Annotated in this window: 50 protein-coding genes and 3 pseudogenes; 50 read left to right on the top strand and 3 right to left on the bottom strand. The window is 50.1% G+C overall.

The window, feature by feature from the left end:
- Positions 1-631 precede the first annotated feature (631 nt).
- The 26 genes and pseudogenes from DWZ61_RS15940 to DWZ61_RS15800 all read left to right on the top strand — a co-directional run bounded on the left by DWZ61_RS15940 (position 632) and on the right by DWZ61_RS15800 (position 25,011).
- Positions 632-1,540: a DUF6017 domain-containing protein gene (locus DWZ61_RS15940; protein ID WP_117776695.1), complete on the top strand. Its 909-nt coding sequence runs from the start codon at positions 632-634 to the stop codon at positions 1,538-1,540.
- A 36-nt stretch (positions 1,541-1,576) separates the two neighbouring features.
- On the top strand, positions 1,577-2,050 hold the full coding sequence (locus DWZ61_RS15935; RefSeq protein WP_006775667.1) for a PcfB family protein: 474 nt from the start codon (positions 1,577-1,579) through the stop codon (positions 2,048-2,050).
- A complete protein-coding gene (locus tag DWZ61_RS15930; RefSeq protein ID WP_118539623.1) occupies positions 2,047-4,977 on the top strand; it encodes a DUF4368 domain-containing protein in 2,931 nt (976 codons plus the stop codon). Before DWZ61_RS15935 ends, DWZ61_RS15930 begins: the two co-directional genes overlap by 4 nt.
- Complete coding sequence (locus tag DWZ61_RS15925; RefSeq protein WP_033119194.1) at positions 4,974-5,318, top strand: TnpV protein; 345 nt, start codon at positions 4,974-4,976, stop codon at positions 5,316-5,318. Before DWZ61_RS15930 ends, DWZ61_RS15925 begins: the two co-directional genes overlap by 4 nt.
- A 135-nt stretch (positions 5,319-5,453) precedes the next feature.
- Positions 5,454-6,284 (top strand): TraX family protein, encoded by an 831-nt coding sequence (locus tag DWZ61_RS15920; RefSeq protein ID WP_025483373.1) that lies wholly within the window; start codon positions 5,454-5,456, stop codon positions 6,282-6,284.
- Between the two features lie 300 nt (positions 6,285-6,584).
- Positions 6,585-7,109: a hypothetical protein gene (locus DWZ61_RS15915; RefSeq protein ID WP_015516227.1), complete on the top strand. Its 525-nt coding sequence runs from the start codon at positions 6,585-6,587 to the stop codon at positions 7,107-7,109.
- Between the two features lie 127 nt (positions 7,110-7,236).
- Positions 7,237-7,596 carry a DUF3847 domain-containing protein gene (locus DWZ61_RS15910; RefSeq protein ID WP_118539621.1) on the top strand — a complete coding sequence of 120 codons (360 nt, stop codon included), beginning with the start codon at positions 7,237-7,239 and terminating at the stop codon, positions 7,594-7,596.
- Entirely contained in the window at positions 7,562-9,058 is a 1,497-nt protein-coding gene (gene mobQ, locus DWZ61_RS15905) for a MobQ family relaxase (RefSeq protein WP_118539619.1), read from the top strand. Before DWZ61_RS15910 ends, mobQ (DWZ61_RS15905) begins: the two co-directional genes overlap by 35 nt.
- The gene (locus DWZ61_RS15900) at positions 9,055-10,926 is read left to right on the top strand and encodes an AAA family ATPase (protein ID WP_118539617.1); all 1,872 of its coding nucleotides are present in this window, start codon (positions 9,055-9,057) and stop codon (positions 10,924-10,926) included. Before mobQ (DWZ61_RS15905) ends, DWZ61_RS15900 begins: the two co-directional genes overlap by 4 nt.
- 142 nt (positions 10,927-11,068) lie before the next feature.
- Positions 11,069-11,239: a transposon-encoded TnpW family protein gene (locus DWZ61_RS15895; protein WP_117980792.1), complete on the top strand. Its 171-nt coding sequence runs from the start codon at positions 11,069-11,071 to the stop codon at positions 11,237-11,239.
- A gap of 41 nt (positions 11,240-11,280) precedes the next feature.
- A pseudogene (locus tag DWZ61_RS15890) lies at positions 11,281-12,114 on the top strand (TraM recognition domain-containing protein); the annotation flags it as partial.
- A gap of 63 nt (positions 12,115-12,177) precedes the next feature.
- Positions 12,178-12,306, top strand: a pseudogene (locus DWZ61_RS15885) (Maff2 family protein); the annotation flags it as partial.
- 652 nt (positions 12,307-12,958) lie between these two features.
- Positions 12,959-14,878: a tetracycline resistance ribosomal protection protein Tet(W) gene (gene tet(W) / locus DWZ61_RS15875; protein WP_002586627.1), complete on the top strand. Its 1,920-nt coding sequence runs from the start codon at positions 12,959-12,961 to the stop codon at positions 14,876-14,878.
- 50 nt (positions 14,879-14,928) lie between these two features.
- Positions 14,929-15,696: a class I SAM-dependent methyltransferase gene (locus DWZ61_RS15870; protein WP_002586626.1), complete on the top strand. Its 768-nt coding sequence runs from the start codon at positions 14,929-14,931 to the stop codon at positions 15,694-15,696.
- 171 nt (positions 15,697-15,867) lie between these two features.
- Positions 15,868-16,290 (top strand): sigma-70 family RNA polymerase sigma factor, encoded by a 423-nt coding sequence (locus tag DWZ61_RS15860; protein ID WP_002586616.1) that lies wholly within the window; start codon positions 15,868-15,870, stop codon positions 16,288-16,290.
- Positions 16,283-16,495 carry a helix-turn-helix domain-containing protein gene (locus DWZ61_RS15855; RefSeq protein WP_002586615.1) on the top strand — a complete coding sequence of 71 codons (213 nt, stop codon included), beginning with the start codon at positions 16,283-16,285 and terminating at the stop codon, positions 16,493-16,495. The genes DWZ61_RS15860 and DWZ61_RS15855 overlap by 8 nt, the downstream gene beginning before the upstream one ends.
- Positions 16,496-17,016: 521 nt before the next feature.
- A complete protein-coding gene (gene mobC, locus DWZ61_RS15845; protein ID WP_009259638.1) occupies positions 17,017-17,415 on the top strand; it encodes a plasmid mobilization relaxosome protein MobC in 399 nt (132 codons plus the stop codon).
- On the top strand, positions 17,387-19,114 hold the full coding sequence (locus tag DWZ61_RS15840; protein WP_118539615.1) for a relaxase/mobilization nuclease domain-containing protein: 1,728 nt from the start codon (positions 17,387-17,389) through the stop codon (positions 19,112-19,114). The genes mobC and DWZ61_RS15840 overlap by 29 nt, the downstream gene beginning before the upstream one ends.
- Positions 19,104-19,490, top strand: a complete 387-nt coding sequence (locus DWZ61_RS15835) for a cysteine-rich VLP domain-containing protein (RefSeq protein ID WP_009259636.1) — start codon at positions 19,104-19,106, stop codon at positions 19,488-19,490. The genes DWZ61_RS15840 and DWZ61_RS15835 overlap by 11 nt, the downstream gene beginning before the upstream one ends.
- A gap of 136 nt (positions 19,491-19,626) precedes the next feature.
- Entirely contained in the window at positions 19,627-20,358 is a 732-nt protein-coding gene (locus DWZ61_RS15830) for a replication initiator protein A (RefSeq protein WP_009259635.1), read from the top strand.
- Positions 20,355-21,197: an ATP-binding protein gene (locus tag DWZ61_RS15825; RefSeq protein WP_009259634.1), complete on the top strand. Its 843-nt coding sequence runs from the start codon at positions 20,355-20,357 to the stop codon at positions 21,195-21,197. The genes DWZ61_RS15830 and DWZ61_RS15825 overlap by 4 nt, the downstream gene beginning before the upstream one ends.
- Positions 21,198-21,211: 14 nt before the next feature.
- Positions 21,212-21,400 (top strand): transposon-encoded TnpW family protein, encoded by a 189-nt coding sequence (locus DWZ61_RS15820; protein WP_009259633.1) that lies wholly within the window; start codon positions 21,212-21,214, stop codon positions 21,398-21,400.
- A 111-nt stretch (positions 21,401-21,511) separates the two neighbouring features.
- The gene (locus tag DWZ61_RS15815; RefSeq protein WP_009259632.1) at positions 21,512-23,131 is read left to right on the top strand and encodes a recombinase family protein; all 1,620 of its coding nucleotides are present in this window, start codon (positions 21,512-21,514) and stop codon (positions 23,129-23,131) included.
- A 189-nt stretch (positions 23,132-23,320) separates the two neighbouring features.
- Positions 23,321-23,683, top strand: coding sequence for a helix-turn-helix domain-containing protein (locus tag DWZ61_RS15810; protein ID WP_330423314.1), 363 nt, complete (start codon positions 23,321-23,323; stop codon positions 23,681-23,683).
- Positions 23,643-24,032 carry a TnpV protein gene (locus tag DWZ61_RS15805; protein ID WP_117534454.1) on the top strand — a complete coding sequence of 130 codons (390 nt, stop codon included), beginning with the start codon at positions 23,643-23,645 and terminating at the stop codon, positions 24,030-24,032. Before DWZ61_RS15810 ends, DWZ61_RS15805 begins: the two co-directional genes overlap by 41 nt.
- 16 nt (positions 24,033-24,048) lie before the next feature.
- Entirely contained in the window at positions 24,049-25,011 is a 963-nt protein-coding gene (locus DWZ61_RS15800; protein ID WP_014078537.1) for a DUF3658 domain-containing protein, read from the top strand.
- Between the two features lie 61 nt (positions 25,012-25,072).
- Here the strand turns inward: DWZ61_RS15800 and DWZ61_RS15795 are convergent, their stop codons facing one another.
- Complete coding sequence (locus DWZ61_RS15795) at positions 25,073-25,879, bottom strand: helix-turn-helix domain-containing protein (protein ID WP_009296084.1); 807 nt, start codon at positions 25,877-25,879, stop codon at positions 25,073-25,075.
- Between the two features lie 483 nt (positions 25,880-26,362).
- Here DWZ61_RS15795 and DWZ61_RS15785 point away from each other — a divergent pair, with 483 nt between their 5' ends.
- The 9 genes from DWZ61_RS15785 (at position 26,363) to DWZ61_RS15745 (ending at position 32,124) form a co-directional block, all read left to right on the top strand.
- Entirely contained in the window at positions 26,363-26,551 is a 189-nt protein-coding gene (locus DWZ61_RS15785) for a hypothetical protein (RefSeq protein ID WP_002304353.1), read from the top strand.
- Positions 26,548-26,889, top strand: coding sequence for a DeoR family transcriptional regulator (locus DWZ61_RS15780; RefSeq protein ID WP_003020305.1), 342 nt, complete (start codon positions 26,548-26,550; stop codon positions 26,887-26,889). Before DWZ61_RS15785 ends, DWZ61_RS15780 begins: the two co-directional genes overlap by 4 nt.
- Positions 26,882-27,178, top strand: coding sequence for a DUF3847 domain-containing protein (locus DWZ61_RS15775; RefSeq protein ID WP_004798081.1), 297 nt, complete (start codon positions 26,882-26,884; stop codon positions 27,176-27,178). Before DWZ61_RS15780 ends, DWZ61_RS15775 begins: the two co-directional genes overlap by 8 nt.
- A 311-nt stretch (positions 27,179-27,489) precedes the next feature.
- The gene (locus DWZ61_RS15770; RefSeq protein ID WP_117541237.1) at positions 27,490-27,744 is read left to right on the top strand and encodes a CPCC family cysteine-rich protein; all 255 of its coding nucleotides are present in this window, start codon (positions 27,490-27,492) and stop codon (positions 27,742-27,744) included.
- Between the two features lie 16 nt (positions 27,745-27,760).
- On the top strand, positions 27,761-27,955 hold the full coding sequence (locus DWZ61_RS15765; protein ID WP_107000388.1) for a hypothetical protein: 195 nt from the start codon (positions 27,761-27,763) through the stop codon (positions 27,953-27,955).
- 22 nt (positions 27,956-27,977) lie between these two features.
- Complete coding sequence (locus DWZ61_RS15760; RefSeq protein ID WP_117541235.1) at positions 27,978-28,334, top strand: hypothetical protein; 357 nt, start codon at positions 27,978-27,980, stop codon at positions 28,332-28,334.
- Between the two features lie 193 nt (positions 28,335-28,527).
- Positions 28,528-30,108: a MobQ family relaxase gene (gene mobQ / locus DWZ61_RS15755; RefSeq protein WP_118539614.1), complete on the top strand. Its 1,581-nt coding sequence runs from the start codon at positions 28,528-28,530 to the stop codon at positions 30,106-30,108.
- Between the two features lie 65 nt (positions 30,109-30,173).
- Positions 30,174-30,818 (top strand): CHC2 zinc finger domain-containing protein, encoded by a 645-nt coding sequence (locus DWZ61_RS15750; protein WP_118539612.1) that lies wholly within the window; start codon positions 30,174-30,176, stop codon positions 30,816-30,818.
- Entirely contained in the window at positions 30,787-32,124 is a 1,338-nt protein-coding gene (locus DWZ61_RS15745; protein WP_118539610.1) for a virulence-associated E family protein, read from the top strand. The genes DWZ61_RS15750 and DWZ61_RS15745 overlap by 32 nt, the downstream gene beginning before the upstream one ends.
- 28 nt (positions 32,125-32,152) lie before the next feature.
- Here the strand turns inward: DWZ61_RS15745 and DWZ61_RS20475 are convergent, their stop codons facing one another.
- Positions 32,153-32,392, bottom strand: a complete 240-nt coding sequence (locus DWZ61_RS20475; RefSeq protein ID WP_117524374.1) for a tweety protein — start codon at positions 32,390-32,392, stop codon at positions 32,153-32,155.
- On the opposite strand from DWZ61_RS20475, the gene DWZ61_RS15735 reads away from it, so the two are divergent.
- The 15 genes and pseudogenes from DWZ61_RS15735 to DWZ61_RS15665 all read left to right on the top strand — a co-directional run bounded on the left by DWZ61_RS15735 (position 32,366) and on the right by DWZ61_RS15665 (position 49,106).
- Entirely contained in the window at positions 32,366-32,563 is a 198-nt protein-coding gene (locus DWZ61_RS15735; protein WP_055270759.1) for a hypothetical protein, read from the top strand. The genes DWZ61_RS20475 and DWZ61_RS15735 overlap by 27 nt on opposite strands.
- Positions 32,564-34,234, top strand: coding sequence for a recombinase family protein (locus DWZ61_RS15730; RefSeq protein ID WP_118539608.1), 1,671 nt, complete (start codon positions 32,564-32,566; stop codon positions 34,232-34,234).
- Positions 34,235-34,324: 90 nt separating this feature from the next.
- Positions 34,325-34,408: pseudogene (locus DWZ61_RS15725) on the top strand (Maff2 family protein); the annotation flags it as partial.
- Positions 34,409-34,478: 70 nt separating this feature from the next.
- A complete protein-coding gene (locus tag DWZ61_RS15720) occupies positions 34,479-35,342 on the top strand; it encodes a VirB6/TrbL-like conjugal transfer protein, CD1112 family (protein WP_243026437.1) in 864 nt (287 codons plus the stop codon).
- A 4-nt stretch (positions 35,343-35,346) separates the two neighbouring features.
- The gene (locus DWZ61_RS15715; RefSeq protein ID WP_243026436.1) at positions 35,347-36,255 is read left to right on the top strand and encodes a radical SAM protein; all 909 of its coding nucleotides are present in this window, start codon (positions 35,347-35,349) and stop codon (positions 36,253-36,255) included.
- Position 36,256: 1 nt separating this feature from the next.
- Entirely contained in the window at positions 36,257-36,649 is a 393-nt protein-coding gene (locus DWZ61_RS15710; RefSeq protein WP_118539604.1) for a PrgI family protein, read from the top strand.
- Entirely contained in the window at positions 36,609-39,005 is a 2,397-nt protein-coding gene (locus DWZ61_RS15705; protein WP_118539602.1) for a VirB4-like conjugal transfer ATPase, CD1110 family, read from the top strand. Before DWZ61_RS15710 ends, DWZ61_RS15705 begins: the two co-directional genes overlap by 41 nt.
- Positions 39,002-39,958, top strand: coding sequence for a site-specific DNA-methyltransferase (locus DWZ61_RS15700; protein WP_118539600.1), 957 nt, complete (start codon positions 39,002-39,004; stop codon positions 39,956-39,958). Before DWZ61_RS15705 ends, DWZ61_RS15700 begins: the two co-directional genes overlap by 4 nt.
- Positions 39,955-41,922 (top strand): C40 family peptidase, encoded by a 1,968-nt coding sequence (locus tag DWZ61_RS15695; protein ID WP_118539598.1) that lies wholly within the window; start codon positions 39,955-39,957, stop codon positions 41,920-41,922. Before DWZ61_RS15700 ends, DWZ61_RS15695 begins: the two co-directional genes overlap by 4 nt.
- Positions 41,923-41,943: 21 nt before the next feature.
- Positions 41,944-42,210 (top strand): DUF4315 family protein, encoded by a 267-nt coding sequence (locus DWZ61_RS15690; RefSeq protein ID WP_003508256.1) that lies wholly within the window; start codon positions 41,944-41,946, stop codon positions 42,208-42,210.
- Positions 42,200-42,931, top strand: a complete 732-nt coding sequence (locus DWZ61_RS15685) for a DUF4366 domain-containing protein (RefSeq protein WP_118539596.1) — start codon at positions 42,200-42,202, stop codon at positions 42,929-42,931. Before DWZ61_RS15690 ends, DWZ61_RS15685 begins: the two co-directional genes overlap by 11 nt.
- Positions 42,928-45,003, top strand: a complete 2,076-nt coding sequence (locus DWZ61_RS15680) for a type IA DNA topoisomerase (RefSeq protein ID WP_118539594.1) — start codon at positions 42,928-42,930, stop codon at positions 45,001-45,003. The genes DWZ61_RS15685 and DWZ61_RS15680 overlap by 4 nt, the downstream gene beginning before the upstream one ends.
- Complete coding sequence (locus DWZ61_RS15675; protein ID WP_118539591.1) at positions 45,000-45,368, top strand: cysteine-rich VLP domain-containing protein; 369 nt, start codon at positions 45,000-45,002, stop codon at positions 45,366-45,368. The genes DWZ61_RS15680 and DWZ61_RS15675 overlap by 4 nt, the downstream gene beginning before the upstream one ends.
- A gap of 125 nt (positions 45,369-45,493) precedes the next feature.
- Positions 45,494-48,892 carry a YodL domain-containing protein gene (locus tag DWZ61_RS15670; protein ID WP_118539589.1) on the top strand — a complete coding sequence of 1,133 codons (3,399 nt, stop codon included), beginning with the start codon at positions 45,494-45,496 and terminating at the stop codon, positions 48,890-48,892.
- Between the two features lie 4 nt (positions 48,893-48,896).
- A complete protein-coding gene (locus DWZ61_RS15665) occupies positions 48,897-49,106 on the top strand; it encodes a transposon-transfer assisting family protein (RefSeq protein WP_118539587.1) in 210 nt (69 codons plus the stop codon).
- A gap of 54 nt (positions 49,107-49,160) precedes the next feature.
- On the opposite strand, the gene DWZ61_RS15660 is transcribed toward DWZ61_RS15665, so the two are convergent.
- Positions 49,161-49,610 carry a DUF1273 domain-containing protein gene (locus DWZ61_RS15660; RefSeq protein WP_118539585.1) on the bottom strand — a complete coding sequence of 150 codons (450 nt, stop codon included), beginning with the start codon at positions 49,608-49,610 and terminating at the stop codon, positions 49,161-49,163.
- Positions 49,611-49,760: the final 150 nt, after the last annotated feature.

Raw genomic sequence — 49,760 nt, 5'->3', positions numbered from 1 at the left:
TCATAGTGCCTCCTGAATCTTACATTTCATTATATCGTGAGCACAGCTCACTCAATGCATTTCGCAAAATCACACTTGCACGCAAGTGATTTTGCTTCATTATATCATGATTCGCACCTTCGGTGCTTAACGTTGCTTCGCAACTATCATGATCAACTTCGCCGTTCGCCAATCATGCAAGCATGTTGGCTCTCTTGCGCTCATTATATCATGAGCTCACGAATCTGCGCTATCGCGCTCTACATCCTGCTTCGCAGGATATTCGTTCGCTAATGAGCCCAGAAAAACAAATGTCTGCTTAAGCGCGGTGAGATAAGAAAACAAGCAAAAAGCCTTAAATCATCGCGTTTATGGACGGCGGGCAAACAGGTTACAACTGAATAACCGAGCAAAAGGGGCGTTATCAGACCGATAGCGTCCCTTTCTGCATATTGGCATACCGCAGCTTGAAAAGAGTTGCGGTTTTTTTATGCCCAAAAGCAGGCGGTAACGTGGAACGTTAGGCGCGAAAAAGCCCTTGCAATACAAGGCTTTTCAGACGCAAAAAACGGCAAAGGCATACTGCAATACCAAAACCGCCAAAAACGGCTTTCTAATATTCCACGCAAACCGAGAAAGGAAGTGATAAAAAATGGCAGTTTTCCGAGTTGAGAGAAATACGGGCTATACCGTTATGAGCAACCACCACTTGCGCAATAAGGAACTCACCTTAAAGGCAAAAGGCTTGCTTTCGCAAATGCTGTCCTTACCCGAAGATTGGGATTATACCCTTGCGGGCTTATCTCACATCAACCGCGAGAAGATCGACGCAATCCGCGAAGCGGTCAAAGAACTTGAAAAAGCCGGATATATCGTCCGCAGCCGGGAACGCGACGAGAAAGGACGTTTGCGCGGTGCGGATTATGTCATATATGAGCAGCCGCAGCCGCCTACATCGGATTTACCTACATTGGAAAATCCAACATTGGATAATCCAACGTTGGAAAAACCTACGCAGGAAAAACCTACGTTGGAAAATCCAACGCAATTAAATAAAGATATATCAAGTAAAGAACAATCAATTACTGATTTATCAAGTACCCATTCCATTCCTTTCCATTCCCTAAATCCCTTGCCTTATGAGCAGGACGAAGCGGCTACGCCGCCGGAAAGGAAAAGAACGGAAGCGAAAACAAACAGCGCAATAGAGATTTATCGGGAAATTATCAAAGACAACATCGACTATGACATTCTCATTCAAGACCCCAAAATGGATAAAGACCGTTTGGACGAGATTGTAGAAATCATGCTGGAAACCGTCTGCACAGCCCGAAAGACAATCCGTATCGCCGGGGACGACTACCCCGCCGAACTTGTCAAATCAAAGTTTATGAAGCTGAATAGCAGCCACGTTGAGTTTGTTTTGGATTGCATGAGGGAGAACACAACCAAAATCCGCAACATCAAGCAGTATCTTAAAGCGGTGCTGTTCAACGCGCCGAGTACCATTGACAGCTACTATACCGCCCTTGTCAATCACGACTTTTACGGCAGCAAATGAGCATAGCCGCAGTTTACCGGGAAAGGAGTTGATACCTTGCAGGAGGAAGTAACCCAAAAAACGATTGCCCTATCCGTCAACGTGGGAAAAGGCGCGGCAAGGCTTACCGAACAGGCGTTGCAGAAAGCAATCAAGAAGTTTTTGGAGCAGAAAAGCAAAGCCCCGCATGGGAAACAGACTATGCGGCAGCTTATGAAGCAAAATGCGGGTGTTTCCAACATCGAGATCACCGACAGCAATATCAAAGCCTTTGAGAGTACCGCGAAGAAATACAACATAGATTTTTCGCTGAAAAAGGTTAAGGGCGAACAGACCCGTTACCTTGTGTTTTTCAAAGGCAGGGACGCGGACGTTATGACCGCAGCATTTCAAGAGTTTTCCGCAAAGAAGCTGAACAGGGACAAAAAGCCCTCTATCCGCAAAGCCCTTGCCGCAGCAAAGGACAAGGCGAAGCAGCTTAACGCCGCCCGCGACAAGGTAAAGAAAATAGACAGGGGGCGCGAGATATGAAGCAGATGAACTACAAAAAGCTGATAATCCCGAATATCCCGTATGTGTTCTTTGTCTATCTCTTTGATAAAGTCGGACAAGCGGCGCGGCTTGCCCCCGGCGCGGATATTTCCGAAAAGATACTCAATATCACACAGGGATTTTCCGAAGCGTTTTCAAATGCCTTGCCGAGCGTTCACCCGCTGGATTTACTTATCGGCATTGTCGGCGCGGTGGTTATCCGTCTGATTGTCTATGTCAAAGGGAAAAACGCGAAGAAATACCGCAAGGGCGCAGAATACGGCAGCGCCCGATGGGGCAACGCCGAAGATATAAAGCCCTACATCGACCCGGATTTTCAGAACAACATCATTTTGACGCAGACCGAACGGCTTACCATGAACAGCCGCCCGAAGCAGCCGAAATACGCGAGAAATAAAAACGTTGTGGTGATCGGCGGCAGCGGCAGCGGAAAAACAAGGTTTTTTGTAAAGCCTAATTTAATGCAGCTTCATTCTTCCTACGTCTTGACAGACCCGAAAGGCACCGTCCTAATCGAGTGCGGAAAGCTGCTGCAACGGGCAGGCTACCGCATTAAGGTACTGAATACGATAAACTTTCGGAAAAGTATGCACTATAACCCGTTTGTCTATATCCGCAGCGAAAAGGACGTGTTAAAGGTTGTCAATACCCTTATCGTGAATACCAAAGGCGAGGGAGAAAAAAGCGCGGAAGATTTTTGGGTGAAAGCCGAGAGATTATTATATTGCGCGTTGATCGGCTATATTTGGTATGAAGCCCCCGCCGAGGAAATGAACTTTACAACGCTGCTTGAACTTATCAATGCAAGCGAAGCACGCGAGGACGACGAGGAATACCAAAGCCCCGTTGATCTACTCTTTGCCGATTTGGAAGAACGCAGCCCCGACCATTTCGCAGTGAAGCAATATAAAAAATACAAATTGGCGGCGGGTGTTGTATGCTCTAAAAGACTTCTTAATCAAGCGGTTTGGAAGTCTCTTAGAACACACAACCTAAAACCGAAGAAAGGAGCGCAAGTTATGAGAAAAAACGAGAAAATCACTGCTCTGTATGAACGGTTGAGCCGTGATGACTTTGGCAAGGATGATGACCAACAGCGTGAGAGTAATTCCATTTCCAACCAAAAAGCAATGTTGGAGGAGTTCGCCGCACGGCAGGGGTTTACGAACATTGTCCATTTCACGGACGATGGCATTAGCGGCACTTGCTTTGACCGTCCCGGATTTCTGGCAATGATGAAAGAGGTTGAAGCCGGAAATGTGGAGTATCTGTGTATCAAGGACATGAGCCGCATGGGTCGTGACTATCTGAAAGTCGGTCAGATTATGGAAATCCTGCGTCAGCGTGGCGTTCGCCTTATCGCCATCAATGACGGCGTGGACAGTGCCAGAGGTGATGATGATTTTACCCCTTTCCGCAACATTATGAACGAGTATTACGCCAGAGACACCAGCCGTAAAATCCGTTCCACTTTCCAGTCCAAAGGCAAGTCCGGCAAGCACCTCACAGGCACAGTCATTTACGGCTATCTCTGGAACGAAGCCAGAGACCAATGGTTGGTTGACCCCGAAGCCGCAGAGGTGGTCAAGCGTATCTTTGCCATGACGATTGAGGGCTACGGTCCGTATCAGATCGCCAGCAAGCTGAAAGAAGAAAAAATTCTCATTCCGTCCGCTTACCTTGCCCAGCACGGCGAGGGCGTGAACAAGAATAAGACTTTCAAAGATGTGTACGGCTGGGGTTCTTCCACCATCTGCAACCTTCTTGAAAAGCGTGAATATCTGGGACACACCATCAATTTCAAGACCCGAAAGCACTTCAAGGACAAGAAAAGCCATTATGTCCCGGAGGACGAATGGACGATTTTTGAGAATACGCACGAAGCCATTATTGACCAGCAGACCTTTGACCTTGTGCAGAAAATCCGTGGGAATGTCAGACGCTACCCGGACGGCTGGGGCGAAGCAGCTCCCCTCACAGGCTTGCTTTATTGTGCCGATTGCGGCGGCAAGATGTATGTCCACCGCACCAATAACGGCAAGCGCATTTCTCAATACACCTGCTCACAGTACACAAAAGTTCCTTGCGGGACACTCTGCAAGACCCAGCACCGTATCAATGAAGATGTGGTACTGTCCCTTGTCTCTGAAATGCTGAAAGCCATTGCCGAGTATGCGAAGCATGACAGAGCCGAGTTTGTCCGTGTGGTGCAGGAAGCACAGTCCAGCCAGCAGACGGCAGAGGTCAGGAAACAGCGGACACGCCTTGCCACAGCAAAGCAGAGAGTTTCCGAGCTGGAAGTCCTGCTCTGCAAAATCTATGAGGACAACATTTTAGGCAAGCTGTCCGACAGCAGATACGCCACTCTGGACGCTCAATACGAAAAGGAACAGTCCGAGCTTACCGCTGAAATCTCTGTTCTGGAAAAGGCTGTCAAGAGCTATGAGAAGCACGAAAAGGACGCTGACCGTTTTATCGCTCTGATTGGTAAGTATGAGAACTTCGACAAGCTGACCATTGCCATGCTCAACGAGTTTATCGAGAAAATTCTTGTGCATGAGCGTGACCGCAAAGGAAGTATACAGACCACACAGGAGGTTGAGATTTACTTCAATTTTGTTGGGCGTTTCGTTCCCCCGGCGTTTGGAGAAGTGGAGCTGACCCCGGAGGAATTAGAAGAAATCCGCAAGCGAGAGGAACGCAAGGACAGACTTCATCAGAACTACTTGAAGCGTAAAGCCAGCGGAGCGCAGAAGCGATACGAGGATAAAATCAAGGAGCGGAAAAAGGCAGAAATCGAAGCCAAGAAAGCCGCCATTCGTGCAGAGGACATTGCAAAGGGCGTGTTCGTCCCTGTCAGCAGCTTACCGCAGAGAGAGCCAATGAAAGGAGTACAATCAGCATGAATATCACTTACACACAGAACGGCGATTATCTTATCCCGAACATCGTTATCCGCAAGACCAAGCCCATCGGACACTACGGCAGACTTCGCAAGGCGTATCTGGAAATGCACCGCCCGATACTGTTCAATGAACTGGTGCTATCCGACAAGCTCTTTGAACATTGTGCCGAGATTGACGAAGCGGCACGAAACCGCATGGAGCTGATCGTGCGGTCACTGGCAGAGCAAAACGGTGTGACTGAGCAACTGAAAGCCGATAATCAAATGGAATGGGTGCGGCAGATGAACGCTTGCAAGGCACAGGCAGAGGAGATTGTGAAAGCAGAATTGATTTATGATTGAGTGAGGAAGTCCGGGCAGAAAACTGTTCGGACTTTTCTCATATATTCCAAAGTTGCGATAGAATTGTTCACGAGTTTTATGGTATAATTTGAATGCGAAAAATCGTAGAATTGGAAGTTGGTAGGAGGTTGTTTTATGAGCCTTGATAGGAAAATAAATCGCATTCAATTTCTCTCAGGAAATTCGCTAAAGGTTATTGCTGTACTGACAATGCTTATTGACCATCTATGTAAAATTGTGCTGCAATGGCTGCTATCAAACTACTGGGGGGCTATGGCAGATAACGGGCAAATGTCGTGGGAGAGATTCCGAGAGATAGATTATTTCATACGGTTTGATTTGCAAAGCATTGGGACGATTGCTTTTCCGCTATTCTGTTTTTTGCTGGCAGAAGGATTCCAACACACAAGAAGTAAAAAACGCTATATTGGGTTGATGCTTGCATTTGCCCTTATTTCGGAAGTTCCATTTGACATAGGTTTCTTTAGTGCGTATTCACGAATGGAAGATACATTTCCGTTTTACTTGAAGTATCAAAATGTATTTTTCACCTTGTTTTTAGGCTTATTGACATTGGTATGCCTTGAAAGATTTTCGTGTAAATCAGACCTACCGGTGGATAGAATAAAATCAGCAGTCCTGCAAGTTCTCAGTGTAGTGCTTTTTTCCGGCATTGCGGAAGGAATCCATTGTGACTACGGTATGCAGGGGATCTTATTCATATCAGCATTTTATATTTGCCGTAATCACCGAATCTATCAAGTGTTGCTGTTCCTTTTGGCTTACATGGGGACAACGGGGAATCAACCGCCTTTATGTACGCTTCTTGCCTGCTTGCTTATTCTGCTATACAACGGAAAGCGTGGTAAACTGAAGCTAAAATACTTCTTCTATGTTTTTTATCCAGCACATATCCTTGTCCTATATTTGATTCAGATAGGACTCGGAAAATACTTACTGAAATGACTAATTGCAGTTTGTCGAGAAATTAAGCCGGAGCAAACCCCTTTAGGAACTAAAGGGCGCACTTCTATACTCTCTGTCGAGAGTAGTGCGTCCTGCGGAGCTTCATTCTCCGTCAGCAGAAGAAAACTGCATGACCGAGAATGTTGCGTCACTTCGTTCCGTCAAGGTGGCTACACCCCCTTGCGCCGCTAAAGCGGCTATCCCCTGTGGACTTGCCGTCCGCAAACGGTTTTGACAAACCGTTCGCCGCCAGCAAGTTTGAAAATCAAGAATCTTAATTTGATAAAGGAGTGTGATTCTATGAAAAAGAAATTACCCATAATCCTCTTGGGTGTTATTTTGGCTTGTGTGTTGGTTTTCGGTTTCCTTTATGCAAACAATGACATTGGTAAAACCGCAAACAGTTTAGAAGCAGACATTCGCCAATCTCAAAAAATTTTGGATGATTGGATTGTTGATGGAAGCATTTCCGACACAATGGCTGCATTTATTTCTTACCCACAGGACAAGACAGACCACACTTTTTCTGTCTATGTAAATCGCCCTGGCTTGTCTTTTGGATATTTCTTCCGTGGTGGTGGAGATATAGTTGAGGTTGATGATTACATTGCAGAGTTTGTTGTTGAGGGAAATAACGAAAGGGCATTTATCTCAATGAATACCCAAAATATTGTTCGACTTGAAGTAGATGATGGCAACGGCATTCAGGTGATTGATATTGATAGTGGCAAGCCTTTCGCCATTGTCCTGCCCCTCAATGTAGGAAACATCTGTTTCTATGATACGAATGGAAATGTTGTGGAATATCTTCGCCAACAACTTTGACCAACTTCAATTTACCGAACTGAACACAACAACTGAATACCGAAAAACTGACCGTTGACTGGTCGCAATCTGCGAAAAGTTGACGGTCTTTTTTTATCCCCATTTTCAAAAAAGGAGGTCACGAAAAATGGCAAAACCGAAAAACCCTGAACAGCTCCGAGCCGAAAAGGAACAGGTCGAGACACAGCTTGCACAGGAACAGCACAAGCTGGAGCGTCTGGAGAACAGAAAGAAGTATCTGGAGAAAGGCGAGAGACAAAAGCGCACCCACCGTCTTTGCAATCTGGGCGGCACGATTGAGAGCCTTGCCCCGGAGTTCAAAGATCTCACACGCACCGAAATGACGGAGCTGATGGAGTACATCTTTTCTCTGCCCGAAGTCCAGCGAGCCGTCCGTCACATGGCGATTACCCATATCAGCCAAGCAAACAGAGAAAAGGAGTTGAAAGCCGATGGCACTATTTCATCTGAGCGTCACGCAGACTAAGCGAAGCGCAGGACAGTCCGCTATCGCTTCTGCTGCCTACCGAGCCGGGGAGCGATTGTATAGCGAGTATTACGGCGAATACAGCGACTACACCCGCAAGGGCGGCGTGATCTGCTCTGACATTCTCTTGCCGTCCCATGCACCGCCAGAATACGCAGACCGCCAAACCCTATGGAACGCCGTGGAAAAAGCCGAGCGTGGAAAGAACGCCCAGATTGCATACAGCTTTGACATTGCCTTGCAGAATGAATTTTCCCTTGAGGAAAACATCGCTCTTGCAAGGCAATTTTTATTGGAGAACTTTGTGAGCCGTGGCATGGTGGTTGACTTCGCCGTACACCAGCCAGACCGGGAGGACGGCGGCATACCCAATCCGCATTTTCATGTGCTTTGCCCCATCCGCCCCATCGAGCAGAACGGCAAATGGGGACTAAAGCAACGCCGGGTGTACGAGCTGGACGAGGACGGCAACCGTATTAGAGACGCAAACGGAAAGTTTGTGTTCAACGCCGTTCCCACTACCGACTGGGGCAGTCCCGAAACGCTGGAACATTGGCGGCAGACATGGGCGGAACTATGCAACGCCAAGTTTGCGGAAAAAGGTCTTGATGTTCGTATCGACCACCGAAGCTATGAGCGTCAGGGCGTGGAGCTTCTTCCCACCGTCCACGAGGGCGCAACCGTCCGGGCAATGGAGAAGAAAGGTATCCGCACCGAGAAAGGCGAGTTCAACCGCTGGATCAAAGCCACCAACGCCGTGATCCGGGACATCAAGAAGAAAATCACTTCGCTTATGGGCTGGATAGCGGATATGAAAGCCGAGCTTGCCAAGCCACAGGCACCCGACCTTGTTTCTCTGCTGAACGCCTATTACACCCAGCGCAAAGCCGGGGCGTATTCCCAGAAAGGCAAAATCAGCAACCTAAAGGAGATGAATGATACTTTCAATTATCTCCGGGCAAACGGCATTTACTCCCTTGAGGATTTGGAACACCGTGTCAGCGAACACAGTGCTGCCACAGAGAGCTTGAAGAAAACGCTGGACGAACAGACCGCCCGAATGAAAGCAATTAAGCAGCTCTATGACAGCTCCGCTGCTTTCCAGAACTTGAAGCCTGTCTATGACGGCTTGAAGAAAATCAAGTTTGAGAAGCCCAGAGCCAAGTACAAGGCAGAGCATGAAGCGGAACTGATACAGTTCTACGCCGCCAGACGAAAGCTGACCGGGGAGTTCCCGGACGGCAAGGTGGATATGAAAAAGCTGACCGAAGAGTATGACGAGCTGGAACAGGCGCACGAAACCACCTATGGCGAGTTTAAGGCTGTCAGAGACGATTTACACCGCCTTTGGAAGGTCAAGTCATGTGTAGATACTGCCGCCCGATTTAACGAGCGCACAGAGGAACAAAAGCTCCAAAATCGACCCCAAACACGACAGAAAAAGGAGGAACTATCACGATGAATTACACCCAAGCGCAGATTGATCGGGCAAACGCCGTCAGTCTGGAAGATTTTCTCCGCACACAGGGAGAGACGCTTATCAAAAGCGGACGGGAATACCGCTGGAAAGAACATGACAGCCTGACCGTCCGGGGAAACAAGTGGTTTCGCCATAGCCAGAGCAAGGGCGGCTATCCCATTGATTTTGTCATGGAGTTTTACGGCAAGTCCTTTCCCGAAGCTGTCCAGCTCTTAACCGGCGAAAGCGGTGAGGGACAGAGCGAAGCCAGCACAGCACCGCCCACAGCGTTTCACTTGCCCTTGCACAACAGGACAGCCGACAGAGCAATCCAATATCTCACAGAAAGCCGAGGTCTCAACAAAACGCTTGTTGAGGTTTTTCTTCTTTCCGGGGATATTTACGAGGACGCAAAGCGGCACAATGTTGTGTTTGTCGGCAGAGACCGAAGCGGTACGCCGAGATACGCCCATGTGCGAGGAACGGCAGACCCATTCAGACAGGACATTGCCGGGTCTGACAAATCCTATCCGTTCCGACACGAGGGTAATGGCAATCAGCTCTTTGTCTTTGAAGCGCCGATTGACCTGTTATCGTTCATCTGCCTTTATCCGCAGGACTGGCAGACAAGGAGCTATCTTGCCCTGGGCGGCGTTTCGGGAAAAGCCCTTGACCGTTTTCTTTCTGAACGCAAGGACACCCAAAAAGTATTCCTCTGCCTTGACAGCGATACCGCAGGAAGCGAAGCCTGTACCCGACTGGCACAGTCCATTCCCAGCGAGATCGCCGTCATTCGCCTTGTCCCGGCAAGGAAAGACTGGAACGATGTTCTCCGTCAGCAAGGGGACATTCCCTGCCGCAAATTCATAGCCGAGACAATCACGCTGCGAGAGCTGCCCACTGCCCAGCCTGTCCCCATGCTCCGTATGGCAGATGTGGAGCTGACGAGCGTGGATTGGTTATGGTTTCCGTATATTCCCTTTGGAAAGCTGACCATCATACAGGGCAACCCCGGCGAGGGCAAGACCTACTTTGCCATGCGTCTTGCGGCGGCTTGCACCAACCGAAAGCCTTTACCCGGTATGGAGACCCTTGAGCCTTTCAACATCATCTACCAGACCGCAGAGGACGGTCTGGGCGATACCGTCAAGCCCCGACTGATGGAAGCGGAAGCAGACCTTGAAAGAGTGCTTGTCATTGACGATAGGGACACACCGCTGACCCTTGCCGATGAGCGCATAGCAAGGGCAATCCGGGAGAACAACGCAAGGCTTGTTATCATTGACCCGGTACAGGCGTTTCTGGGCGCAGATGTGGACATGAACCGGGCAAATGAAGTCCGTCCCATCTTCCGCAGTCTGGGAGACATTGCACAGGCTACTGGGTGCGCTATCGTGCTGATTGGACACCTGAACAAAGCCGCAGGAACGCAAAGCACCTACCGGGGATTGGGGTCTATCGACATTACGGCGGCAGTCCGCAGTCTGCTGTTTATTGGCAAGCTGAAGGACAGTCCGACAACGAGGGTGCTTATCCATGAGAAAAGCTCCCTTGCGCCGCCCGGACAGTCCCTTGCCTTTTCTCTGGGAGATGAGAAAGGTTTTGAGTGGATAGGGGCTTATGACATTACCGCTGACGAGCTTCTTGCCGGGACAGACACCGCCAAGACCGAGAGCAAGACCGCACAGGCGCAAATGCTCATTCTGGAACTGCTTGCGGACGGAAAGCGTATGCCGAGCGCAGAGTTGGAAAAGGCAGTCAATGAGCGTGGGATTTCTTCACGCACCATGAGAACGGCAAAGAGCCGTATCGGGGACAGACTTGTGACCGAGAAAGACGGCACAGCATGGGTCTGCTATCTCCGAGACTGACAACGGGAACACGGCAAGCGTGGCAAAGACGGCAAAGGTTTTATAGATACCTTAATGTTGCCGCCTTGCCTTGTTCCCTCATACCGACACCGCCCGATGATGAACAGTCACCGGGCATTTTTCATTTACAGGAGGATTTTGAATGAACAATACCGCAACCCACAGCACCACCACCAACACCCCTTGCCCGACTGTCAGAAAGCAGATCGGCAAGACCACCTATATCGTCCGTGTCCATTTCAGTGAGACCGCCAAAGAGACGATGGAGGACAAAATCAAGCGTCTGCTTCGTGAGGAAGTCCGCAAAATGTGACTTCTTTTTGAATTTGATGAAAAAGTCCTTGACTTTTCGTCTCTGGCAAAACGGCAAAGTCAATCCTTATTTCTTGCGGTGCGCGTCTTGCCCCTTTTGATATAGAGGAACTCCGGGAACTCATGTCCTATGACGAATTGGAACTTGATACATTAGGCGACAGGAAAACCGCGCTTTTCCTCATAATGAGCGATACCGACGACACCTTTAATTTTGTTATTGCTATTTTGCAATCGCAGCTTTTCAATTTGCTTTGTGATAAAGCAGACGACGAATACAACGGCAAATTGCCTGTTCATGTCCGCTTTTTGCTTGACGAGTTTGCGAACATCGGACAGATACCCCGCTTTGATAAACTGATTGCCACAATCCGCAGCCGGGAAATGTCCGCTTCTATCATTCTGCAATCGCAGAGCCAGCTAAAAGCCATTTACAAGGACGCGGCAGAAATCATACTTGATAATGCCGACAGCACCTTGTTTTTGGGAGGACGTGGGAAAAATGCAAAGGATATTTCGGATAATTTGGGACGGGAAACAATCGACAGTTTCAATACTTCCGAAAATCGCGGTACGCAGGTTTCTCATGGACTTACTTATCAAAAATTAGGAAAGGAGTTGATGACACAGGACGAAATAGCAGTTATGGACGGTGGGAAATGTATTTTGCAGCTACGCGGTGTGCGTCCCTTTTTAAGCGACAAATACGATATAACGAAACACCCGAACTACAAATACCTTTCCGACTTCGACAAGAAAAACGCTTTTGACGTGGAACGGTATATGTCTACCCGTCCGGCAATCGTAAAGCCCGATGAAGCCTTTGACATATACGAAATAGATTTGTCCGACGAGGACACAGCCGCCGAGGAATAACGGCGGCATTTTCATTTTCAACAACATTTTTTGAGCCGCACAGCGGCAGAAAGCGAGGTTTATATGGATTTCTTTAACAGCGCAGTTGATGTATTGCAGACTTTGGTTATCGCGCTTGGCGCAGGACTTGGAATTTGGGGCGGCATTAACCTTATGGAAGGATATGGAAACGATAACCCCGGAGCCAATGCTCATGTACGGTAAGGAAGCAAGCAACCGAAAACAAGAGATAGACCGCCAGCACTACACTATTCCGAACCAAAGACCAAAAGATAAGCATTGTGGGAAAATCTAAACTTTTGGATTTTCCTACAATGCCAACTACGGCGGAATCCCTCCCACTCCTTATATCTTTCTGTATACATTGAATTTGTATTTAGTAAAATGCAGACAACACCACGGATCGGCTTTTGGTTGGACAATTCCAACCAAACACCACAGCAGACAGCAGAAAACATTCTGAACGCTAGGAAGCCGGTATGATTGTTACATATAAGGGGAAGAAAAATTTCTTTTAGGTACTTGCTTTCCTAAAACTGATGTGATACAATGATTTAATCCAGAAAAGGAGTAAAAAATATGCGGCAAGGTATTCTTAAATAAAACTATAATCAAATAGTGGGAACAAAGGATTATGATAGCTCCTTTTGTAGGGGCTTAGTTTTTTGTACCCAATTTAAGAATACTTTTGCCTTATCAATTTTGACATATCCCCAAAAACAGCAATCACAAACAGGTGTATGCTGTATATGTGTATGTCCGCAACTTATAATCCCCAGTGGTAAAAGTATTTTACTGCTGGGGATTTTTATGCCCTTTGGGGCTGTAAAGGGAGGACAATCACATGAAAATAATCAATATTGGAATTCTTGCCCATGTAGACGCTGGAAAGACGACCTTGACGGAGAGCCTGCTATATGCCAGCGGAGCCATTTCAGAACCGGGGAGCGTCGAAAAAGGGACAACGAGGACGGACACCATGTTTTTGGAGCGGCAGCGTGGGATTACCATTCAAGCGGCAGTCACTTCCTTCCAGTGGCACAGATGTAAAGTTAACATTGTGGATACGCCCGGCCACATGGATTTTTTGGCGGAGGTGTACCGCTCTTTGGCTGTTTTAGATGGGGCCATCTTGGTGATCTCCGCTAAAGATGGCGTGCAGGCCCAGACCCGTATTCTGTTCCATGCCCTGCGGAAAATGAACATTCCCACCGTTATCTTTATCAACAAGATCGACCAGGCTGGCGTTGATTTGCAGAGCGTGGTTCAGTCTGTTCGGGATAAGCTCTCCGCCGATATTATCATCAAGCAGACGGTGTCGCTGTCCCCGGAAATAGTCCTGGAGGAAAATACCGACATAGAAGCATGGGATGCGGTCATCGAAAATAACGATGAATTATTGGAAAAGTATATCGCAGGAGAACCAATCAGCCGGGAAAAACTTGCGCGGGAGGAACAGCAGCGGGTTCAAGACGCCTCCCTGTTCCCAGTCTATCATGGCAGCGCCAAAAATGGCCTTGGCATTCAACCGTTGATGGATGCGGTGACAGGGCTGTTCCAACCGATTGGGGAACAGGGGGGCGCCGCCCTATGCGGCAGCGTTTTCAAGGTTGAGTACACCGATTGCGGCCAGCGGCGTGTCTATCTACGGTTATACAGCGGAACGCTGCGCCTGCGGGATACGGTGGCCCTGGCCGGGAGAGAAAAGCTGAAAATCACAGAGATGCGTATTCCATCCAAAGGGGAAATTGTTCGGACAGACACCGCTTATCAGGGTGAAATTGTTATCCTTCCCAGCGACAGCGTGAGGTTAAACGATGTATTAGGGGACCAAACCCGGCTCCCTCGTAAAAGGTGGCGCGAGGACCCCCTCCCCATGCTGCGGACGACGATTGCGCCGAAAACGGCAGCGCAAAGAGAACGGCTGCTGGACGCTCTTACGCAACTTGCGGATACTGACCCGCTTTTGCGTTGCGAAGTGGATTCCATCACCCATGAGATCATTCTTTCTTTTTTGGGCCGGGTGCAGTTGGAGGTTGTTTCCGCTTTGCTGTCGGAAAAATACAAGCTTGAAACAGTGGTAAAGGAACCCTCCGTCATTTATATGGAGCGGCCGCTCAAAGCAGCCAGCCACACCATCCATATCGAGGTGCCGCCCAACCCGTTTTGGGCATCCATAGGACTGTCTGTTACACCACTCTCGCTTGGCTCCGGTGTACAATACGAGAGCCGGGTTTCGCTGGGATACTTGAACCAGAGTTTTCAAAACGCTGTCAGGGATGGTATCCGTTACGGGCTGGAGCAGGGCTTGTTCGGCTGGAACGTAACGGACTGTAAGATTTGCTTTGAATACGGGCTTTATTACAGTCCGGTCAGCACGCCGGCGGACTTCCGCTCATTGGCCCCGATTGTATTGGAACAGGCATTGAAGGAATCGGGGACGCAGCTGCTGGAACCTTATCTCTCCTTCATCCTCTATGCGCCCCAGGAATACCTTTCCAGGGCTTATCATGATGCACCGAAATACTGTGCCACCATCGAAACGGCCCAGGTAAAAAAGGATGAAGTTGTCTTTACTGGCGAGATTCCCGCCCGCTGTATACAGGCATACCGTACTGATCTGGCCTTTTACACCAACGGGCGGAGCGTATGCCTTACAGAGCTGAAAGGATATCAGGCCGCTGTCGGTCAGCCGGTCATCCAGCCCCGCCGTCCAAACAGCCGCCTGGACAAGGTGCGCCATATGTTTCAGAAGGTAATGTAAAGATACATAATCGTCAAGACGGCAACAATCAGAAGTTATGGAGGGTAACAATGGAATATAGTAAGGAAGATTTAATGGAAGCAAAAAAGCAAATTTGGGGAGTGGGAGAGAACATGGGAACAGAGGAAAGTAAAAAAATCTGGGAGGAGAACGCACAATTTTGGGATAATGCAATGGGTGACGAATCTAATGAATTTCACAGAGAGGTAGTGCGTCCCAAAGTAACGGAACTTCTATCTCCTAATCCTGCGGATTACATTTTGGATATTGCGTGTGGCAATGGAAATTATTCTTCGTATCTTGCACAAAGAGGCGCTTCGGTTGTCGCTTTTGATTACAGCAAAAAAATGATAGAATTGGCTAAAAGACGGCAATCACAATATGCAAAACAAATTGAATTTTGTGTGGCGGATGCGACCGATAGAAAAAGTATATTAGAATTAAAAAGAAATCGAGCCTTTACGAAAGCAGTTTCTAATATGGCAATTATGGATATTACGGATATTGAACCACTTCTTATGGCTGTTTATGAACTGTTGCAGGAAAGCGGAATTTTTGTCTTTGCAACGCAACACCCTTGTTTTGTCACGTTGACTGAAAAATATATGACACCGCACAGTTACTATGATATAGCGATTGAAGGGCAACCGAAAGAGCAGATTTATTATCATCGTTCCATACAAGATATTTTTAACCTTTGTTTTAGAGCTGGATTTGTCATTGATGGATTTTATGAAGAATGTTTCAAAACCAACAAAGAAATTCCTATGGTAATGATAGTAAGGCTTAAGAAGGTAAAACGTGATAGCTTAAAATAAATTCAAGTTTGTCGGGTAAATAGCAAACCCAGCCGAGCCAGTCAACGGTCAAGATGAACGGCGCATATGCGCAGCCGTTGACAGCCCCGCCCGCCTTTGCTGGTAGGCAATCAAGGGGCGACAGCAAGAAGTGCCACCGCCCCGCACTATTATTCAGAAAGGGGAATTTCCATGACCGACCAGATAGCCTATCAAGAATATATCCAGCGCAGGTACAACGCCTTTTGCAAGACTGTTATCCGCTGTGCCGCCTTGGACAAGATTTTGAAGCTTAAACGGCAATGGGAACGGCAAGTTTCCCTTGACTATCTGATGAACGAGAAGTTTGTCCAGTTTGCCGCGTCGGAGCCGGACGAGGAATACCCATTTACCGTCTGCGGTCAGACCGTCCTGCTCTGCAACGCCGCCCTTGCCGACGCGATCTCTGTTTTGCCGGAGCAGACGCGGGAAGAAATCCTGCGCTATTACTTTCTGCGCCAGCCGCAGCGCGTGATCGGCGCGTGTATTGGCCGGTCACGCAGCACAGCGGGGCGGCATATCCAGCTTGCCTTGCAGCGGCTACGCGAAGAAATGGGGGTGAGCCGGTATGAGTAGACTTCTCCCCTATGAAACAATCCTCAAAGCCCGTGAGGGCGACCCAGAAGCCGTGAACGCTGTCCTGCTCCACTACGCCGGATATATCCGCTATTTCTCAAAAGTGAACGGGCAGGTCAACGCCGAGGTGGAGGACTATGTAAAGCAGCGGTTAATTGACTGTCAATTCAAGTTCCGGCTTGACGAACCACCGGACAAGTCATAAAAACTGAATACCAGCCGCCACCGACGCGGCCAGCGAAAGCAGTAAGTCTTGAAAAAGATTTACTGCTTTTTTTGTTGTCCGGCTCCGCTCCCGGCCATTTTGCCCCCTGCCGGTTGTAGTAGTAAGCGAGGAGGGAATTTTTCTGCCCTGGTGTTTGGCATTTGGAGCATTTACCCGTAGTAGAGGGCAAAGAGAAAGGATTTCTCCAACACCGGGTAGAAACCACTGCGTCCGGTGTCATTTTAGCGAAAGCGGGCAGGAATGCCCTTTACAGGATTAGTAGTAGCAGAAAAAGAGAAACAAACTTTTGTGGTTGCAGTTTTCCAAAAAAGTGGCGGACGGAAGTGAGAGAAAGTTTGCAGTCACGGAGAGCAAGTTTCTACCACGGTGCCAAAATCCGCAATTCTGCGGTTTTGCCCCTCGCGGGAAACTTGTTGGGGAGTGCCTTCCCCAAACCCTGCTATGCGGCTTGCGCCGCTTATCCCCGCCGCGCTCATGCGGCAAGAAAGGAGGTCACGACCATGCGAAAGAAATACAACACACCCCACCGCAGCCGCGTTGTGAAAACCCGGCTGTCCGAAGATGAATACGCCGACTTCACAGCGCGGCTTGCGCCCTATGGTATCAGCCAGTCGGAATTTCTCCGGCAGGCGATACGGCGCACGACCATACGCCCCGTTATCCATGTGTCAGCGGTCAATGATGAACTGCTTTCCGCTGTTGGAAAGCTGGCCGCCGAGTACGGCAGGATCGGCGGCAATCTCAATCAGATTGCCCGGTATCTGAACGAGTACGGCGCACCTTACAATGCGCTGTCCGGCGAGGTGCGCGCTGCCATAGCCGACCTTGCCGCCCTCAAGTATGAAGTCCTCAAGAAAGTAGGTGACGCGGTTGGCAACACTCAAGCATATCAACTCTAAAAATGCCGACTACGGAGCCGCCGAGCAATACCTGCTTTTTGAGCATGACGAGTTTACCATGAAGCCCGTCCTTGATGAAACCGGCAGGCTTATCCCCCGCGAGGACTACCGGCTGTCCACACTGAACTGCGACGGGGAGGATTTTGCCGTTGCGTGTATGCGGGCAAATCTCCGATACGGAAAGAACCAGCAGCGGGAAGATGTAAAAAGCCACCACTATATCATCAGCTTTGACCCACGGGACGGCCCGGACAATGGCTTGACCGTAGACCGGGCGCAGGCATTGGGGGAGCAATTCTGTAAAGAGCATTTCCCCGGCCACCAAGCCCTTGTATGCACCCACCCGGACGGGCATAACCACAGCGGCAACATTCATGTGCATATCGTTATCAATTCGCTGCGGATAGAGGAAGTGCCGTTCCTGCCCTATATGGACAGGCCAGCCGATACAAAGGCCGGTTGCAAGCACCGCTGTACCGACGCAGCCTTGCGCTACTTCAAGTCCGAAGTCATGGAGATGTGCCACCGGGAGGGGCTTTACCAAATCGACCTCTTGAACGGCAGTAAGAACCGCGTGACCGACCGGGAGTATTGGGCGCAGAAAAAAGGACAGGCCAAGCTGGACAGGCAGAACGCCCCCATGATTGCAGGCGGTATCACGCCCCGGCAGACCAAGTTTGAAACGAACAAAGAGAAGCTGCGGCAGACCATACGGAAAGCCCTTGCCACCGCCGCCAGCTTTGACGAATTTTCCTCTCTGCTGCTGCGGGAGGGCGTGAGCGTTAAGGAGAGCCGTGGGCGGCTTTCCTACCTCACGCCGGACAGGACGAAGCCCATTACCGCCCGGAAGCTGGGCGACGACTTTGACCGCGCCGCTGTCTTTGCCGTTTTGGAGCAGAACGCCGCCAGAGCCACAGAAAAGGCCGCAGCCATACCCGAATACCCCCGGCATGGGAAAACCGTCATACAGCCTACAAAAGCCCCACAAACCGCCCCGAAACTCGTCGGCGCAAGCTCCATATCCTTCGCTTCCCCGCAAGCGGGAAAGCTCACTCATTCCGCTGCTTCTCCTCTCCCCGCAAAGCCAGACGGCTTTGCGGGGGCCCCAAGTGTGCAGCGGCTTGTGGACATTGAAAAGAAGCTGGCCGAGGGCAAAGGCCGGGGCTATGAACACTGGGCGAAGATACACAATCTGAAGCAGGCAGCCAAGACGCTGAATGTGTATCAGGAATACGGCTTTACTTCCCCGGAGCAGTTAGAAGCCGCTGTTGATACCGCCTATCAGGAAATGCGCCAGACCAGCGGCGAACTGAAAGCACTGGAAACCAAGCTACAAGGGAAAAAGGAGTTGCAGCAACAGGTACTTGCCTATGCCAAGACCAAGCCCGCCCGTGACGGGCTGCGGGCGCAGAAATCGCAGAAAGCCCGTGACGCATACCGGCAGGCAAACGAGAGCGATTTTATCATAGCCGACGCAGCCGCCCGGTATTTCAAGGCGCATGGCATTACCAAGCTGCCCGCCCGGAAAGCGTTGCAGGCCGAGATCGAGCAGCTTATCTCCGAGAAAGACGGCCTGTATAACACCTATCACGAACAGAAACAGCGGTTCAAGGAGTTGCAGACCGTCAAGCGGAACATCGACCAGATTTTGCGCCGGAACGAGCCGCACCGCAGAAAGGAGCAGAGCCATGAGCGATAAGTTACCGAGAATGGACTACCGCCAGCATCGGCGGGCGCGGCGGCTGGTACATGAGTGTTGTAACTACGACGAGGGAAACTGCCTGCTGTTAGACGACGGGGAGCCTTGCGTGTGCGTCCAGAGCATTTCCCTTTCCCTCATGTGCCGCTGGTTCCGTGTGGCTGTTCTGCCCCTTGACGGGGAACTGGCCGCAGCCCTCTTGCACCGAGGGAGCCGGAAACGCTGCGCCGTCTGCGGGGCGGCATTTGTCCCCAAATCCAACCGGGGGAAATACTGTCCCGGCTGCGCCGGACGCATGAAGAAAATCAAAGCCGCCGAGAGAAAGCGGAAACAAAGGCAGAAATGTCACGCTTTAGAGCCTTTCAAACCCGCATAAATCAAGGCTTTTTTCGTGGGTGTCAAAGGGTACGCGATACATTTATCCTTTTCCACCGGAAACGCCGTTCTAAGGCGTGACAAAACGCCAAAATCAACCCGAAACACAGGGAGGTGATACTATCGCTGATTATATCATGGCAGACACGCCGCTGCCTATCTATCTGCCCTACCCCCGTTTCCTGCTGAAAATGGAGATTTCCCAGACCGCCAAGCTGCTGTATTCGCTGCTGTTAGACCGTTCCACACTTTCCCAGAAGAACAAGTGGCAGGACGACGAGGGCAGGATATATATTATCTATCCCATCGCGGAGATAGCCGAAATACTGGATAAGGGCAGCACCACCATAAAGGGGGCGCTTAATGAACTGGACATGGCGGGGCTGCTGGAACGGGAACGGGGCGGCTTCTCCGCACCGAACCGCCTATATGTGAAAGTGCCGCGTGTGCCACAGGTACAGTTTTCCGACCAACTGATGGCCGGAAATCCGACCCTCATAGAGCCGGAAAACCGTCCTACTGATGGTCAGAAAACCGACCTTATGATGGTCGGAAAACCGTCCCCTAACCAAACTACTATAAACAACCTTACAGAGAGCCAAACAATGGGAGTGAGTGGGGAGCCGCCCGCGCCCTATGGCCGATACCAGAATATTTTTCTGTCGCAGACCGAATACGACGAGTTGCAGGCAGAGTACCCCGACAGGTTGGAACGGTTCATCGAGGAAATGAGCCGCTACCTTGCCGCCAACGGGAAAAGTTATCAGAACTATGCCGCCGCCCTGCGGATATGGGCGGGGAACGACAAAAAGAAAGCCCCGAAAAAGGGCATACCAGACTACTCATGCAAGGAGGGCGAGAGTTTATGAAGAACGAAATCAACGCTGTTTTGGAGAATATGACGGCCACCACCCCGGAGCCGGAGGACTACACCGGCGAGGACGGTTTACTGTACTGCGGCAAGTGCCGCAAGCCGAAAGAAGCCTATTTTGCGCCGGATAAGGCTGCTATCTTTGGCCGTGACCGCCACCCGGCAGAGTGCGACTGTCAGAGAGCCGCCCGCGAGGAACGGGAGGCCGCAGAGAAGCGGCGCAGGCACCTTGACACCGTGGAGGAACTGAAACGCCGGGGCTTTACCGACCCCACCATGCGGGACTGGACTTTTGAGAACGACAACGGCAGAAATCCGCAGGCCGGGATTGCCCGCCGGTATGTGGAACACTGGGAGGATATGCGAGCCGACAATATCGGCTGCCTGTTCTGGGGCGGCGTGGGAACCGGGAAAAGCTACCTTGCGGGCTGTATTGCAAACGCCCTCATGGAGAAAGAAATCCCCGTCCACATGACGAACTTTGCCCTTATCCTCAACGACCTTGCCGCCAGCTTTGAGAACCGCAACGAGTACATTTCCCGCCTTTGCCGCTATCCGCTGCTTATCCTTGACGACTTCGGCATGGAGCGCGGCACCGAGTATGGATTGGAACAGGTTTTCAATGTGATTGACAGCCGTTACCGTAGCGGCAAGCCGCTGATCGTCACGACCAACCTCACGCTGGACGACCTGCGGAACCCGGAGGACACCGCCCATTCCCGGATTTATGACCGCCTGCTTTCCATGTGCGTCCCGGTACGCTTTACCGGCGACAACTTCCGGCAGGAAACCGCGCAGCGGAAAATGGAGAGCATGAAGAAACTGATTACCGACTGAAAGGAGTATTGCCTATGGCAGATAGACAGCAGCACGACACCCGCACCACCCGCCGCCCCGACTGCGTGACGGAAATCCGCATGGGCAATTCCGTCCTTGTCGTGTCCGGCTATTTCAAGAAAGACACCACGACCACCGCCGCCGACAAAATGGCGCGGGTACTGGAAGCGGAAGCCGCTGCTACACAAAAATCGGCAATTTGACAAATCATAAAGAAGCTGATTTTACACTTTTGCCGCTATACAGCCCGCCCTATTCCGTGGTACAATGAAACCACGGAATAGTGGGGCTGGCTGTCGGAAACGGAGGATTTTATGTTAAGACAAGCCACCCAAAACCTCATTACCGCCCTTTATCCGAGATTGTCCCATGAGGACGAATTGCAAGGCGAGAGCAATTCCATATCGAACCAGAAAAGGATTTTGGAAACCTACGCCAAGCAGAACGGCTTTACCAATCTGCGCTGGTACACCGACGACGGCTTCTCCGGCGCAAACTTTCAAAGACCCGGTTTTCAAGCCATGCTTGCAGACATTGAAGCCGGGAAAGTGGGTACGGTCATAGTCAAGGACATGAGCCGGTTAGGGCGAAACTACTTGCAGGTAGGGTTTTACACGGAAATGCTGTTCCCCCAAAAGGGAGTGCGTTTTATCGCTGTCAACGACAATGTGGACAGCGCAAACGGCGGCATGGACAACGATTTTACCCCTCTGCGAAATCTGTTCAATGAATGGCTGGTGAGAGATACGAGCAAGAAAATCAAGGCAGTAAAACGAGCAAAAGGCATGAGCGGCAAGCCTGTTACCAGCAAGCCGGTCTATGGCTACCTCATGGACGAGGACGAGAACTATATCGTTGACGAGGAAACCGCGCCGGTTGTCCAGCAGATATACCAGCTTTGCCTTGCCGGGAACGGACCGACCAAGATTGCCCGTATGCTTACGGAGCAGCAAATCCCCACGCCGGGGACGCTGGAATACCGCAGGACGGGCAGCACCCGCCGCTACCACCCCGGCTATGAGTGCAAGTGGGCGACGAACACCGTCGTGCATATCCTCGAAAACCGGGAGTACACCGGCTGTCTGGTGAACTTCAAGACGGAGAAGCCCTCTTACAAGGTCAAGCACAGTGTAGAGAACCCCGTGGAGAAGCAGGCCATTTTTGAGAACCACCATGAGCCTATCATAGACCGGGAAACATGGGAGCGCGTGCAGGAGTTACGCAAGCAACGCAAACGCCCGAACCGCTATGATGAAGTGGGGCTGTTCTCCGGTATGCTGTTCTGCGCCGACTGCGGCCATGTGATGTACCAGCAGCGGTATCAGAACAAAACCCGCAAGCAGGACTGTTACATCTGCGGCAGCTACAAGAAGCGCACCCGCGACTGTACGGCGCACTTTATCCGCACCGACCTGTTGACCGCCGGTGTCCTCTCCAATCTCCGGCAAGTAACGGAATATGCCGCCAAGCATGAGAGCCGCTTTGTGAAGCTGCTTATCCAGCAGAACGAGATCGGCGGCAAGAGAAAGACCGCCGCAGCCACCAAGCAGCTTGAACAGGCGCAGGAGCGCATTGCCGAAGTGAGCCGCATTATCAAGCGGCTGTATGAGGACAATGTAAACGGCAAAATCAGCGACGAGCGTTTCATGGAACTGTCGGCAGACTATGAGCAGGAGCAGCGGGAACTGAAAGACCGCGCCGCCGCTTTGCAGGCCGAACTGGACAAGTCGCAGGCCGCCACCGTCAACGCGGAAAAGTTTATGGGTATCGTCCGAAAGCACCTTGCCTTTGAGGAATTGACCCCCACCCTCTTGCGGGAAATGATTGAAAAAATCGTCGTGCATGAGTGCAGCTATGACGAGAACGGCACCCGCAGGCAGGACATTGAGATTTATTACAGCTTTGTCGGCAAGATTGACTTGCCCGAAGCCTAACGCCCGACCTATCCGACACAATGGCCAAGTGCCGGATAGGAACGGCAAAATTTTTTACACTTCTATTACTTCTTTATCGCACATAAGCAAAATCGCAGGGTATGAAGCAGTTCATGGCTAATTAAAGGGAACAAAAAGAAAGGAAAAACCAATCCAGACGGTATCAGCGGCAGGCTACAAGAATAAATTGTGATTTCACAAGATTGGTGTTATAATAAGAGAAAAGTTCCTGCCGGGGCAACCGCCCCGGTGGTATGGATAGAAAGGCAGGAAAATAATATGCACATCAGCTATAAACCACTCTGGCACACACTGTTAGAGCGTGATATGAGAAAAGAAGATTTAAGGCTTGCCGCTGGTATGACAACGAATATGATTGCCAACATGAGCAAAGAGGGAAAGCACATCAGCATGGACACATTAGCCCGTATCTGCGAAACGCTGAATTGTGAGATTACCGATGTAATTGAGTTAGTACCAGACGAGCCTGCTTCCACAGGAGGTAAGGAACATGAGCGAATTGAAACCAAGAATAACAGAAAACGGAATTGATTATATCCTTGTTGGAGATTACTACATCCCAGACTTGAAGCTGCCGGAAGAACACCGCCCCATCGGAAAGTACGGACGGATGCACCGGGAATATTTAAGAGAAGTCCACCCAGCCAGATTGAACACATTGACCTTGACCGGGGAGTTATGGACATACCTTGCAGACCTGAACGAACAGGCACAGGAACGGTTAGACACCATCATGGAGCAGATGAAAGCCACCGAGGGCGTGACCGAGGAATTGAAGCGTACCCGTCAAATGGAATGGGTGCAGCGTTGCAATAACATTCACAACCGAGCAGAAGAAATTGTTTTGCATGATATAATTTATTCATACGGGAGTAATTAAATCGGAGGTATATAAGATGATTGAAATTGTATTTGGTGAAAGTGCCTGTGGAAGTTTGAAAATTGCCCAAACTTACGGTAAGGGAAAGTATAGAGGAAGTGCAGTTTCGGTCTTTATGAGGCACGAAGATGGGAGTGTTCCATCTTCAGATGAAATGAAAGAAGCACAAATTCAAGCACAGGAACAAGAACATATTGCTTGGGAGAATGCTATTCCATTGGGAGGCAAGAGCAGTGATGTTTATTGTTTTGATATGGCTCTTAGTGTGGGAGATATTTCTGATAATGGAATTGGCGAACAGCGGAAAAATGTTCTCAAGAAAATGCTGTCTGTCTGGTTTGTAGAGGATTTAGACTATCAGGTTGAAGAAAAAATACAGAAAATTAAAACTACATTGTCTTCGGTTATTGAACGATATGTAGCTGGGGAAGAAGTTCGTATTTGGTATAGCTATAATCCGGATGAACTTTGCGGTATGTACTGGCTTATGAAACAACTTCGACCATTAAACTGTCAGACAACAATTTATTTGGTTAAGTTACCTGCCTGGGAATATGGAAAAGAAAATACTATGACATCCAAAATAGCATGGGGTGAGGTTTCTCCTGGCGAATGGGGAAAATATATAACTCTACAAGAAAAAGCTAAGCCTGTATTTCTTTCAGCTTGTGCTATGAAATGGAATCAACTTCAAAATGAAAATGCACCTTTGCGTGCAATGCTAAATGGTAAATTGCAAAGTGTTTCAGAAGATATATATGATAGTTTCATTCTTCGTGAAATTGCGGAACAGCCAGAGCAATTCAAAATGGCTATTGTTATAGGTAATGTTTTAGGAAAATATCAACTTGGAATTAGTGATGTATGGATTTCTAATCGCATTGATAAAATGCTTGAAGATGGTGTGTTGGAAATTATACAGGACGCACCAAAGGGAGAAACAAATTATCGCCGGATATTAAGAAAACGAATGAAATAATAACCACAGCAAGAACCGCTGCTACATGGAAGGCACCCCAACCATGCAACAGCGGTTTTTTTTACCGTTTTTTCCTCTGGCTGATAGGCGTTCCCATTTTCTTTGATTTTTTGAGAATCCGAATCAGCCAGCGAAATTCTTCGTCTGACAGATTTTTATAGTTGATACCGAGCTGCTTGCAGTAAAGGACAACCAGCTTTTCATCCCGGCTGCCCTTGAAATTTTCGACTGCTTCGAGATTTTCTTTCAATTCATCGGCAACGGTGGTCTGGGGCGCACTCTCACTGTCCTTTTTGTGGGCTTCCCGAATATCCCGGATAATCAGGTTGAGGTCATCCAGAACCATGTGACTGAAATACTCATCATCACTGATATGGGCGGCTTGCAGCACTTTCAAATGCGGGTCATCTTCGCCTGGGCGATACCGTTCAATGATTTCATGCCGGACGGTATCGACAAGTGCATTGAGGTTTTGAATCTGCATGGTAGCAATCCCGTCCACATAAATCTCAATGTCTGCAAGAAACTTGATGAAATCTTTATGTGTAGCAAGCTCACAGAGCAGACGGTTGTTAATCCGACCGCTTTTCAGCAGTGCCACCATCTCATCATTCAAATGCAGCTCCGTCAATGGTGTGTTGATCTGCTCCCTGTTCTCTGTCCGGCACAGTAGATAATCAACAGAGACCCCATAGAAGTCTGCCAGCGTGATAAGGTTGCCATGATTGATTTCCTTAAAATCCTCTTTTTCATAACTTCCAAGAGCTGATTTGGAAATGCCTGTCAGCTTTGATAGTTCTTCCAGATTTAAGCCTTTGTCCTTGCGGAGTTCCCAAAGGCGTTCCTGTATGCTTGTTGCTCCTTTCATGGGCGCACGCTCCTTTCCGGCGGTTTGATTGCTGCCGCTTAATTGGATTATATCATACTTTCCGCAATCGTGGAAATTTCCGCTTTTTACCCCTAATTCCTACTTTGTGGACATACGGCACAGGGCACAAAAATGTTCTATGATACAGGTAGTTCATCGATGGATTATTCCAATCGAATGACCAGCCTGTGTGGGATATGCTTCCCCGGCGATGTAGTGCCATGACTTTTGGCAGGGATGTGGAGGAACCCTGACCGAAACGAGCGTACCAAAGGGAGCGATACGCCGCTGTGAGATTCAGGGGAGGAACGACACCGGGGGGAACTGGCGAACTGACACCGAAATGATACCGAAACACGACAATCTGATAGGGGGATAGTCTACCCTATCGCTGATACTTCGGGAGATTTTAAGCGGCTCTATGGCTGTAATTTTGCCGAAAATCGCCCCGAAACCATACACGAAAACGGGAGGAAGCGCAATATGCCGAGAATGAGCAAAAAGAGGAAGCATGAGCTTTCCTTTTACCTCAATGACCGGGGGCGTGTCACTTACAACGAATTATGCCGGAAATGCCAGCATGGGTGCAAGCAGAGCTTCCGGGCGGTTGTGATTGACTGCCCCCGTTATTTATCCAAACGAGCAAAGAAAAAGGAGGAACACACCGAATGAATTTTGAATTTATGACGATAGACACACCATTGCCGCCCTGTATGCCATTTCCCAGAGCGTTGACAGGATTTCCAGTCAGCAGCACCGCAAAGGTCATGTACTGCCGGATGCTGGACGCTATGCTCTCCAAAGGGCAGGAAGACGAGAACGGAATCCTGTTTGTCTGCTTCCCTGTCACAGCCATTGCCGCAGTCCTGTCCCGCAGTCCCATGACGGTCAAGCGTTCTCTGAATGAACTGGAAACCGCCGGACTTATCATGCGGGTGCGTCAGGGCGTTGGAGAACCCAACAGAATTTATGTGCTGATACCGGGAAAGGAGGACGCTGCCCTTGCCTGATACCTTAAAGCTGGAAAAGCTAAACCGGGAGCTGGAGAAAAGCGAAAAGAAACTGCGGAAAGCCATCAATGATGAAAAGGCATTGCAGCACCAGTTAAAGCAGCTTACCCGAAAGGAACGGACGCACCGGCTCTGCACTCGTGGCGGTATGCTGGAAAGTTTTCTGCAAGAGCCGGAACGCCTGACAGATGATGATGTCATGCTGTTGTTGAAACTTATTTTTCACAGGCAGGACACGCAGGAACTATTGAAAAAACTGCTGGAACGGGAGAAGCCGGAAACCCCTTAGTTTACTAAGGGCGCAATTATACACCACCCAGAGGTTGGTGCATTGCGTTCTCCGAAGGCTCCTCGCCGGAGGGCTGTGATTTTCCGCAGTCATGGTCTGCTCCAAATCATACAGGGGACGCTACACTTCCCCTGCGCTGGCTGCCGCCAGCTACCCTTTTGTGGACTTGCCATCTGGGGACACCTTGCGTTGCAAGCTGTTCCCAGCCGACAAGTTTCATAAAATATGCTATCTTTTCGATAGGCAATGAAGTATAATGAAGTCAGCAATAAATCAGGAATTTGAGGTCAAGGCTTAAACGGGAGGTTTATATGAAAAAATACCAATGTCCTTGCTGCGGATATTTTACCTATAATGTTCCGGCAAATGAAGATTGTGGGTATATCTGTCCCGTTTGTTTTTGGGAGAATGACCCGTTCATTGCTTCTGATAACGAACCAAGCGACTCTAATCATGGAATAACACTAAAAGAAGCGAAATCCAATTTCTCAAAATTTGGTGCTTGTGAAAAAGAAATGTTATGTTATGTCCGACCACCGAGAGATGATGAAAAGAAAATTTCATAGCAACAATGTCGAAGTTATGGAGGGAATAAAAGTGAAGGACACTGCTAAGAGAGCAATAGTTACAGTTATTGTGTTTGTTATAATTTATGTTTTATCTGGTCCAATTATCGGATATACAAACTACGATATGTATTTGAAAGGAATTGAATTTTTATCAGCGGTAATCGGAGCAGGATGTTACTGGATAGGAAGCAATAAAAATAGTTCTTGAATTTGACAAAGGAGTTGGAAGTATGAAAAGAATAGGTACAGCATTGACTATCGTGTTCATCATCGCTGGATTTGCAATTTCCTTTTTTATTGGACACTATGTGAGCGACAAGTCACATACAGAAAGTCGAGCAGCACAATTTGATAAATATATTTCTCGTGCGATTGATACAATCAAAGATAAAGGTCTGTCCATTGATGGCGCCCCAGAAGCGATAGCCAGCAATATTTGGGTGGCACACGAATTTTGTGATAGCCCTGAAATTTCCGCAGAACTCAGCAATCTGTGGAATACCATTGTATATGAAAAAGATGTGCTTCTCGGTCAAGAAGATGTGTTGACTGCTCAACTGAAAGATATTTTGGAAAAATGTCAATAGTCTTTGCAAATTTTCTATTTATCATTCACTCATCGGGTCAACTTGTCCCGAACTTTTACAACTAAATACCCGCCGCCCACACAGCGGCACATCGAGCAGGAAATCTGAAAAAAGGTCTCCTGCTTTTTTTCTGCCCAAAATGAGGTGGTAAAACGCCACCCCATCCACCAATTAGCGAAAGGAGGAACACGAAATGCCCTGTCCACACAACGAAATCACGATTGTGCAGCGCAGCCAGCGGCAGTCTGCTGTTGCCGCCGCTGCTTACCAGAGCGGCGAAAAGCTGTTCTGTGGATACGATCAGGAAGTGAAGCACTACCCGGAAAAGCGTGGTATCGTCCACAATGAAATCCTGCTCCCGGAAAATGCCCCACCAGAGTATGCAGACCGCAATACCTTATGGAACGCCGCCGAAGCGGTGGAAAAGCAATGGAACTCCCAGCTTGCAAGGCGGTGGGTGCTGACCATCCCCAGAGAGATACCGCCCGACCAGTACGCTGTCCTTGTCCGGGAGTTTTGTGAACAGCAGTTTGTTTCCAAAGGGATGATTGTTGACTTTGCCATCCATGACCCCCACCCGCCGGGACACAATCCCCACGCCCATGTCTTACTCACTATGAGGGCAATGGACGAACATGGGAAATGGCTTCCCAAGAGCCGCAAGGTTTATGACTTTGACGAAAACGGGGAACGGATAAAGCTACTATCTGGCAGGTGGAAAAGCCACAAGGAGGATACGGTTGACTGGAACGACCAGAAGTATTGTGAAATCTGGCGGCATGAATGGGAGGGCATCCAGAACCGCTATCTGGAAGCCAATGACCGCCCGGAGCGTGTGGACTTGCGTTCCTATGCCAGACAGGGGCTTGATATTGTCCCCACTGTCCATGAGGGGGCTGCTGTCCGGCAGATGGAAAAGCGTGGTATCCAGACGAATATCGGAAACCTGAACCGGGAAATCAGAGCCGCCAACAGTCTGATGAAGTCCATCCGGCAGCTTATCCAAAACCTCAAAGGCTGGATTACCGAGCTGGGAGAAAAACGGAAAGAGCTGCTTGCACAAAAAGCGGCGGAGGAAGCGACACTTCTTCCCAATCTGCTGATGAAGTACATGGAGATACGAAAGGAAGAACGGAAGGACTGGACGAGGGCTGGACAGAACCGGGGGACTTCACAGGACTTAAAGGCAGTCAGCGAAGCCCTGTCCTATCTCCGGCAAAAGGGACTTTCCACTGTGGAGGACTTAGAAGCGTTTCTGGAATCTTCCGGGAAATCAGCCGCAGATTACCGCAATCAGATGAAGCCAAAGGAAGCCCGCAGCAAAGTGATTGACGGGATTCTTGCCAGCCGGACAGACTGCAAGGAATGTAAGCCTGTCTATGAGAAGTACCAGAAGATATTTTTCAAGAAAACAAAGGAGAAATTCAAACAGGAACACCCGGAGGTTGCCCGGTATGCGAAAGCCGCCTCCTACCTTGCCAAGCACCCGGACGATAAGGACAGTACCCAAAAGGAGCTGCAAGAGGAGCAGGAAACGCTTCTGGAAGAAATTGCAGAGCTGAAAACACCTCTGATCGAGGTACAGGCTGATTTGAAGAAGCTGCGGGACATCCGCTACTGGGTACGGAAAGCCACACCCGGCACAGAGGAAAGCAAAGAGCCGCCCAAGAAACAGCCTATCAAAGAAGTCTTGCAGGATAAGGCTGACGAGAAAAAAGCACAAAGAACTGCCCCGGTGCAGACAAAACACAAACAACAGGATATGGAACTTTAACAGGCACTTGCCATTTTCAGATTGAGAATGTCAGGTGCTTTTCTTTTTTTCAAGGAGGGATAGATTTGAATTTATTTGAAGCTGTGAAGCAGTCCGTCACAACAAGACAGGCTGCGGAGCATTATGGAATCCATGTAGGGCGGAACGGGATGGCTTGCTGCCCGTTCCATCATGATAAAACCCCAAGCATGAAGCTGGATCGGCGTTACCACTGCTTCGGCTGCGGTGCGGATGGGGATGTGATTGATTTTGCCGCCGCCCTGTATGGGCTGGGAAAGAAAGAAGCCGCCATACAACTGGCAAATGACTTCGGGCTTTCCTATGAGGACTGGAAGCCGCCGGGAAAGGCAAAAAAGCCCAAGCCCCGGCAGAAATCCCCGGAGGAACAGTTTCAGGAAGCAAAGAGCCGCTGCTTCCGTATTCTTGCTGATTATCTCCATCTGCTCCGGGCATGGAGAAAGGACTACGCCCCGCATTCCCCGGAGGAAGTCTTTCATCCCCGGTTTGTGGAAGCCTTACAGAAGCAAGCCCATGTGGAATATCTGCTGGATGTGCTGCTGTTCGGGGAGACAGAGGAAAAAGCGGCTTTGATTACGGACTACGGAAAGGATGTGATACAGCTTGAAAAGCGAATGGCAGAGCTTGCCGCCGCAAACGCAGCAAGAACTAAAAAACACCATGAACGCCATGCAGCCGCCCCAGAGCATTGAGGAAATCAAGGCGGGGCTGGAAACTACCGAGAAAGGCGGTGTCCGTCAGAGCATACGGAACTGCCTGACCGTATTCCAGCGTGACCCGCTGCTTTCCGGGGCTATCGCATACAACATCCTGACCGACCGCAAGGACATCATAAAGCCCATCGGCTTCCACAGGGAAAGCACCGCCCTGAACGATACGGACATGAAGTATCTGCTTCTCTATCTGGAAGAAACCTACGGGCTTACCAATGAGAAGAAGATTGATAACGCCATCGGGATTGTGGCGAATGAAAACAAGTACCATCCCATCCGGGACTATCTCAATACCCTTGTGTGGGACGGGACAGAGCGAATCCGTTTCTGCCTGCGGCACTTTCTGGGGGCTGACGCAGACGATTACACCTATGAAGCGTTGAAGCTGTTCCTGCTGGGTGCAATCTCACGAGCCTTTCAGCCGGGGTGCAAATTTGAAATCATGCTCTGTCTGGTCGGCGGTCAGGGGGCTGGCAAGTCCACCTTCTTCCGTCTGATGGCAGTCCGGGACGAGTGGTTCTCCGATGATTTGCGGAAGCTGGACGATGACAATGTGTACCGCAAGCTGCAAGGTCACTGGATTATCGAAATGTCGGAAATGATGGCAACCGCCAACGCCAAGAGCATTGAGGAAATCAAGTCATTTTTAAGCCGGCAGAAAGAGGTTTACAAGATACCCTATGAAACCCACCCGGCAGACCGCCCCCGTCAGTGCGTGTTTGGCGGCACTTCCAATGCCCTTGACTTCCTGCCCCTTGACCGTTCCGGCAACCGCCGCTTTATCCCCGTCATGGTGTACCCGGAGCAAGCCGAGGTTCACATTTTGGAGGACGAAGCTGCTTCCAGAGCCTATATCGAGCAGATGTGGGCGGAAGCGATGGAGATTTACCGAAGCGGCAGGTTCAAGCTGGCTTTCAGCCCCGACATGCAGCGGTATCTGAAAGAACACCAGCGGGATTTTATGCCGGAGGACACCAAAGCCGGAATGATACAGGCGTATCTTGATAGGTACACCGGGAGCATGGTCTGCTCCAAGCAGCTCTACAAGGAAGCCTTGAACCATGCCTTTGACGAGCCGAAGCAATGGGAAATCCGGGAAATCAACGAGATTATGAACCAGTGCATTGACCGCTGGCGGTACTTCCCGAACCCAAGAATGTTTTCCGAATATGGCAGACAAAAGGGCTGGGAGCGAGAAAACCCGGCAACGGACTCCGGCAACCCGTCTGAAAAAACGATGGACGGTTTTGTGGAGGTCACAGAACAGATGGAGCTTCCATTCTGAAAATGACCACCCGTTGCACCCCCTGTTGCTATCCCGTTGCCGAGCCGGTTGCCGGGGAAAACCCCTTATTTCCGGGCTTTTCTCCCTTATAACAACCAAAACAACAGAAAAATAAAAGAAAAGTATAAATAGTAACCACCGCCAGATTGAGATTGTTTGCAAGGTCTTTTGAAGCCCGTTGCCGGACTTCGTTGCCGACACCCTCTGTCTGGCTATTTTCATGTATGGAGGATAACTGCCTATGGCAAAAAACAAAACAGAGATTCATGTGACCACTGTATTTGACGGGGAGCTGGATGCAACCGATGTGTTCGTCAGCCTGATTTCCCAGAAATACGGAAAGACAAATACGAAAGAATATCTTGCTAAAAAGAAAGATATGAGCTATAATGAAGATGAGGTTCAAAAGAGCCAGATACCGTCTGGATTGTGTGGGTAAATGGCTATGATGAACGAAATGGAATACAGAACAATCGGTTCGGCACTTGCCGGGGGCTATCGTGCGGCGGTCTATTGCAGGCTGTCAAAGGACGATGACCTGCAAGGCGAAAGTGCCAGTATCGCAAACCAGCGTGATATGCTGGAAAAATACTGCGAAAAGCAGGGATGGGAGGTTGTGGCAGTCTATCAGGACGATGGTTTCACAGGTCTTAATATGGAGCGTCCTGATTTACAGAGAATGTTGAGAGCCATTGAGCGCAGGCAAATCAACCTTGTCATCACGAAAGACCTCAGCCGACTGGGGCGTAACTATCTGCAAACCGGGCATTTGATTGAGGACTTTTTCCCAAGAAACGGTGTCCGCTATATCGCCATGAATGACGGTATCGACACCCTGCGGGATAACAACGATATTGCCCCGTTCAAGAATATCCTGAACGAGATGTACAGCAAGGATATTTCCAAGAAAGTCCATTCCTCTTATCTTCTGAAGGCGCAGAAAGGACAGTTTACCGGGTGTCTTGCCCCGTTTGGGTATCGGAAAGACCCAGAGGACAGAAACCATCTGCTCATTGACGAGGAAACCGCCCCGATTGTGCGGCTGATTTTCGGATATGCCCTGAACGGTCATGGTCCGAACTATATCCGCAGACGGCTGGAGGAAGAAAAAATCCCCTGCCCCACATGGTGGAACCGGGAACGGGGGCTTCGCAATACCCGCACCAAATGGGAAAAGAAAGACCCGGAAAACGGACGGTATATGTGGGACTTCTCCGTTATCAAAGACCTTTTGATGAATCCCGTCTACACCGGGGCGATTGCTTCCCAGAAAAAAGACTACCGCTTCAAAATCGGCACGATTGGGGAAAAGAAGCCGGAGGACTGGATTGTAGTGGAGGAACAGCATGAACCGCTGATTGACCGCATGAGCTTTGATATTGTGCAGAACAAGCTGAAATCCCGCCAGCGTCCGGGGCAGACCAATGAAATCAGCCTGTTTGCCGGACTGATAAAATGCGGCGAGTGTGGGAAGTCGCTGACGATACGCTATACAAACGCAAAACATCCCCAGCAGATTTATTCCTGCAAGACCTACAATGCCTTTGGAAAGAACCACTGCACCCAGCACCGGATTGACTATGACACCCTTTACAGCCATGTGCTGCGAAAAATCCGGGAATGTGCCAGAGCTGCCCTGATGGACGGGAAAGCGGTTGCCGACCGCCTGACTAATACCTGTGAAGCCGAGCAGCGGGAACAGCGGGAAGCAATGGAACGCTCCCTTACAAGGGACGAGGAACGGATTGAGGTTCTGGATAAAATGGTCATGCGGCTTTATGAGGATATGATTGCAGGGCGTATCAGTGAGCAGAATTTCAACACCATGCTGGAAAAGACACAGACCGAGCAGACGGAGCTTAAAACAAAAGTGTCAGAGGGCAGAAAGCGGCTGTCCGATGAAGTCCAGCTTGCCAATGACGCAAAACAATGGGTGGAAGCCATTCAGGAATATGCCAACATCACAGAGCTGGACGCAGCCACCCTTAACCGCTTAATCAAAGAAATCGTCGTGCATGAGCGCATTGACGAAGATAAAACAAGACACATTTCTATCGAAATTCATTTTAATCTCAAACCCATCCCAGAGGTGGAACAGGTCACTGCCTGACCTGTCCCGCCGGGACGGTTCTCTTAAAAACACCATATAGATTTTTTGTACGCCGCCGCCCGCCATCGAGCAGAGTTTTACACCTAATTGGGGATAAAACAGCTTATGGCGGGCGGCGGTGTTGCTCTTATCGGTATGACCCTTGTTCCGCTTCTTTCCGGTCTTTTCGGATAATGCCTAACATAAATACCACCCGCCGCGCCCTCTCGGAAACGGGAGGGCGCGGGAAAGGAGGGATTAACTTTTGATATGGCAGATGATTGAAGATTGGTTTCGTGGCATTTTGACAGACGGGATATTATCGAACCTCTCCGGCTTATTTGACAGCGTAAATACAGAGGTTGGAGAAATCGCAACGCAAGTTGGCACGACCCCCGCCGGGTGGAACGCGGGCATATTCAGCATGATACGCAGTCTTTCGGAAAACGTCATTGTACCGATTGCGGGCGTTATCATTACCTTTGTCATGTGTTATGAACTAATCCAGCTTGTAATTGAAAAAAATAATCTGCACGATCTCGACACTTGGATTTTCTTCAAATGGATTTTCAAAACCTTTGTTGCGGTGCTGCTGGTAACAAATACTTGGAATATCGTTATGGGAGTGTTCGACGTTACACAGAGCGTCGTCAACGACAGCGCGGGGGTTATCATATCCGATACAAGCATAGACGTTACCACCGTCATTACCGACATTGAAGCAAAACTCGACGCTATGAGCGTGGGCGGGCTTTTAGGACTATGGTTTCAATCCCTTTTTGTAGGGCTTACCATGAAAGCCCTGTCAATCTGCATTATGCTTGTGGTGTATGGGCGCATGATTGAAGTATACCTTGTAACAAGCGTCGCCCCTATCCCTATGGCAACAATGGTAAATCACGAATGGGGCAGCATGGGTCAGAATTACTTGAAATCTTTGCTTGCGCTTGGTTTTCAAGCGTTTTTGATTTTGGTATGTGTCGGCATTTATGCGGTATTGATACAGACAATCACAGCAACCGACGACATTTCCGGCGCGATCTGGTCTTGCATGGGTTATACCGTTCTCTTGTGCTTTACCCTTTTCAAAACGGGAAGCCTTGCAAAAAGTGTCTTTTCGGCGCATTAAGGGGGTGAGTTATGATTTGAAAATCGGTTTAATCGACGTTGATAGCCATAATTTCCCCAACCTCTGCTTGATGAAGCTATCCGCGTATCATAAAGCAAAGACGCATACGGTGGAATGGTGGAACGCAAAGGGGCGGTACGACCTTGTATATAAAAGCCGCGTCTTTACGGACACTTATTCCAAAGACACAATAACCGTTACCAACGCGGAACAGGTCATTTTCGGCGGTACGGGCTACGACACGAAAAACCGCTTGCCGCCGGAAGTGGAACACAGCTACCCGGATTATTCTATCTACCCGCAGTTTTTCGGGATTGCCTACGGCTTTTTAAGCCGGGGTTGTCCGAGAAATTGCGGGTTTTGCATTGTCAGCGGTAAAGAGGGGCGCAAAAGCGTTAAGGTTGCGGATTTATCCGAGTTTTGGAAATGGCAGCCGGAAATAAAGATCATGGACGCTAATCTGCTTGCCTGTTCCGACCATGAAAATCTCATTGAGCAGCTTATACGAAGCCGCGCATGGGTGGATTTTTCGCAAGGGCTGGATATTCGCCTTGTGAACAGGGATAATGTCAGCCTGTTAAATCGGGTACGGATAAAAGCGGTACATTTTGCATGGGATAATCCCGACGAGGACTTGACCGGGTATTTCCAACGTTTTTTGGATTTGACCGCCATTAAGAGCAGCCGCCAGCGGCGCGTATATGTGCTTACCAACTACGGCAGCACCCATGAACAGGATTTATACCGCGTGAACACCTTGCGGGCTATGGGCTTTGACCCGTATGTGATGATTTACGAGCGTCCAACCGCCCCGCCTGTTACCCGCCATTTGCAACGGTGGGTAAACAACAAGCGGCTTTTCTATGCTGTTCCCCGCTTTGAAGATTACATTCCGGGCAGAAAGGAGGTATGAAATGGCGTATGTAACCGTCCCAAAGGACTTAACAAAAATCAAAAGCAAGGTGATGTTCAACCTTACAAAACGACAGCTAATTTGTTTCAGCGCGGCGGTAGCAATCGGACTGCCGCTGTTCTTTTTGGTAAAAGACAGCGTTGGAACAACCGCAGCGGCATTGTGCATGGTGCTTGCCATGCTGCCTATGTTTTTGCTTGCCATGTATGAGAAAAACGGGCAACCGCTGGAAGTGATTATTCGGCAATTTGTGGAAGTGAAGTTTCTTCGCCCCAAAGAGCGACCTTATCAGACCAACAATTTTTATGCCGCCCTTGCGCGGCAAGAGCAATTAGATAAGGAGGTACGGGCGATTGTCAAAGGAAAAGAAAAACACCCAAAACGAAAAGCGTAAACTTTCCCGACAGGAAAGGAAACAGATAGATACCCTTATCCGACAGGCAAAGGGCGACGGGAAGCCCAATACGGCGCAGGACAGCATACCGTTTGAGCGAATGTATAAGGACGGGATTTGCCGCCTTGCAAACGGGCGGTATTCCAAGTGCATTGAGTTTGAGGACATCAACTATCAGCTTGCGCAGCCGGACGACAAAACCGCCATTTTTGAAGCCCTTTGCGATATGTATAACTCGTTCGACGCTTCTATCAGCGTGCAGCTTTCCTTAATCAGCCGCCATGCGAACAAGGACGATTTCAAGAACAGTATCACGATTGCGCCGCAGAATGACGACTTCGACAATATCAGAGCAGAATACACCGAAATGCTTAGGACGCAGCTTGAACGCGGAAACAACGGGCTTATCAAGACCAAGTTTCTCACCTTTACCGTTGAAGCAAAAGACATTAGATCGGCGCGGGCGCGTCTTGCCCGCATTGAAACGGACACCCTCAACCATTTTAAGGTGATCGGCGCAGCGGCGCGGGTATTGGACGGGAAACAGCGTCTTGAAGTGCTGCATGGGATTTTTCACCCGGACGGGGAACGTTTTAACTTTGCGTGGGAATGGCTACCCGCAAGCGGGCTTTCCGTCAAAGACTTTATCGCCCCGTCCTCTTTCCGATTTGGCGACGGGCGAATGTTTCAAATGGGCGGCAAGTTTGGTGCGGTTTCCTTTTTGCAGATCGTCGCGCCGGAACTCTCCGACCGTATGCTTGCTGACTTCATGGACGCGGAAAACGGGATTATCGTCAATCTACACATTCAGAGTATCGACCACAACGAAGCAATCAAGACGATTAAGCGCAAGATTACCGACCTTGACCGCATGAAGATTGAAGAACAAAAGAAAGCAATCCGCAGCGGTTATGACATGGATATTATTCCGTCCGACCTTGCCACCTACGGCGGGGAAGCAAAAAACCTACTCCGCGATTTGCAGAGCCGCAACGAAAGAATGTTTCTGCTTACGCTGCTTGTCTTAAACCTTGCAGATACCAAGCAGAAATTGGATAACGAAGTATTTGGGGCGGCGGCAATCGCGCAGAAATACAACTGCATTTTGACCCGCCTTGACTACCGGCAGGAACAGGGGCTTATGTCCTCTATCCCGTTGGGGGATAACCTTATCCATATCCAGCGCGGCTTGACGACCAGCAGCACCGCCGTTTTCGTTCCCTTTACGGTGCAAGAGCTGTTCCAAAGCGGCGAAGCATTGTATTACGGCTTAAATGCCCTTTCCAACAACATGATTTTGTGCGACCGAAAGAAGCTGAAAAACCCCAACGGCTTGATACTCGGCACACCGGGCAGCGGCAAAAGTTTTTCTGCAAAACGCGAAATCACAAACGCTTTTCTCATTACGGCAGATGATATTATCATTTGCGACCCCGAAGCAGAATATTACCCCCTTGTCGGACGTTTGAAAGGACAGGTTATCAAGGTTTCGCAGAACAGCACGCAGTACATTAACCCTATGGATATTAACCTCAATTACAGCGAGGGTGACACGCCCATAGCCTTAAAGAGCGATTTTATCCTTTCCTTTTGTGAGTTGATTATGGGGGGTAAAAACGGGCTGGAAGCTGTCGAAAAGACCTTGATTGACCGCGCCGTTATCAGCGTGTACCGCAACTACCTTGCCGACCCCAAGCCGGAGAATATGCCGATTTTGGGCGACCTCTACGACGAGATCAAGAAGCAGCCGGAAAAGGAAGCGCAGCGTATCGCGGCGGCGTTGGAACTCTATGTAAACGGCAGCTTGAACATTTTTAACCACAGGACAAACGTTGACATTCATAATCGCCTTGTCTGCTTTGATATTAAGGAACTCGGTACACAGCTTAAAAAAGTCGGTATGCTTATTGTCCAAGACCAAGTATGGAACAGAGTAACGGTAAACCGTAGCGAGGGCAAGGCGACGCGGTATTACATCGACGAGTTTCATTTGCTCTTGAAAGAGGAACAGACCGCCGCCTATTCCGTCGAGATTTGGAAGCGTTTTAGGAAGTGGGGCGGTATTCCGACAGGTATCACCCAAAACGTGAAAGATTTGTTGTCGTCCCGCGAGGTGGAGAACATCTTTGAAAACAGCGATTTTGTCTATATGCTCAACCAAGCCCAGGGCGACCGGGAAATCCTTGCCAAGCAGCTTAACATTTCACAGCAGCAAATGACCTATGTAACCCATTCCGAAGCGGGTGAGGGACTTATCTTCTATGGCAACGTGATTTTGCCCTTTATTGACCGTTTCCCAAAAGATACGGAACTCTACCGCGTGATGACGACCAAGCCCGGCGAGGTGTCGGCATGAGGATAGAAACGGATAAAATCTATTGCGGCGACAGCTTGCAGGTGCTTCAAACCTTGCCGGATAACTGTATGGATTGTTGCGTAACGTCCCCGCCCTACTATGCTTTGCGCGATTACGGCACAGACGGGCAGATCGGACGGGAAGCAACGCCGGAGGAATATGTTTCCCGCATTACGGCGGTTTTCCATGAGGTAAAGCGGGTGCTTACGCCGGAGGGTACTTGTTGGCTGAATATCGCGGACACTTATTGCGGTACAGGCAGCAAAGCTGACCACCAAGACCCGAAATATCCCAAAGGCAGGAACGGGCAGCAAGTGGCGGTAAACCACCGCGCCCCCGGCTGCAAGCCAAAAGACCTAATCGGTATTCCGTGGCTTGTAGCCCTTGCCTTGCGGGGCGACGGTTGGTATTTGCGCAGTTCTATCATTTGGCACAAGGGAAACGCCATGCCGGAAAGCGCGAGGGACAGACCGACGCGCTGCTATGAATATGTGTTTCTGCTTACCAAGTCGAAGAAATATTACTATGATTGGCAAGCAGTAGCCGAGCCGATAGCCCCCACAACAGCGGTACGGTTGAAAAGCGGAGTTGGGAAAGGCAACAAATATGCTGCTACTGTTCCGGGGCAAAACCAGCCGCAGAAAATCAACCGCCCCCGCAAAAAAGGCGCATACACCGACGAAATGATTTCCCCCATCCGCAGCCGCCGCAACGTTTGGCAGATCAACACAGCTTCCTATCGCGGCGGGCATTTTGCAGCGTTCCCGCCGAAACTTGCGGAAACGTGTATTTTGGCGGGCTGTCCTGTCGGCGGGATTGTGCTTGACCCGTTTTTAGGCAGCGGCACGACCGCAGCGGCGGCAAAAAGCCTTTCCCGCCGCTATATCGGTATAGAGATCAATCCCGAATACTGCACCCTTGCAAAACAGCGTATTGGAGGTGATGAACATTGAGCAAGGAATTAAAAGCCCCCGACAAGGTAACACAGAAAATGACCCGCGACGGGGCGGTTGCGGAAAACCTTACGACGGGCGAAACAACGAGTATCAGCGAAAGACCGCCGGAGGAAAACTATTCAGCCCCCGCAGCGGGAGCAGCGGAAAAAGCGACCCAACGTATCGGCACAGAGGTTAGCCGCCATTTAGAAAAGGGCGCGGAGAAAAAGACCCTTGACGCAGCGCAGCTTAAAACCCATACGTCCCGCTTGCAGTTTTCCGAAGCGGAACGGGCAACGCCGGAACTGCAAAAGGCAATCAAAAAATCCGATACGGCGGCTGACCGTTTAGATAAAGCGCGGGCAGCTATCCCCAAACAGACCAAAATCACAAAAGAGCGCGTTTTTGACGAAGCCAAAGGCAAAGCAAAGACGCGCCTTGCTTTTGAAAAGACGGATAAGCCCCCAAACGGCAAGTTGCGTCATAATCCGTTATCCCGTCCGGCGCAGGAATTGGACGCCGCCGTACATGGAAAAATCTATGAGGTGGAGAAAGAAAACGTCGGTGTGGAAAGCGGACACAGGATAGAACTTGTGGGCGAGAAAGCGGGCGGCATGACGACGCGGGCAGTAAAACGCGGCATACGCAGCCATAAGCTGAAACCCTACCGGGCAGCGGCAGCAGCCGAGAAAAAGGCAGCAAAGGCAAACGCCGATTTTCTCTATCAAAAGGCGCTGCATGATAACCCCGCCCTTGCGCACTCTAACCCGATTTCCCGTTTTTGGCAAAAGCAGCGCATTAAAAAGCAGTATGCAAAGGCGTTGAAAACAGGCGGCAAGGTGAAAAAGACCGCCGAAGCCACCGCAAAGGCGGCGAAGAAAACGGCGCAGGAAACCAAACGGGCGACGTTCTTTGTAGTCCGGCATTGGAAAGGCTGTTTGATTGTGGGCGGGATTGCCTTTATCGTGCTTCTGTTTTTCGGCGGCTTGTCCTCTTGTTCCCTGTTCGGCGGCAACAGCGGCAGCGGCTTGATTGCGTCGTCCTATCTCTCCGAGGACGCGGATATTACAGGCGCAGAAAGCGCGTATGCCGCTATGGAAGCCGAGTTACAGGATATGCTGGATAACATCGAAAGCGAATACCCCGGTTACGACGAATACCAGGTAACGGCTGACGAGATCGAGCATGACCCGTATGTGCTAATCTCTATCCTCTCCGCTTGGCATGAGGGCGTGTTTACTCTCGATGAAGCGCAAAGCACCCTTAAAATGCTCTTTGATAAACAGTATATCTTGACGGTTACGGAGGAAGTCGAGGTACGCTACCGCACCGAAACGCGGACGGACAGCGAGGGCAACGAATACGACGTTGAAGTACCCTATAACTATTACATTCTCAATGTGGATTTGGAAAACTTCAACCTCTCCCATGTTCCCGTTTACATTATGGGCGAGGAACAGCTATCCATGTACGCTATGTATATGTCGTCGCTTGGAAACCGACCCGATCTTTTCCCACAATCCGGCTATATCTCAAAATACTATGAAAACCCGCCAGCGGATTATGAAATCCCGCCCGCCTATCTGGAAGATGAACAGTTTGCGCGATTGATTGAAGAAGCTGAAAAGTATGTCGGTTTTCCCTATGTGTGGGGCGGAAGCAGCCCGGAAACCTCTTTTGATTGCAGCGGTTTTGTTAGCTATGTGCTGACGAACAGCGGCTTATACAATACGGGCAGACTTGGGGCGCAGGGGCTTTACAACATTTCAACCCGCGTTTCCAACCCGCAGCCGGGGGATTTGGTTTTCTTTACGGGTACATACGACACGCCGGGGGTATCTCATGTGGGTATCTACGTTGGCGAGGACGGGGACGGAAGCCCCGTCATGCTGCATTGTGGCGACCCGATACAATACGCAAAACTTGATACAAGCTATTGGCAATCCCATTTTTACGCCTATGGGCGGCTACATTACAACTGACTTTGAAAGGAGTTTATTTCTATGGCAAACACGAAACTTGACCGTATCGAAAGGGATATTGAGAAAACGAGGGCGAAAATCCTTGAATACCAAAAAAGGCTGAAAGACCTTGAAGCGCAGAAAATCGAGGAAGAAAACGCGCAGATCGTTCAAATGGTGAAAGCGGTACACCTTGACGGGGCGCAGCTTGCCGCGTTCCTCTCTGCTTACGCCAGCGGCGAAATTGCCTTGCCGCAGCCGGACGCAGACTATACCGACGAACAGGAGGAAACCGAAGATGAAGCATAAAAAACTGTTCCGCAGCGTTACCGCTTTGCTTGCCGCCCTTGTACTCATGGGCGGCTTTTCTGTTACCGCTTTTGCGGGCGGCGGTGATGTGAGCGACGAGCCGCCTACCCCCGTAACCGAAACCGAGCCGGAAGAAACGACGGGCGGCTATGAGCCGCAGCCCTTAACGCCGGAGGGCAACATGAGCCTTGTGGACGACATAACGGGAGAAGCGTCCGGCGATAAGCAGTTTATTACCGTCGTTACGAAAAACGGCAACTATTTTTACATCATCATTGACCGCGCCGAGGACGGAGAAAACACCGTCCATTTCCTCAATCAAGTTGATGAAAAAGACCTTTTGCAGCTTATGGAGGACGAACAGACCGAAGCCCCCGTTTGTAGCTGTACTGAAAAATGCGTTGCCGGAAGCGTCAACACCGATTGCCCCGTTTGCAGCGTCAACATGAGCGAGTGCGCGGGCAAGGAAGCCGAGCCGGAGCCGGAAGAAACCGAGCAGCCGGAGCCGGAGGAAGATAAAGGCGGCGGCATGGGCGGTGCTATTCTGCTTGTGGTGCTGCTTCTTGCCGCAGCGGGCGGCGGCGCGTTCTACTACTTTAAGATTATGAAGCCCAAAAAGGACGCGGCAAAAGGCAGCAGCAACCTTGACGATCTCGACTTTGACGAGGACGACGAGGACGAGGAAGAATTAGAAACCGAGCAGGAGGACGAGGAAGTATGAAACTTGTAATTGCAGAGAAACCGAGCGTCGGGGCGGCGATTGCCGCCGTACTTGGCGCGAATGAAAAGCGCAGCGGATATTTTGAGGGCAGCGGCTACCTTGTGTCCTGGTGTATCGGGCATTTGATTAGCCTTGCGGACGCGGCGACCTACAACGAGCAGTACCGAAAATGGAAGTATGACGATCTCCCCATTGTCCCGCAGGATTGGCAGTTTACCGTTGCCAGCGGCAAGGAGCAGCAGTTTTCCGTACTCAAAGACCTTATGCACCGCAGCGACGTTTCCGAGATTGTCAATGCTTGCGACAGCGGGCGCGAGGGAGAACTCATTTTTCGATTTGTCTACGAACAGGCAAATTGCAAAAAGCCCTTTTCCCGCCTTTGGATTAGCAGCATGGAAGAAAGCGCAATCCGCGAGGGCTTTTCAAACCTCAAAGACGGGCGCAGCTATGACAACCTCTATCAATCCGCGCTTTGCAGAGCAAAGGCAGATTGGCTTGTCGGGATTAACGCGACCCGCCTTTTCTCTATCCTCTATCACAAAACGCTGAATGTCGGCAGAGTGCAAACGCCCACCCTTACCATGCTGGTAAACCGCGACTATGCGATCAGCAGCTTTAAGAAAGAAAAATATCATGTTGTCCGTCTGGACGCGGGCGGTGTTTCGGCTTTGTCCGAAAGGCTGAACGACGAAGCGGCAGCGCAGCAGATGAAAGCGGCTTGCGAGAAATCGCAAGCCGTTTGTACTTCCCTCAAAAAAGAGAAAAAGACCGTTGCCCCGCCGAAGCTGTTTGACCTTACCGCGTTGCAGCGCGAAGCTAACCGCCTGTATGGATTTACGGCGAAACAGACCCTTGATTATGCGCAAGCCCTCTATGAAAAGCGGCTTTTGACCTATCCCCGCACCGACAGTAAATATATCACTTCCGATATGCAGGACAGCACAAAGGAACTCATTACCGGGCTTTGTTCGCTGCTTCCCTTTATGCAGGGGGTAAAGCTGCAAGCCGACCTTACAAGGGTTTGCGACAACAGCAAAGTAACCGACCACCACGCTATTTTGCCGACAGCCGAGTTTTTGAAAACGGGCTTTTCTTCCCTTGCCGACAGCGAAACAAAACTTATGACCCTTGTGTGCGCGAAGCTGCTTTGCGCCGCAGCCGCCCCCTATGAATACGAAGCGGTTACGGCGGTTATCTCTTGCGGCGGCTATACCTTTACCGCAAAGGGAAAGACGACGCTTTGCGAGGGGTGGCGTGAGATTGAAAAGCTGTCCCGCGCCGCGTCCGAGGAACAGGACGAGGACGCAGAGCCGGAAACCGTTTTGCCGCCGCTTGCCGAGGGGCAGACCTTTGACAATCCGGCAGCGGAGATCTCCGAGCGTTACACGCAGCCCCCGAAAGCATATACCGAAGATACGCTTCTGTCCGCTATGGAGAACGCGGGCAAGGAGGAAACGCCGGAGGACGCAGAGCGCAAAGGGTTAGGCACTACCGCAACGCGGGCGGGTATCATTGAAAAACTCATTAGCGCGGGCTTTGCCGAGCGCAAGGGCAAAAAGCTAATCCCCACAAAGGACGGGTATAACCTTGCCGCTATTCTGCCCGAAGTCCTTACGTCCCCGCAGCTTACGGCAGAATGGGAAACCCGCCTTACCGGGATTGCCAAAGGCAGCGACAGCCCGGACGACTTCATGCGCAGCATTGAGGAAATGACAGCGGGGCTTGTCAAAACCTATTCCGCAATTTCCGAAGATAAAGCGAAGCTGTTTACCCCGCAGCGGGAAGCAATCGGCACTTGTCCCCGTTGCGGCGCGGCGGTTTACGAGGGCAAGAAAAACTACTACTGTTCCGACAGGGCGTGCAGCTTTGTCATGTGGAAAAATGACTTGTTCTTTCAGCAGCGCAAAAAGACTTTCACAAAGGCGATTGCCGTCGCCCTTTTGAAAGACGGAAAGGTAAAAATCAAGGGTATGTACTCAACCAAAACAGGAAAGACCTTTGACGGGATTGTGCTGCTTGCCGACACAGGCGGCAAGTATGTAAACTTCCGCGTCGAGCAGAACCGAAAATGATTAGGCTTGATGAAAAGCAGTATCGAGCCGTTAAGAAAATGACCCGCGCCGCGTGCGCCAACAACGATTGCGGGAACTGTCTGCTATTGGACGACGGGGAAACTTGCGTGTGTGTGCAGAGTATCAGCTATTCGCTGTTATGCCGTTATTTCCGCGAAGCAGTTTTACCCACAGACAGGCAGCTATGCGAACAGATCACCCGCAGCGGGGAAACCGATTTGAAGCGTTGCGCGGTATGCGGCAGCACATTTGCGGCGGGCAGCAATCGGGCGAAATACTGTCCCGATTGCGCGGCAAAGATACGCCGCAGACAGAAAGCGGAAAGTGAGAGAAACAGGCGTTTACGGATAAAAACAACTACATAGCAAGCACAGCAAACGAGTACCCGTTTGCGAGAAATGCCCGCGCTGCTCTATGGGAAGCGCGGGCATTTTGCTTGTTGGGATAGTCCCAAACCCTTAAAAATCGAGAAAGGACGTGATGAAACAATATGCCGTATTCTTCATACGACCATGACAAATTGGAAACCGCCGAAACCATGCGGATAGAACGCCAGATATATTTTGAAGCAAAGGACGGGGATATTGCCCCCTATGTTTCTTTGCCGCTGGAACAGCTACACGCCATGCGCGAGGAAAGCGCGGCAGCGGAACAGGCGATTTTTAACGATCTCTCAACCCGCGCCGCTGCTTGGGAGGAACAGGCGGGAAAAACGCTTTTGCTTGACAAAGCGATTGAATACACAAGAACAACCGTTGTGCAGCACACTTCTAACGAGTGGCAGAAAGGCGAATATGACCGATACACCCGCAGCAACCGGGTATATCAGATGAACTACCACATTTACGAGAACACCCGTTACGACAGGGAGAAGCAGCAAAGCGTCCCTTACTCTTATTCTCTCACATGGGGCGTTTATACCAACAGCCCGAACAGGAACGGGCAAGCGAAGATTGCCGGACAGGACAGAAAGGTTTTTTCCGACAAGGCGGCTATGGAAAAGTATCTGAATGGACGTATCAAAGCATACGACCGTCTGTTTACGGAAATCTCCCCGCCTATCCCGCAGGAGTACGCCGAGCATTTCAAAGTAAACGGTATGCTTTTACCGGGCTATACCATTGAGGGCGAGGAACCCCCGCAGCAGCAGCCACAGGCGGCAGCTATCCCCGAAACTACCGGGCAGCAAAAGGAGCGTGAACACATGAGCGAACAGTTTTCTATTATGATTGGCAACCGCAGCCGTTTTGAAGCGGGCGACCCCGGCGGTTATTGGCTGGATATGCCCGCCACAAAGGAGCAGCTTCACGAAGCTATGCAGAGCGTCGGCATTACCGCCGACAACCCGCAGGATTTTTCCATTCGCGGCTTTTCCGACGACCCGGAAAAACATATTGCCTTGCCTTATGACATGGTATGCGCCGCCAGCGTGGACGAACTCAATTTTCTTGCGGCGCGGATTGAGCAGCTGGACCCCGCCGAGATCGGCAAGCTGAACGCAGCCTTGCAGCAGAAAAACGGCTTTGAGAACATCGGACAGGTAATCGACTTCACCTACAACGTGGATTTCTACGTCCATATTCCCGAAGTACATACCTACCGCGATTTGGGCGACTACTACTTAAATCAATCCGGCATGGTACAAATGCCCGAAGAATGGAAAGGCGGGATTGACCTTACCGCGTTTGGCAGGAACGCCGCCGAGCAGGAAAAGGGCGCGTTTACCGAATACGGCTATATCGTCGAAAGCGGCGACGAGTGGGAGCGTCAGTTTGAGGGGCGCGAAGTGCCGGAGGAATACCGCATTATGAGTTACCCGCAGTCGGAGCGCGGCGAACAGGATAAAGTCTTTATGGACGCAGCCGAAGCGCAGCAGGCAGAAACGCCGCCCGCCGAGCCACAGCAGCCCCGCCCCGTCGTGCCGATTATCCTTTCTTCTGAAAAACCCGGCAACAAGGTAAAGGAGATCACCGCCCGTCTGGAACAGGGCATACAAGCAATTTTTGACAGCGACCGCTACAAAGAGTTTTTAACGGCTATGTCAAAGTTTCACGATTACAGCTTGAATAACACTATCCTAATTGCCATGCAGGGCGGCAATTTGGTAAAGGGCTATTCACAATGGCAGAAAGAGTTTGACCGCCATGTGAAAAGCGGCGAGAAAGGTATTAAAATCTTTGCCCCCGCACCTTACAAGGTAAAAAAGCTGGTGGATAAAATCGACCCCGATACAAGAAAGCCCATACTTGACAGCGAGGGAAAGACGGTTAAGGAAGAAAAGGAAGTTACCGTTCCCGCCTTTAAGGTTGTAACCGTCTTTGACATTTCGCAGACCGAGGGCAAGGAGTTCCCCGACCTCTCCGTTAAACCGCTGCTTGCCGATGTGGAACAGTACGAGGACTTTTTCGCTGCCCTTGAAAAAGCGTCCCCCGTTCCGATTGCTTTTGAGCAGATCACAAACGGCGCAAACGGATATTTCAGCTTGACCGATAAGCGGATTGCTATCAAAGAGGGTGTGAGTGAGCTGCAAGCGGTTAAGACCGCTATTCACGAAATCGCCCATGCGAAGCTGCATGACGTAGACTTAAACGCCCCGCTGGAGGAACAAAACCGCGTTGACCGCCGCAGCCGCGAGGTACAGGCTGAAAGCGTCGCCTATACGGTGTGTCAGCATTTCGGGCTTGATACGTCGGATTACTCTTTCGGCTATGTGGCGGGTTGGAGCAGCGGCAAGGAAATGACCGAATTAAAAGCGTCCCTTGAAACGATACAGGCGACCGCAAAGGAACTCATTACCGAGATTGAGGGGCATTTTACCGAATTGCAGCAGCAGCGGCAAGCCGAGCAGGAGCAGGAAGCGAAAACAAAAGAAACCTTGCTTCTCAATGGCAAGGAGGACAGCTACGGGATTTATCAGTTAGCCCGCAGAGAGGAAACTATGGATTTGCGCTTTGAGCCTTTCGACCGTCTGCAAGCAACGGGACATACCGTTGACCGGGCAAATTATGAACTCGTCTATACCGCGCCGCTTACAAAGGATATGACGCTTGGCGGCATTTGGGAAAAGTTTAATATCGACCACCCCGCCGATTTTAAAGGGCATAGCCTTTCCGTTTCCGACATTGTTGTGCTTCATCAGAACGGCGAGAACACCGCCCATTATGTAGACAGCATAGGTTTTCAGCAAGTGCCGGAGTTTTTACAGGAGCAAGCGCAGCAGACCCCCGTATTTGATAAGCTATCTCCCGAACAGCAGCAAGCCCTATCCGATACCGTAAAAGATACGCTGCAACTGCTTGTAGACGCGGACAAGCGGATTTATGGCGACGTTACAGGCAAGACCCTTGAAGCAATCGCGGCACAAGGGTATTCCTACAAGGACGGACAGCTTGAAAAGCAGCAGCCGGAAGCGACCCCCGAAAGCCTTATGACGGGCGAAACTGTCAGAACGCCGAGGGGCAATTTTCATATTACCGACATGAGCCGCGAACAGATCGAAGCGGCGGGCTTTGGTTTTCATCATGCGTCGGAGGACGGGAAGTATCTCATTATGGGAAACGGCACACAGGCATTTGCCATAGCCGCCGAGCAGCCGCAGCGGGATAATCCCTTAAAGCACGTTGAGGATATTGTAGAGCAGAACGACAACAACTTTGACGGGATTATCAATAATACGCCGCAAACGCCCACCGTCGCAGACTTGGAGCAGCGGGCAAAGGCGGGCGAAGCGATTTCCGTTACCGACCTTGCGAAAGCGGTCAAAGCCGAGAAACGGGAGCAGCCGCAGAAAAAACCGTCCATTTTGAAGAAGCTGGACGAGTATAAAAAACAGGCGGCGCAGCAGCCGAAAGACAAGCAGAAAGAACAGAAAAAAGATTTGGAGGTTTGATAGCATGAATATCCGCTTTACCATTGAGGAAGAAAACATAATTGCGATTTACGCCGAGGACAGCCGGGAAAGGACGATTGATAATATCATCTCTGCCATGCCCTACATGGACGAGGATATGCGCCAGCTTGCCGCCGCAGCGGTAAGCAAGCTGCAAGCCATGACGGACAGCACATTTTCCGAAACTGTCTTTACTCTCACCGACGACGAATAAGCCTTAACGAAGCGGGGGCGCGGTTGCCGATTGCCGGCACCGCGCCCCCACTTTTTATCGTTCCAGCAAGATGATCTTTTTCCCCTGTTTTTGTGCGTACCGCAGCGTCGTATATGCCCCGCCGAAGTCGCGCCATACCATAGCTATCAAATAGTCGCTATTATCCACAAGCCACCTGTTGCGGGCGGGTATTGCCCGCTTATAGTGTATATCCGCTAACTCTGCCGGGATAAGAATATCATCAAAACTCGTTTCGTAATACTCCTTATACTCGTTTAATTTTTGCTGCATATAGGGAAGAACAAGCGTCAGCCGGATTTCTTTGTTTGGGTATTTCCTTTTCAGATTGCGGACAGCAGCGGAAAATCCGTCGAACTCTCCCATACCGCCGACGTAACAATATAACGTATCTTCACTTTCGATCAGCGTTTCAAGCGCGTTTTCTATTTTTTGAGTGCAGGAGCCGAAAACTTCTCTATGCCCCGCAAAGGTGCAAGTAATCATTGTATTCCCTCACATATATTAGAAATACAGCTTGTGAGGTGAAATATAAAATATTTTCATCAAAACACAAACTGCATAAAGTAATACTTTATACAGTTTCAGACTGTAGACAAAACGCTTTTGGTCAGCACTCCAGAAGCGTTTTTCTTG

The organism is Clostridium sp. AF34-10BH, assembly GCF_003478095.1.
Lineage (GTDB): Bacteria > Bacillota > Clostridia > Lachnospirales > Lachnospiraceae > Acetatifactor > Acetatifactor acetigignens.
Note: the sequence above shows the minus strand (reverse complement) of the source record. Positions and strands in the feature narration are given on the sequence as shown.

Bases quoted from the DNA above. Each gene is read 5' to 3' on its own strand.
- DWZ61_RS15690 (WP_003508256.1), top strand. From the start codon at position 41,944: ATGGCAAACACGAAACTTGACCGTATCGAAAGGGATATTGAGAAAACG.
- DWZ61_RS15660 (WP_118539585.1), bottom strand. From the start codon at position 49,610: ATGATTACTTGCACCTTTGCGGGGCATAGAGAAGTTTTCGGCTCCTGC.
- DWZ61_RS15835 (WP_009259636.1), top strand. From the start codon at position 19,104: ATGAGCGATAAGTTACCGAGAATGGACTACCGCCAGCATCGGCGGGCG.
- DWZ61_RS15920 (WP_025483373.1), top strand. From the start codon at position 5,454: ATGAGCCTTGATAGGAAAATAAATCGCATTCAATTTCTCTCAGGAAAT.
- DWZ61_RS15855 (WP_002586615.1), top strand. From the start codon at position 16,283: ATGAGTAGACTTCTCCCCTATGAAACAATCCTCAAAGCCCGTGAGGGC.
- DWZ61_RS15710 (WP_118539604.1), top strand. From the start codon at position 36,257: ATGGCGTATGTAACCGTCCCAAAGGACTTAACAAAAATCAAAAGCAAG.
- DWZ61_RS15765 (WP_107000388.1), top strand. From the start codon at position 27,761: ATGGAGGGAATAAAAGTGAAGGACACTGCTAAGAGAGCAATAGTTACA.
- DWZ61_RS15895 (WP_117980792.1), top strand. From the start codon at position 11,069: ATGAACAATACCGCAACCCACAGCACCACCACCAACACCCCTTGCCCG.
- DWZ61_RS15730 (WP_118539608.1), top strand. From the start codon at position 32,564: ATGGCTATGATGAACGAAATGGAATACAGAACAATCGGTTCGGCACTT.
- DWZ61_RS15785 (WP_002304353.1), top strand. From the start codon at position 26,363: ATGCCGAGAATGAGCAAAAAGAGGAAGCATGAGCTTTCCTTTTACCTC.
- DWZ61_RS15700 (WP_118539600.1), top strand. From the start codon at position 39,002: ATGAGGATAGAAACGGATAAAATCTATTGCGGCGACAGCTTGCAGGTG.
- DWZ61_RS15665 (WP_118539587.1), top strand. From the start codon at position 48,897: ATGAATATCCGCTTTACCATTGAGGAAGAAAACATAATTGCGATTTAC.
- DWZ61_RS15940 (WP_117776695.1), top strand. From the start codon at position 632: ATGGCAGTTTTCCGAGTTGAGAGAAATACGGGCTATACCGTTATGAGC.
- DWZ61_RS15925 (WP_033119194.1), top strand. From the start codon at position 4,974: ATGAATATCACTTACACACAGAACGGCGATTATCTTATCCCGAACATC.
- DWZ61_RS15780 (WP_003020305.1), top strand. From the start codon at position 26,548: ATGAATTTTGAATTTATGACGATAGACACACCATTGCCGCCCTGTATG.
- DWZ61_RS15800 (WP_014078537.1), top strand. From the start codon at position 24,049: ATGATTGAAATTGTATTTGGTGAAAGTGCCTGTGGAAGTTTGAAAATT.
- DWZ61_RS15770 (WP_117541237.1), top strand. From the start codon at position 27,490: ATGAAAAAATACCAATGTCCTTGCTGCGGATATTTTACCTATAATGTT.
- DWZ61_RS15860 (WP_002586616.1), top strand. From the start codon at position 15,868: ATGACCGACCAGATAGCCTATCAAGAATATATCCAGCGCAGGTACAAC.
- DWZ61_RS15735 (WP_055270759.1), top strand. From the start codon at position 32,366: ATGGCAAAAAACAAAACAGAGATTCATGTGACCACTGTATTTGACGGG.
- DWZ61_RS15815 (WP_009259632.1), top strand. From the start codon at position 21,512: ATGTTAAGACAAGCCACCCAAAACCTCATTACCGCCCTTTATCCGAGA.
- DWZ61_RS15805 (WP_117534454.1), top strand. From the start codon at position 23,643: ATGAGCGAATTGAAACCAAGAATAACAGAAAACGGAATTGATTATATC.
- mobC (WP_009259638.1), top strand. From the start codon at position 17,017: ATGCGAAAGAAATACAACACACCCCACCGCAGCCGCGTTGTGAAAACC.
- DWZ61_RS15820 (WP_009259633.1), top strand. From the start codon at position 21,212: ATGGCAGATAGACAGCAGCACGACACCCGCACCACCCGCCGCCCCGAC.
- mobQ (WP_118539619.1), top strand. From the start codon at position 7,562: ATGGCACTATTTCATCTGAGCGTCACGCAGACTAAGCGAAGCGCAGGA.
- DWZ61_RS15830 (WP_009259635.1), top strand. From the start codon at position 19,627: ATGGCAGACACGCCGCTGCCTATCTATCTGCCCTACCCCCGTTTCCTG.
- DWZ61_RS15915 (WP_015516227.1), top strand. From the start codon at position 6,585: ATGAAAAAGAAATTACCCATAATCCTCTTGGGTGTTATTTTGGCTTGT.
- DWZ61_RS15825 (WP_009259634.1), top strand. From the start codon at position 20,355: ATGAAGAACGAAATCAACGCTGTTTTGGAGAATATGACGGCCACCACC.
- DWZ61_RS15680 (WP_118539594.1), top strand. From the start codon at position 42,928: ATGAAACTTGTAATTGCAGAGAAACCGAGCGTCGGGGCGGCGATTGCC.
- DWZ61_RS15745 (WP_118539610.1), top strand. From the start codon at position 30,787: ATGAACGCCATGCAGCCGCCCCAGAGCATTGAGGAAATCAAGGCGGGG.
- DWZ61_RS15900 (WP_118539617.1), top strand. From the start codon at position 9,055: ATGAATTACACCCAAGCGCAGATTGATCGGGCAAACGCCGTCAGTCTG.
- DWZ61_RS15670 (WP_118539589.1), top strand. From the start codon at position 45,494: ATGCCGTATTCTTCATACGACCATGACAAATTGGAAACCGCCGAAACC.
- DWZ61_RS15760 (WP_117541235.1), top strand. From the start codon at position 27,978: ATGAAAAGAATAGGTACAGCATTGACTATCGTGTTCATCATCGCTGGA.
- DWZ61_RS20475 (WP_117524374.1), bottom strand. From the start codon at position 32,392: ATGAATCTCTGTTTTGTTTTTTGCCATAGGCAGTTATCCTCCATACAT.
- mobQ (WP_118539614.1), top strand. From the start codon at position 28,528: ATGCCCTGTCCACACAACGAAATCACGATTGTGCAGCGCAGCCAGCGG.
- DWZ61_RS15930 (WP_118539623.1), top strand. From the start codon at position 2,047: ATGAAGCAGATGAACTACAAAAAGCTGATAATCCCGAATATCCCGTAT.
- DWZ61_RS15675 (WP_118539591.1), top strand. From the start codon at position 45,000: ATGATTAGGCTTGATGAAAAGCAGTATCGAGCCGTTAAGAAAATGACC.
- DWZ61_RS15910 (WP_118539621.1), top strand. From the start codon at position 7,237: ATGGCAAAACCGAAAAACCCTGAACAGCTCCGAGCCGAAAAGGAACAG.
- DWZ61_RS15685 (WP_118539596.1), top strand. From the start codon at position 42,200: ATGAAGCATAAAAAACTGTTCCGCAGCGTTACCGCTTTGCTTGCCGCC.
- DWZ61_RS15870 (WP_002586626.1), top strand. From the start codon at position 14,929: ATGGAATATAGTAAGGAAGATTTAATGGAAGCAAAAAAGCAAATTTGG.
- DWZ61_RS15795 (WP_009296084.1), bottom strand. From the start codon at position 25,879: ATGAAAGGAGCAACAAGCATACAGGAACGCCTTTGGGAACTCCGCAAG.